Origin of the sequence: Rhizobium sp. Root491, from assembly GCF_001427205.1 — a bacterium.
GTDB lineage: Bacteria > Pseudomonadota > Alphaproteobacteria > Rhizobiales > Rhizobiaceae > Agrobacterium > Agrobacterium tumefaciens.
This window is the reverse complement of sequence record NZ_LMFF01000016.1, coordinates 1-57,671: the sequence shown is the minus strand read 5'-3', so window position 1 is coordinate 57,671 and position 57,671 is coordinate 1. Positions and strand designations below refer to the sequence as shown.

At 57.4% G+C, this 57,671-nt stretch carries 54 protein-coding genes, 1 tRNA gene and 1 pseudogene (1 of these 56 running past the window's edge); 35 read left to right on the top strand and 21 right to left on the bottom strand.

Features of this window, described 5'->3' with window-relative positions; translation table 11 throughout:
* The 3 genes from ASD46_RS18765 to ASD46_RS18755 all read right to left on the bottom strand — a co-directional run.
* Nucleotides 1-204 carry the start of a fumarylacetoacetate hydrolase family protein gene (locus ASD46_RS18765; protein WP_025593457.1) on the bottom strand. 486 nt of this gene lie to the left of the window's left edge, so the window shows 204 of its 690 coding nt (coding positions 1-204); the start codon lies at nt 202-204; its stop codon lies off the left edge, out of view.
* 347 nt (nt 205-551) lie between these two features.
* Entirely contained in the window at nt 552-1,046 is a 495-nt protein-coding gene (locus ASD46_RS18760; RefSeq protein WP_003515270.1) for a ferritin-like domain-containing protein, read from the bottom strand.
* A 366-nt stretch (nt 1,047-1,412) separates the two neighbouring features.
* Complete coding sequence (locus ASD46_RS18755; RefSeq protein ID WP_244434349.1) at nt 1,413-2,669, bottom strand: TylF/MycF/NovP-related O-methyltransferase; 1,257 nt, start codon at nt 2,667-2,669, stop codon at nt 1,413-1,415.
* Between the two features lie 581 nt (nt 2,670-3,250).
* Between ASD46_RS18755 and dusA the strand changes: the two genes are divergently transcribed.
* Nucleotides 3,251-4,246, top strand: a complete 996-nt coding sequence (dusA, locus tag ASD46_RS18750) for a tRNA dihydrouridine(20/20a) synthase DusA (RefSeq protein WP_029658764.1) — start codon at nt 3,251-3,253, stop codon at nt 4,244-4,246.
* Between the two features lie 5 nt (nt 4,247-4,251).
* Here dusA and ASD46_RS18745 read toward each other — a convergent pair whose 3' ends face one another.
* Both ASD46_RS18745 and uvrA read right to left on the bottom strand, forming a co-directional pair.
* Entirely contained in the window at nt 4,252-5,052 is an 801-nt protein-coding gene (locus ASD46_RS18745) for a DUF72 domain-containing protein (protein ID WP_013636107.1), read from the bottom strand.
* A gap of 56 nt (nt 5,053-5,108) precedes the next feature.
* Complete coding sequence (gene uvrA, locus ASD46_RS18740) at nt 5,109-8,030, bottom strand: excinuclease ABC subunit UvrA (RefSeq protein WP_025593451.1); 2,922 nt, start codon at nt 8,028-8,030, stop codon at nt 5,109-5,111.
* A gap of 265 nt (nt 8,031-8,295) precedes the next feature.
* Between uvrA and ASD46_RS18735 the strand changes: the two genes are divergently transcribed.
* Nucleotides 8,296-8,871: a single-stranded DNA-binding protein gene (locus ASD46_RS18735; protein WP_003515262.1), complete on the top strand. Its 576-nt coding sequence runs from the start codon at nt 8,296-8,298 to the stop codon at nt 8,869-8,871.
* A gap of 66 nt (nt 8,872-8,937) precedes the next feature.
* Here the strand turns inward: ASD46_RS18735 and ASD46_RS18730 are convergent, their stop codons facing one another.
* Together ASD46_RS18730 and ASD46_RS18725 are read right to left on the bottom strand one after the other, a co-directional pair.
* Nucleotides 8,938-10,086, bottom strand: coding sequence for an HPP family protein (locus tag ASD46_RS18730; RefSeq protein ID WP_035198238.1), 1,149 nt, complete (start codon nt 10,084-10,086; stop codon nt 8,938-8,940).
* A 123-nt stretch (nt 10,087-10,209) separates the two neighbouring features.
* Nucleotides 10,210-10,839: a MarC family protein gene (locus ASD46_RS18725; protein WP_003515260.1), complete on the bottom strand. Its 630-nt coding sequence runs from the start codon at nt 10,837-10,839 to the stop codon at nt 10,210-10,212.
* Between the two features lie 217 nt (nt 10,840-11,056).
* On the opposite strand from ASD46_RS18725, the gene gyrA reads away from it, so the two are divergent.
* A complete protein-coding gene (gyrA, locus tag ASD46_RS18720) occupies nt 11,057-13,849 on the top strand; it encodes a DNA gyrase subunit A (protein ID WP_025593447.1) in 2,793 nt (930 codons plus the stop codon).
* A 94-nt stretch (nt 13,850-13,943) separates the two neighbouring features.
* Here the strand turns inward: gyrA and ASD46_RS18715 are convergent, their stop codons facing one another.
* From ASD46_RS18715 to ASD46_RS18705, 3 genes are all read right to left on the bottom strand, one after another.
* Nucleotides 13,944-14,204: a hypothetical protein gene (locus ASD46_RS18715; RefSeq protein ID WP_003515258.1), complete on the bottom strand. Its 261-nt coding sequence runs from the start codon at nt 14,202-14,204 to the stop codon at nt 13,944-13,946.
* An 84-nt stretch (nt 14,205-14,288) separates the two neighbouring features.
* Complete coding sequence (locus ASD46_RS18710) at nt 14,289-15,803, bottom strand: D-alanyl-D-alanine carboxypeptidase family protein (RefSeq protein ID WP_003515257.1); 1,515 nt, start codon at nt 15,801-15,803, stop codon at nt 14,289-14,291.
* A 148-nt stretch (nt 15,804-15,951) separates the two neighbouring features.
* On the bottom strand, nt 15,952-16,662 hold the full coding sequence (locus tag ASD46_RS18705) for a hypothetical protein (protein WP_025593445.1): 711 nt from the start codon (nt 16,660-16,662) through the stop codon (nt 15,952-15,954).
* A 137-nt stretch (nt 16,663-16,799) separates the two neighbouring features.
* Between ASD46_RS18705 and ASD46_RS27820 the strand changes: the two genes are divergently transcribed.
* The 3 genes from ASD46_RS27820 to ASD46_RS18685 all read left to right on the top strand — a co-directional run bounded on the left by ASD46_RS27820 (nt 16,800) and on the right by ASD46_RS18685 (nt 17,980).
* Nucleotides 16,800-17,063 (top strand): hypothetical protein, encoded by a 264-nt coding sequence (locus ASD46_RS27820; RefSeq protein WP_003515255.1) that lies wholly within the window; start codon nt 16,800-16,802, stop codon nt 17,061-17,063.
* Between the two features lie 15 nt (nt 17,064-17,078).
* Nucleotides 17,079-17,306, top strand: coding sequence for a hypothetical protein (locus ASD46_RS18695; RefSeq protein ID WP_025593443.1), 228 nt, complete (start codon nt 17,079-17,081; stop codon nt 17,304-17,306).
* Nucleotides 17,307-17,890: 584 nt separating this feature from the next.
* Nucleotides 17,891-17,980 (top strand) — tRNA-Ser (locus ASD46_RS18685).
* A gap of 133 nt (nt 17,981-18,113) precedes the next feature.
* Here the strand turns inward: ASD46_RS18685 and ASD46_RS18680 are convergent.
* Complete coding sequence (locus ASD46_RS18680) at nt 18,114-18,452, bottom strand: hypothetical protein (protein ID WP_003515252.1); 339 nt, start codon at nt 18,450-18,452, stop codon at nt 18,114-18,116.
* Nucleotides 18,453-18,771: 319 nt separating this feature from the next.
* Here ASD46_RS18680 and ASD46_RS18675 point away from each other — a divergent pair, with 319 nt between their 5' ends.
* The 9 genes from ASD46_RS18675 to ASD46_RS18635 all read left to right on the top strand — a co-directional run bounded on the left by ASD46_RS18675 (nt 18,772) and on the right by ASD46_RS18635 (nt 28,976).
* Nucleotides 18,772-19,860 carry a septal ring lytic transglycosylase RlpA family protein gene (locus ASD46_RS18675; protein ID WP_025593441.1) on the top strand — a complete coding sequence of 363 codons (1,089 nt, stop codon included), beginning with the start codon at nt 18,772-18,774 and terminating at the stop codon, nt 19,858-19,860.
* Between the two features lie 76 nt (nt 19,861-19,936).
* The gene (locus ASD46_RS18670) at nt 19,937-21,109 is read left to right on the top strand and encodes a D-alanyl-D-alanine carboxypeptidase family protein (protein WP_025593439.1); all 1,173 of its coding nucleotides are present in this window, start codon (nt 19,937-19,939) and stop codon (nt 21,107-21,109) included.
* A 137-nt stretch (nt 21,110-21,246) separates the two neighbouring features.
* Entirely contained in the window at nt 21,247-21,921 is a 675-nt protein-coding gene (gene tmk, locus ASD46_RS18665; RefSeq protein WP_003515249.1) for a dTMP kinase, read from the top strand.
* Nucleotides 21,914-22,939, top strand: a complete 1,026-nt coding sequence (locus tag ASD46_RS18660) for a DNA polymerase III subunit delta' (protein ID WP_013636095.1) — start codon at nt 21,914-21,916, stop codon at nt 22,937-22,939. Before tmk ends, ASD46_RS18660 begins: the two co-directional genes overlap by 8 nt.
* Before the next feature lie 104 nt (nt 22,940-23,043).
* Nucleotides 23,044-24,594 (top strand): methionine--tRNA ligase, encoded by a 1,551-nt coding sequence (gene metG, locus ASD46_RS18655; protein ID WP_003515246.1) that lies wholly within the window; start codon nt 23,044-23,046, stop codon nt 24,592-24,594.
* 11 nt (nt 24,595-24,605) lie between these two features.
* Nucleotides 24,606-25,388: a TatD family hydrolase gene (locus ASD46_RS18650; RefSeq protein WP_003515245.1), complete on the top strand. Its 783-nt coding sequence runs from the start codon at nt 24,606-24,608 to the stop codon at nt 25,386-25,388.
* Nucleotides 25,389-25,390: 2 nt separating this feature from the next.
* Nucleotides 25,391-26,221 carry an MBL fold metallo-hydrolase gene (locus ASD46_RS18645; RefSeq protein WP_013636094.1) on the top strand — a complete coding sequence of 277 codons (831 nt, stop codon included), beginning with the start codon at nt 25,391-25,393 and terminating at the stop codon, nt 26,219-26,221.
* 21 nt (nt 26,222-26,242) lie between these two features.
* On the top strand, nt 26,243-28,024 hold the full coding sequence (locus tag ASD46_RS18640) for a chloride channel protein (RefSeq protein WP_013636093.1): 1,782 nt from the start codon (nt 26,243-26,245) through the stop codon (nt 28,022-28,024).
* 178 nt (nt 28,025-28,202) lie between these two features.
* The gene (locus tag ASD46_RS18635) at nt 28,203-28,976 is read left to right on the top strand and encodes a class I SAM-dependent methyltransferase (protein ID WP_025593436.1); all 774 of its coding nucleotides are present in this window, start codon (nt 28,203-28,205) and stop codon (nt 28,974-28,976) included.
* 65 nt (nt 28,977-29,041) lie between these two features.
* Here ASD46_RS18635 and ASD46_RS18630 read toward each other — a convergent pair whose 3' ends face one another.
* Nucleotides 29,042-29,422 carry an RDD family protein gene (locus ASD46_RS18630; RefSeq protein ID WP_013636091.1) on the bottom strand — a complete coding sequence of 127 codons (381 nt, stop codon included), beginning with the start codon at nt 29,420-29,422 and terminating at the stop codon, nt 29,042-29,044.
* A 118-nt stretch (nt 29,423-29,540) separates the two neighbouring features.
* On the opposite strand from ASD46_RS18630, the gene ASD46_RS18625 reads away from it, so the two are divergent.
* The 12 genes from ASD46_RS18625 to ASD46_RS18570 all read left to right on the top strand — a co-directional run bounded on the left by ASD46_RS18625 (nt 29,541) and on the right by ASD46_RS18570 (nt 41,994).
* A complete protein-coding gene (locus ASD46_RS18625; RefSeq protein ID WP_025593434.1) occupies nt 29,541-30,014 on the top strand; it encodes a ribonuclease H family protein in 474 nt (157 codons plus the stop codon).
* Nucleotides 30,015-30,314: 300 nt separating this feature from the next.
* Entirely contained in the window at nt 30,315-31,337 is a 1,023-nt protein-coding gene (locus ASD46_RS18620) for a substrate-binding domain-containing protein (RefSeq protein ID WP_003515239.1), read from the top strand.
* Nucleotides 31,338-31,456: 119 nt separating this feature from the next.
* Nucleotides 31,457-32,950 carry a sugar ABC transporter ATP-binding protein gene (locus ASD46_RS18615; protein ID WP_025593431.1) on the top strand — a complete coding sequence of 498 codons (1,494 nt, stop codon included), beginning with the start codon at nt 31,457-31,459 and terminating at the stop codon, nt 32,948-32,950.
* On the top strand, nt 32,947-33,891 hold the full coding sequence (locus ASD46_RS18610) for an ABC transporter permease (RefSeq protein ID WP_019566277.1): 945 nt from the start codon (nt 32,947-32,949) through the stop codon (nt 33,889-33,891). Before ASD46_RS18615 ends, ASD46_RS18610 begins: the two co-directional genes overlap by 4 nt.
* A gap of 1 nt (nt 33,892) precedes the next feature.
* The gene (locus ASD46_RS18605; RefSeq protein ID WP_013636086.1) at nt 33,893-34,861 is read left to right on the top strand and encodes an ABC transporter permease; all 969 of its coding nucleotides are present in this window, start codon (nt 33,893-33,895) and stop codon (nt 34,859-34,861) included.
* A 3-nt stretch (nt 34,862-34,864) separates the two neighbouring features.
* Complete coding sequence (locus tag ASD46_RS18600; RefSeq protein ID WP_025593429.1) at nt 34,865-35,887, top strand: LacI family DNA-binding transcriptional regulator; 1,023 nt, start codon at nt 34,865-34,867, stop codon at nt 35,885-35,887.
* A gap of 33 nt (nt 35,888-35,920) precedes the next feature.
* Nucleotides 35,921-36,970, top strand: a complete 1,050-nt coding sequence (locus ASD46_RS18595) for a sugar phosphate isomerase/epimerase family protein (protein WP_025593428.1) — start codon at nt 35,921-35,923, stop codon at nt 36,968-36,970.
* Nucleotides 36,971-36,981: 11 nt separating this feature from the next.
* A complete protein-coding gene (locus tag ASD46_RS18590; protein WP_025593425.1) occupies nt 36,982-38,151 on the top strand; it encodes a Gfo/Idh/MocA family protein in 1,170 nt (389 codons plus the stop codon).
* Between the two features lie 128 nt (nt 38,152-38,279).
* A complete protein-coding gene (locus ASD46_RS18585; RefSeq protein WP_025593424.1) occupies nt 38,280-39,134 on the top strand; it encodes a sugar phosphate isomerase/epimerase family protein in 855 nt (284 codons plus the stop codon).
* A gap of 153 nt (nt 39,135-39,287) precedes the next feature.
* A complete protein-coding gene (locus tag ASD46_RS18580; protein WP_003515231.1) occupies nt 39,288-40,973 on the top strand; it encodes a GMC oxidoreductase in 1,686 nt (561 codons plus the stop codon).
* Nucleotides 40,973-41,530: a gluconate 2-dehydrogenase subunit 3 family protein gene (locus ASD46_RS18575; protein WP_025593421.1), complete on the top strand. Its 558-nt coding sequence runs from the start codon at nt 40,973-40,975 to the stop codon at nt 41,528-41,530. The genes ASD46_RS18580 and ASD46_RS18575 overlap by 1 nt, the downstream gene beginning before the upstream one ends.
* 68 nt (nt 41,531-41,598) lie before the next feature.
* Nucleotides 41,599-41,994: a c-type cytochrome gene (locus ASD46_RS18570; protein WP_025593419.1), complete on the top strand. Its 396-nt coding sequence runs from the start codon at nt 41,599-41,601 to the stop codon at nt 41,992-41,994.
* Between the two features lie 160 nt (nt 41,995-42,154).
* On the opposite strand, the gene ASD46_RS18565 is transcribed toward ASD46_RS18570, so the two are convergent.
* From ASD46_RS18565 to ASD46_RS18525, 9 genes are all read right to left on the bottom strand, one after another.
* A complete protein-coding gene (locus ASD46_RS18565) occupies nt 42,155-43,315 on the bottom strand; it encodes a glucoamylase family protein (RefSeq protein WP_025593417.1) in 1,161 nt (386 codons plus the stop codon).
* 224 nt (nt 43,316-43,539) lie between these two features.
* Entirely contained in the window at nt 43,540-43,923 is a 384-nt protein-coding gene (locus ASD46_RS18560) for a response regulator (RefSeq protein ID WP_025593416.1), read from the bottom strand.
* Entirely contained in the window at nt 43,920-46,232 is a 2,313-nt protein-coding gene (locus tag ASD46_RS18555; RefSeq protein ID WP_025593414.1) for a GAF domain-containing protein, read from the bottom strand. The genes ASD46_RS18560 and ASD46_RS18555 overlap by 4 nt, the downstream gene beginning before the upstream one ends.
* 33 nt (nt 46,233-46,265) lie before the next feature.
* Nucleotides 46,266-46,691, bottom strand: a complete 426-nt coding sequence (locus ASD46_RS18550) for a response regulator (protein WP_003515224.1) — start codon at nt 46,689-46,691, stop codon at nt 46,266-46,268.
* A gap of 11 nt (nt 46,692-46,702) precedes the next feature.
* On the bottom strand, nt 46,703-47,812 hold the full coding sequence (locus tag ASD46_RS18545) for a PAS domain-containing protein (RefSeq protein ID WP_025593413.1): 1,110 nt from the start codon (nt 47,810-47,812) through the stop codon (nt 46,703-46,705).
* Between the two features lie 232 nt (nt 47,813-48,044).
* Nucleotides 48,045-48,821, bottom strand: a complete 777-nt coding sequence (locus tag ASD46_RS18540) for an ABC transporter permease (RefSeq protein WP_003515221.1) — start codon at nt 48,819-48,821, stop codon at nt 48,045-48,047.
* Nucleotides 48,808-49,629 (bottom strand): ABC transporter ATP-binding protein, encoded by an 822-nt coding sequence (locus ASD46_RS18535; RefSeq protein ID WP_013636075.1) that lies wholly within the window; start codon nt 49,627-49,629, stop codon nt 48,808-48,810. The genes ASD46_RS18540 and ASD46_RS18535 overlap by 14 nt, the downstream gene beginning before the upstream one ends.
* 9 nt (nt 49,630-49,638) lie before the next feature.
* Complete coding sequence (locus ASD46_RS18530; RefSeq protein ID WP_025593410.1) at nt 49,639-50,640, bottom strand: ABC transporter substrate-binding protein; 1,002 nt, start codon at nt 50,638-50,640, stop codon at nt 49,639-49,641.
* 48 nt (nt 50,641-50,688) lie between these two features.
* Nucleotides 50,689-51,771, bottom strand: coding sequence for a 4-oxalomesaconate tautomerase (locus ASD46_RS18525; protein WP_025593409.1), 1,083 nt, complete (start codon nt 51,769-51,771; stop codon nt 50,689-50,691).
* 105 nt (nt 51,772-51,876) lie between these two features.
* Here ASD46_RS18525 and ASD46_RS18520 point away from each other — a divergent pair, with 105 nt between their 5' ends.
* The 8 genes and pseudogenes from ASD46_RS18520 to ASD46_RS18490 all read left to right on the top strand — a co-directional run bounded on the left by ASD46_RS18520 (nt 51,877) and on the right by ASD46_RS18490 (nt 57,594).
* On the top strand, nt 51,877-52,773 hold the full coding sequence (locus ASD46_RS18520; RefSeq protein WP_003515217.1) for a LysR family transcriptional regulator: 897 nt from the start codon (nt 51,877-51,879) through the stop codon (nt 52,771-52,773).
* 709 nt (nt 52,774-53,482) lie between these two features.
* A pseudogene (locus ASD46_RS18515) lies at nt 53,483-53,692 on the top strand (helix-turn-helix domain-containing protein); the annotation flags it as partial.
* A gap of 145 nt (nt 53,693-53,837) precedes the next feature.
* Nucleotides 53,838-54,125, top strand: a complete 288-nt coding sequence (locus tag ASD46_RS26635; RefSeq protein ID WP_076844066.1) for a hypothetical protein — start codon at nt 53,838-53,840, stop codon at nt 54,123-54,125.
* Nucleotides 54,126-54,614: 489 nt separating this feature from the next.
* Entirely contained in the window at nt 54,615-55,181 is a 567-nt protein-coding gene (locus tag ASD46_RS18510; protein ID WP_025593407.1) for a YceI family protein, read from the top strand.
* Nucleotides 55,182-55,292: 111 nt separating this feature from the next.
* Nucleotides 55,293-55,682, top strand: coding sequence for a hypothetical protein (locus ASD46_RS18505; RefSeq protein WP_025593406.1), 390 nt, complete (start codon nt 55,293-55,295; stop codon nt 55,680-55,682).
* A gap of 5 nt (nt 55,683-55,687) precedes the next feature.
* Nucleotides 55,688-56,194 carry a sigma-70 family RNA polymerase sigma factor gene (locus tag ASD46_RS18500; RefSeq protein WP_025593404.1) on the top strand — a complete coding sequence of 169 codons (507 nt, stop codon included), beginning with the start codon at nt 55,688-55,690 and terminating at the stop codon, nt 56,192-56,194.
* Nucleotides 56,191-56,970 (top strand): anti-sigma factor family protein, encoded by a 780-nt coding sequence (locus tag ASD46_RS18495; RefSeq protein WP_019567423.1) that lies wholly within the window; start codon nt 56,191-56,193, stop codon nt 56,968-56,970. The genes ASD46_RS18500 and ASD46_RS18495 overlap by 4 nt, the downstream gene beginning before the upstream one ends.
* Before the next feature lie 3 nt (nt 56,971-56,973).
* Entirely contained in the window at nt 56,974-57,594 is a 621-nt protein-coding gene (locus ASD46_RS18490; protein ID WP_060642557.1) for a cytochrome b, read from the top strand.
* The last annotated feature ends 77 nt before the right edge of the window (nt 57,595-57,671 follow it).

The following is a 57,671-nucleotide window of genomic DNA, read 5'->3' as shown; positions in this document are numbered from 1 at the left end:
GAAATCCTGACCCGCAGGCAGAAGGTTGTCCGGATTTTTCTGGAAATAAAACGGCGGCTCCCTTGAAGGATCGTGGCCCATCTCGATGGCGTGATCGGCATAATTGCGGCCGACACAATAGACCCGCCGCACGGGGAACATCTCGTTTGTGCCCTCTACGGGCAGAAGAACGGGTTCTGGAACTGGAATGACGGTGGCGGCCATGGGATTTCCTGTCGTCTTTTTTAGAACTGCAAGTCTTGTCCCCCGATTCCTGGGCGATTTCCAGTTCAAAATGACCGCAGCCGTAAAGAGGTAGTTCCGGTACAGACAAGCGCTTGCAAACGGCGAAAAAATCTTAGCCTTGGCACCCGATGATCGAATTTGCTCAGTGAAAATAGCAGCTCTTACAGGTCTCTCGATTCGGCGGTTACGAGGTGTGAAATTTAGGCTCGCGTCGAGGCTGCAGTAAGGTGGGCTCAAGATGAGACTTGAAGGAGGGGTAGGGCTCGCGTTTTAAGTGTTCAAAAAAGTAAGGTCTCCCAAATTGGGGAGACCTTCGCAAACGCGAGTTACGCAGCTTTCTTGGCGGCGGACGTCTTATTGATGGCCGTCACCGCAAGGTTAGTCAGCTTGTTGTTCGTTGCTTTCTCCTGGTCGAGGATTTCGCTCAGAATTTTGTGGGCTTCATCGTGGCCGAGATCCTTCGCCCATTCGCGGAGCGAACCGTAGCGAGCGATCTCGTAGTGCTCGACTGCCTGGCAGGCCGCCAAGAGGCCAGCGTCGAGCGCAGTTCCTTCTGCCTCCTCCATGAGACCTTCGGCCTCCTTGATCAAGCCCTCAATGGCGTCGCACTTTTCCCCGGAGGCTTTCTTGCCAATGGATTTAAAGACCTGGTCAAGCTTCTTGATCTGATCCCTAGTCTCTGCAAGGTGATCCTCGGCGGCCTTCTTTAGTTCGGCACTTTTGGCTGCCTTCGCGACTTTGGGCAACGCTTTCGTTATAGCGTTCTCCGCGTAGTAGACGTCCTGCAATGTGTGCTCGAAAATGTCCGCAAGTGTTTTCATGGGATTCCTCCGGTTTGTTGATTACCATTTAGACAACGCGCAGTTGCGGGCTTAGTTCCCGTCACCACCTGGTAGCCGAAACACAAAGACAATCACATATTCGCGCCCGACCTCCTTGTTAGACGAATTCCCGGCTGGCCGACCGAACTTAATCTTCTTTTGCGGCAGGAGCAGGTGGGTACCGCCAGCGACCAGACGATCGTTCAGAGGCCGAGTTCTCCGCCCTGATATATGTGCGAGTTTGCAAGACGATGCCTCGGAAAACTCAATCGTTGATCATTGCTTGCGGGTAGCGTACCCCTTCAGAAAAGCCAGCGGCAAAAAAAGACCCGAGACCTTCTCGAAATGGGGCAATGGCCAGTTTCTCTACTCAACCTCTATCTTCAATTTGTGAATCGCAAGTCCAAGCGGACGCGTATCCTCACTTGATGGCTTCAGGGAATGTGGAGATGTAAAAAACTCGGGTCTAAATTCGAAGAAGATTGTCGGGGGAGATTCATCATTCTGGTCCCTTCGCAGCAAGTGTAAAGGAATGATCAATTCCCGATCGCCGCGTTTATTTTTGGATGTAAATTTCCACTCGGCAACATTGGTACCATCGACCAGAACGGCAACAGTCTGCTCTATCTGTCTGCCAAGTAAGAGAGCATCGACATCAAATATCAGTCTAATGGCCGTTTCCGGTACGAATGGAATTATCAAGGACATCGTATGGCGTTCGCCCAGGCCCCAGACGCCCCAGTCTTCAACTTCCGCCCATCCGTCTTTCAAATAAGTTTTTAAAAGTCGGGGGGGAACCCAGGCTCCTACCGACAAATCATGAAGTCGCTTAATTCGCCAATTGTTGAATTTATCGGAGGATGCCCGTGCCTTTCGCACTATCGCACTGCCGCCGCTGTCCGCTAATGGTATCAAACATTCAGGCTTGTCTGAAAAGAACTCGTCAGCTGCATTCTCGGCGCCGTCCCAATGCAAGCTCGAATAATCATGGACAACGATAAAACCACCTTCGACCATTCTTGGGTAGAAATAGTTCAGCGCACTCATCATCGGATTGTAAAGGTCGCAATCAAGATGAACGACGGAAAACGTTAGGTTGTCCGGAACTTGCGTAGCCGACTCTGGAAAATACCCTTTTACGTAGACGACGTTGTCCTCGCCTACAAATTCCCGCACCGTTTCAAGACTGGTATCGGAAAACTGCAAGGGGATCGATGAATCAATGCCCTGGATATCTTTGGGATCGAAGCCTTCGAACGTATCAAACAGATATGCAGTACGCCCCAGCGCCCTTGCGAAATTCGCCAATATATAAGATGTGTTTCCCTTATATACTCCAAGTTCAGCGATATCACCCGATATATTTTCTTTTTTAATTTGATCATATATGAGGCAAAACGTGAAGAAGCGGTTCATGTCACGTTTATGATGCTCTTCATTGTGAGTAAAGCCGCTCGACAATGCTTTGGGATCGAGCTGATCCTCTATCTTTTTGTACCTGTGAAGATTTACGGAATAGCGATGTGGAACAGTTGAGTAAAAATCAGTCGGCCATGATTTTTCAAGCTCCGCCTCACGAGAACTTTGAAACAAACTTTTCAAAAATTTCGAACCAAAACTCATCCGCGCCCCACAAAAATTAATATTACGTCGATCAGAGAATACTGGTCAGGCGATTATATAATTTCTCATTTCGGAACCGAACTTCGGTCCGACTCTATGAGCCCGAAAAGTAATCTGCATTAAGAATTGGACGACGCCCGCGCTGCTTGGCGTATTGGTACGTGTTTAGTGCCGTCTACGACCACTAATGCGCGACCTTGGGAATTGTTCCCAGAACGAGCTGAGGCTCGTGACGAGCGGCAGCATCGCCCACAATTTTTGACCTAGCGGTCGTTCGCATCGGATAGCGTTAAGCGATCCGAATTCAACCGTTCAAGCCCACCAGCCTCATCGATTTCGGTCTAGAGAAACCGTGTATTCTTCAGCGTTAGGGTTGTGGTCGAATTTCTTCGCCTTGTTAAAAACTACACGCTCGCCTTTTTTTCAAAGGATCTGCGCGGTATAATCAATCGAGACGTCTATTATCTTCTCGCCGTGATAGTGACCGAGAGTCATGAACATTGGTGCTGCTCGATGAAAAACTATCACAGAATTTTACCCTAGTAAGCGAGCGTAAATAGTTGAATTTCTACAAAAAAGCGATGACATCAGGGTCTCGCATCTTTGCCGTGGCCCCGATGATCGATTGGACGGACACGAGGTGCAGATTTCTGCACCGGCAATTGTCGAAGCGTGCGCTGCTTTATACGGAAATGATCGTTGCCGACGCCATCATCCATGGACAGCGCGACAGGTTGCTCAACTATCATACTCAGGAACATCCGGTCGCACTGCAACTCGGTGGGTCGGATCCGGTAAAGCTTTCGGAGGCGGTGCGGATCGCCGGCGATTATGGCTATGACGAGATCAACCTCAATGTCGGCTGTCCTTCGGACCGGGTGCAATCCGGCACTTTCGGCGCATGTCTGATGCGCGAGTCCGAGATTGTCGCGCAATGCGTGACGGCGATGAAGGCCGTTGCGAAGGTGCCGGTCACGGTCAAATGCCGCATCGGCGTGGACGATCAGGAGCCGGAAGCCGTGCTGCCGGATTTTCTTTCGCGGGTAGTGGCGGCGGGCGCAGATGCGGTCTGGATCCATGCGCGCAAGGCTTGGCTGCAAGGGCTTTCGCCGAAGGAAAACCGTGAGGTGCCGCCGCTCGATTATGATCTCGTCTATCGCATGAAGCGGGAAAATCCTGACATCTTCATCGGCATCAACGGCGGTATCTCCGATCTCGATCAGGCAAGCCTCCATCTGCAGCATATGGACGGCGTGATGCTTGGCCGTGCGGCCTATCACAATACGTCCATCCTTGCCGATGTCGACCATCGCATTTATGGCGAAGAGGCCCGGCAAGCTGACTGGATGGGGCTGCGTGATGCGATGATGGCCTACACCGCCGAGTACATCGCCGCCGGCGGGCGCCTCAACCACGTTACCCGCCACATGGTCGGCCTGTTTCAGGGCATGCCCGGCGCGCGCCGTTTCCGGCAAATCCTTTCCAGCGACGCCACACGACCGGGCGCTGGAACCGAGGTGATCGAGGCGGCGTTCGCGGCAGTCGATTTCAACCCCGCGAAAGAAATGGCTGGCTGAGCCAGTCAGACCAATTTCTGCAATACCTGTGCGCCGTTTGGTGCATTGACCTTGCCGCCGGTGATGAAGAAAGCGAAGACATCGCGAGGGGTCTTCTCTACTTTTCTATCGGGAGCGATCAGCGGCAGGTCATCCGGAACACCGCCCGCCGCATAGGTCTTGACCCGTTTTGCCCAATGGTCAATCTCGGCCTTCGGATAACAGGTCTCGATATCGTCTTCGCCCTTTTGCAGGCGGCAATAGACGAAATCGGCAGTTACGTCAGGCAGCATCGGATAATCGTGATGGTCGGCGCAGACGACCGCGACCTTGTGTTTGGCGAGAAGATCGATGAACTCCGGCACCTGAAATGTCGGGTTTCGCACTTCGACCACGTGGCGAAGGCTGATGCCGTCCTGTTTTTCGGGCAGCAATGCCAGAAACGCCCCGAAATCCTCGGCGTCGAATTTTTTAGTCGGCGCGAATTGCCAGAGAATCGGGCCGAGATGGTGGCCGAGCTCCGTCAGTCCCTGCGTCAGGAACTTCGTCATGGATTCACCCGCCTCGGCCAGGACCTTGCGGTTGGTGACGAAGCGGCTTGCCTTCAGGGAGAAAACGAAATCCTCAGGCACGTCCGCCGCCCATTTGGCGAAGGTCTCGGGTTTCTGGCTGCTATAATAGGTGCCGTTCACCTCGATCGCCGTCAATTGCCGGCTGGCATGTTCCAGTTGGCGTTTCTTCGGCAGTTTTTCCGGATAAAACGTGCCTTCCCACGGCTCGAAAGTCCAGCCGCCGATACCGGTGCGGATCGTGCCTGATGTCGACATATACTGTTCCTCCTCGGGCTATCGGCCTTACGTACCCTTGCTGCGAAAGGTGCGGATTACTCCGCAGCCTCGCGTTTTCCGGCTGGCCGGCGTTCCAGAAGTTCCTTCAGGAAATGGCCGGTATAGGAGCGCTCGTTCTTGACGATGTCTTCCGGCGTGCCGGTTGCCACCACTTCGCCGCCGCCCGTGCCGCCTTCGGGGCCAATATCTATGATCCAGTCGGCCGTCTTGATGACTTCGAGATTGTGCTCGATTACCACGACGGAATTGCCCTGATCCACCAGCGCCTGCAGCATTTCCAGAAGCTTGTTGACGTCGTGGAAATGGAGACCCGTCGTCGGCTCATCGAGAATGTAGAGCGTGCGGCCGGTGGAGCGTTTCGACAGTTCCTTGGCGAGCTTGACGCGCTGCGCCTCGCCGCCGGAGAGCGTATTGGCCTGCTGGCCGACCTTGATGTAACCGAGACCGACATCGAACAGCGCTTGCAGCTTGTCACGCACGGCCGGAACGGCGGCGAAGAATTCAACGCCTTCTTCCACCGTCATATCAAGCACGTCGGCAATGGACTTGCCCTTGAAGGTCACGTCCAGCGTCTCGCGATTATAACGCTTGCCGTGGCAGACGTCGCAGGTGACATAGACATCCGGCAGGAAGTGCATCTCGATCTTGATGACGCCGTCGCCCTGGCAGGCTTCGCAGCGGCCACCCTTGACGTTGAAGGAGAAACGGCCAGGTGCATAACCGCGCGCCTTCGCCTCCGGCAGACCGGCGAACCAGTCACGGATCGGCGTGAATGCGCCGGTGTAGGTGGCGGGGTTTGATCGTGGCGTGCGGCCGATTGGCGACTGGTCGATATCGATCACCTTGTCGATGAATTCGAAACCATCGATGCGGTCATGCTCGGCCGGAATTTCGCGCGCGCCCATCACCCGGCGTGCTGCCGACTTATAGAGCGTCTCGATCAGGAATGTCGATTTGCCACCACCCGACACGCCGGTAACGGCGGTGAAAACGCCAAGGGGAACGGCCGCAGTCACATTCTTCAGGTTGTTGCCGCGTGCGCCAAAAACCTTGATTTCGCGGCCCTTCTTCGGCTTGCGGCGTTCTGCCGGCACGGCGACGCCGAGTTCACCGGATAGATATTTGCCGGTCAGCGACTTCGGATTGGCCATCACCTCCTGCGGCGTGCCTTCGGCGATGACCTGACCGCCGTGAATCCCGGCGGCAGGGCCGATATCGACAACGTAATCCGCCGTCAGAATGGCATCCTCGTCGTGTTCGACGACGATCACCGTATTGCCGATGTCGCGCAGGTGCTTCAGCGTGTCGAGCAGGCGGGCATTGTCACGCTGATGCAGGCCGATGGACGGCTCATCCAGAACATAGAGAACGCCGGTGAGGCCGGAGCCGATCTGCGAAGCAAGCCGGATGCGCTGGCTTTCTCCGCCGGAAAGCGTGCCGGAATTGCGTGACAGGCTGAGATAATCCAGCCCGACATCGTTGAGGAATCGCAGACGTTCGCGGATTTCCTTGAGAATGCGAACCGCGATCTCGTTCTGTTTGGCGTTCAGATTTTCCGGCAGCGTCTCGAACCAGTCGCGTGCCATATGGATCGACATCTGGGTGACTTCGCCGATGTGCATCCTGTTGATCTTGACGGCGAGCGCTTCCGGCTTCAGGCGATAGCCGGCGCAGGCCGGGCAGGGTGCCGCAGACATATAACGCTCGATTTCCTCGCGCGCCCAGGCGCTGTCGGTCTCTTTCCAGCGACGCTCCAGATTGGGAACGATGCCTTCGAAATTCTTCACCGTCTTGTAGGAGCGCGCGCCGTCCTGATAGTTGAACTCGATCTTGTCGTCAGTGCCCTGGAGAATGGCGTGCTGCGCCTCTTTCGAAAGGTCCGTCCATTTGCTCGACAGCTTGAAACCGAAGGCCTTGCCCAGCGCCTCCAGCGTCTGGTTGTAATAGGGGGAAGACGACTTGGCCCAGGGGGCGATCGCGCCATCCCGCAGGGTGCGTGCAGGTTCGGGCACGATCAGGTTTTCGTCCACCTTCTGCTGCGAGCCGAGACCGTCACAGGTGGGGCAGGCGCCGAAGGGATTGTTGAAGGAGAAAAGCCGGGGCTCGATTTCCGGGATGGTGAAGCCGGAGACCGGGCAGGCGAATTTTTCCGAAAACAGCATACGCTCGTGAGTCTCATTGAGCGATTTGTTTGCGGAGCCGCCAGCCGAGGTTTCTTCCGGCGGCAGGGGCTTGTCGGCAAATTCGGCCACTGCCAACCCGTCGGCGAGCTTGAGGCAGGTCTCGAGACTGTCGGCAAGGCGTGCTGCCATATCCGGGCGCACGACGGCGCGGTCCACCACCACATCGAGATCGTGTTTGTACTTCTTGTCGAGGACGGGAACGTCAGCGATCTCGTAGAACTGGCCATCCACCTTGACGCGCTGGAAGCCCTTCTTCATCAGCTCGGCGAGTTCCTTTTTATATTCGCCTTTGCGGCCGCGCACGATCGGCGCGAGAATATAAAGGCGCGTGCCTTCCTCGAAGGCAAGAATACGGTCGACCATCTGGCTGACCGTCTGGCTCTCGATCGGCAGGCCCGTCGCCGGCGAGTAGGGCACGCCGACACGCGCAAACAGCAGGCGCATATAGTCGTAGATTTCCGTGACCGTGCCGACCGTGGAGCGCGGGTTCTTCGAGGTGGTTTTCTGCTCGATGGAAATCGCCGGGGAAAGACCCTCGATGCGGTCTACATCCGGCTTCTGCATCATTTCGAGGAACTGGCGCGCATAGGCCGAGAGGCTCTCGACATAACGGCGCTGGCCCTCGGCATAGATTGTGTCGAAGGCAAGCGACGACTTGCCCGAGCCGGAGAGCCCGGTCATGACGATCAGCTTGTTGCGCGGTAGATCCAGATCGATACCCTTGAGGTTATGCTCACGGGCACCACGGATGGAAATCGTCTTCAGTTCACTCATGATAAAGCTCGGACAAAATTAACAGGCCTGATGGCGGCGCGTCCTTATGTAGTGACGCAACCGGACGTGTCGAGGTTTATTCCCTATCGATCGATGGCTTTTCGGCTCACTTGACTCGAATTTCGTGATTTAATAGAACAAAAAAGGAACAAATTGCAAGTGCGAATATACTCTCTGAGAAAGTCGGGATTATTCGCTGTGGATTGTTCCCCGTTGCGGTGCCCTTTGCGGGCGGCGATGGTTATTGTGTGCGGGATTTTTTGAAATGCAATTGCCGGTCACGATGGCTGGCGGACAGGATGACGAGATGGCTGGTAGCGTAAACAAGGTAATTCTGATTGGGAACGTTGGCGCCGATCCCGAAATTCGCCGGACGCAGGACGGCCGTCCGATCGCCAATCTGCGTATCGCCACCTCAGAGACGTGGCGGGACCGCAACAGCGGCGAGCGCAAGGAAAAGACAGAATGGCACACGGTCGTCGTTTTCAACGAAGGTCTGTGCAAGGTTGTCGAACAATATGTGAAAAAGGGCGCCAAGCTCTACATTGAAGGCCAGCTGCAGACGCGCAAGTGGCAGGACCAGACCGGTAACGACCGTTACTCCACCGAAGTGGTACTGCAGGGCTTCAACTCCACGCTGACGATGCTCGACGGTCGCGGCGAAGGTGGCGGCGGCAGCCGCAGCGGTGGCGACATCGGCGGTGGAGATTATGGCAGCGGCGGCGGTAACTACGGTGGCGGTTACGACCAGCAGCCGGCGGCCCGCGGCGGTGCCTCGCGTGGCGGCAGCCAGCCTTCCGGCGGCTTCTCCAGTGACATGGACGACGATATCCCGTTCTGATCGGGACCGTGATTGACGGGGCGGGAGCCGGTCGAAACCGGTTGCCCGCTTCAAGGTCGCGAAGACCTATGCCGCGGCTTTGTCCGCCAGCATCGCAACCATGACATCGGACTGCGAAAGAATACCCACCATCTTGCCGTTGGCGTCGATCACTGGCAGGTAATGCAGCCCTTCCTCCGCAAAGCGGATGATTGCTTCCTCGATCGCCGTTTCCGGCTGCACGGTTCTAACAGGCGATGTCATGATATCCTTGACTGTATCGTTGGGTGCGCTTGTGCCTGAGAGAATAAGGCGCAGGCGCTGCAGGAAACCGATTGAAGGGCGGCCGTTTCTCCAGCTAGCCTTTTCAAGAAAATCCGTCTGAGTGACGATGCCAAGGATTTCGGCCCTGTCGTTGGTCACGGGCAGCGCCTTGAAATGGTGGTTGCGCATCAGTGAATGGGCGTGGCGCAGGCTATCATCCGGGGCGACGCCGACCACATCGCGTGACATGACGCTGGCGCAATCGAGGTGGAGGGCGCGGCGGCGCCAGGAGCGCAATTCCGTCTTGCGCAAAATCATCTCCAGCACATCGCGATCAATATCGAGAACCTCGTCATATTCCTTCAGCACCTCGTCCAGATCGGCTGAGGAAAAGCCGATTTTCTGTATCGGCGTCGGGTCTGCCGTGCCGTGGCTGGCCTTTCCCAACCTCAGGCCGTGCGGATAGGCGCGGCCGGTGGCATTGTTATAAACGAGCGCGAGGATGAGAAGGATGAGCGAGTTTCCGGCGACCGGCCAGAGAATAAAGCCATAGCCGAGACTATGCACGGCGGGGCCGCCGAGAACGGCCGTCAGCGCCACCGCGCCGCTTGGCGGGTGCAGGCAACGCAGCGCCATCATGGCAGCAATGGCAAGGCTTATGGCAAGCGCGCTGGCAAGGAAAATATCCGGAACGAGTAAAGCCACCGTCACGCCCACGAAAGCCGACACGATGTTACCGCAGAGGATCGACCAGGGCTGCGCAAGGGGGCTGGATGGCACGGCGAATAAAAGCACCGCCGAGGCGCCCATCGGCGCGATCATGGCGGGCAGGGTAGGGTCTAAGCGGAAAGCAAGGCTGCCCAGAAGTCCCGTCAGCGAAATGCCGACGAAGGCGCCCGCCGCAGCGCGCAGCCTTTCCCGGTTACTGACGGGAGCGGCATCCGGGATGAGGCGGCGCAGCGTGGATCGCATGGAGAGAGCTTTCTGGTGCGGAAAAAAGATGCGCGTCTTTTAACCGAGGCAGGAGCCGGATTCAAAGGGCGGATTTTTCGCAAATCCGGCCGGTTGCGGCATTTTGTTGCGAACCGATGGTCGTCAGAATGCGAAGGCCGATTTTATGCCGTCCACTACGAACTGCACGGAAAGCGCGGCAAGAAGGACGCCGAGCAGCCTTGTCAGGATCGCGCGGCCGGTATTGCCGAGAAAACGGTCCATGCGTTCCGAGACGATCAGGGTGGCGTAGACGAGGGCCATGGCGAAGGCGAGGATGAGAATAAGCACGACCATTTCGAGCGTCGTCTTCATCGTTCCCGCCAGGAGCACGGTCGCGGAAATGGCGCCAGGCCCGGCGATCAACGGCAAGGCGAGCGGAAAGACCGCCAGATTGTGCAGATGGTCCTTGGTGATGGCAATCTCCGAGGTCTTTTCCTTGCGCTCCTGGCGTTTCTCGAAAATCATCTCGAAGGAAATCCAGAACAGCAGCAGGCCACCGGCGATGCGGAAGGCACCGAGCGAAATGCCGAGAAGGTTGAGGATGGTGAGACCGAACAGGGCGAAGATGGCGAGAATGCCGAAGGCGATGATTGAACCGCGCAGGGCCACCTGGGCGCGCTGGTCGCGCGTCATTCCAACCGTGAGTGCGAGAAATACGGGCGCGAGACCGGGCGGATCGAGCGTGACCAGAAGTGTTGTAAGCGCGTTGATGAGCGTTTCGCTGCTGGCCATTCTTTCCCCGCCTGTTCTGTTTTTAGGCCGGAGCCTACGCAAGTCGTACTCGCTTTGAAAGGGAGCGGCGTCGCTTTTGCCAACCTAAATGGCGAAAAGCGGGGTATGTCTTGCAAATGACGCAAAAGACTGTTCAAAACTCGCCGGGAAATTGGCTTAACGTGGCTGTTTCCGCTATAAAAATCCATCCGATTCTTAACAGAGAATGTGATCCGTTTTGACTGACCAGAGCCCCCCCGGCGGCGGAAAACTTCCGCCAGGCATTGAACCGATTTCCATCATTGAGGAAATGCAGCGGTCCTATCTCGATTACGCCATGAGCGTTATCGTTTCCCGCGCGCTTCCCGATGTCCGTGACGGTCTGAAGCCGGTTCATCGCCGTATTCTTTACGGCATGTCCGAACTCGGCATCGACTGGAACAAGAAATACGTCAAATGCGCCCGCGTCACCGGTGACGTGATGGGTAAATTCCATCCGCACGGCAATGCGGCGATTTACGATGCGCTGGCGCGCATGGCGCAGGACTGGTCTCTGCGCCTGCCGTTGATCGACGGACAGGGCAACTTCGGCTCCATCGACGGCGATCCGCCGGCGGCCGAACGTTACACCGAGTGCCGTCTCGAAAAGGCAGCGCATTCGCTTCTCGACGATCTCGACAAGGAAACGGTGGATTTCCGCGATAACTATGACGGCACCTTGCATGAGCCGGTCGTCATTCCCGCGAAATTCCCGAACCTTCTGGTCAACGGGGCGGGCGGCATCGCCGTCGGCATGGCGACGAACATTCCGCCGCACAATCTTTCCGAAGTCATCGACGGCTGTATTGCCCTCATCGACAATCCGGCGATCGAGCTGCTTGAACTGATGCAGATCATTCCCGGCCCGGACTTCCCGACCGGCGCGCTCATCATGGGCCGTTCCGGCATTCGCTCTGCCTATGAGACGGGTCGCGGATCGGTCATCATGCGCGGCCGTGCGACCATCGAGCCGATGCGCGGCGACCGCGAGCAGATCATCATCACCGAGGTTCCCTATCAGGTGAACAAGGCGACGATGATCGAGAAGATGGCCGAACTGGTCAAGGAAAAGCGCATCGAGGGTATTTCCGACCTGCGCGACGAGTCCGACCGCCAGGGTTATCGCGTCGTCGTCGAGCTGAAGCGTGACGCCAATGCCGAAGTCATCCTGAACCAGATCTATCGCTACACGCCGCTGCAGACCTCCTTCGGCTGCAACATGGTGGCGCTGAACGGCGGCAAGCCGGAACAGATGACGCTGCTGGACATGCTGCGCGCCTTCGTGTCCTTCCGTGAGGATGTCGTCAGCCGCCGCACGAAGTATCTGCTGCGCAAGGCGCGCGACCGCGCGCATGTGTTGGTCGGTCTGGCGATCTCGGTTGCCAATATCGACGAAGTCATCCGCGTCATTCGTCATGCTCCCGATCCGGCTTCGGCCCGTGAGGAGCTGATGACGCGGCGCTGGCCGGCGCAGGATGTGGAAAGCCTGATCCGTCTCATCGACGATCCGCGCCACCGCATCAATGAAGACGGCACCTACAATCTCTCCGAAGAGCAGGCACGCGCCATTCTCGAACTGCGCCTTGCCCGCCTGACGGCGCTTGGCCGCGACGAAATCGGCGACGAGCTGAACAAGATCGGTGCGGAAATCAGCGAATATCTCGAAATCCTGTCTTCACGGCTGCGCATCATGCAGATCGTCAAGGATGAGCTTATTGCCATCCGCGACGAGTTTGGCACGCCACGTCGGTCCGAGATCGTCGAAGGCGGTCCTGACATGGATGATGAAGACCTCATCTCCCGCGAAGATATGGTCGTCACCGTTTCGCATCTCGGCTACATCAAGCGCGTGCCGCTGACCACCTACCGGGCACAGCGTCGCGGCGGCAAGGGCCGTTCCGGCATGGCGACGCGCGACGAAGATTTCGTCAACCGTCTCTTTGTCGCCAATACCCATACGCCGGTGCTGTTCTTCTCCTCGCGCGGCATCGTGTACAAGGAAAAAGTCTGGCGCCTTCCGATCGGTACGCCGCAGTCGAAGGGCAAGGCGCTCATCAACATGCTGCCGCTGGAACCAGGCGAGCGCATCACCACCATCATGCCGTTGCCCGAGGACGAAACGACCTGGGAAACGCTCGATGTGATGTTCTCGACGACGCGCGGCACGGTTCGCCGCAACAAGCTCGGCGATTTCGTGCAGGTCAACCGCAACGGCAAGATCGCCATGAAGCTGGAGGAGGAGGGCGATGAAATCCTCTCCGTCGAAACCTGTACCGACCAGGATGACGTATTGCTGACGACGGCACTCGGCCAGTGCATTCGCTTCCCGGTGGACGATGTCCGCGTCTTCGCCGGCCGCAACTCGGTTGGCGTGCGCGGTATCAACATGGCGGATGGCGACCGCATTATCTCCATGACCATTGTGGGCCATGTGGAAGCTGAACCGTGGGAGCGTGCGGCCTACCTCAAGCGTTCGGCCACCGAGCGGCGTGCCGCCGGGGTCGATGAGGAAGATATCGCACTGGTTGGCGAGGAAGTCGCGGAAGAAGGCGAACTCAGCGAAGAGCGTTATCAGGAACTGAAGGCACGCGAAGAATTCGTGCTGACCGTCTCTGAAAAAGGCTATGGCAAGCGTTCTTCGTCTTACGACTTCCGCACATCGGGTCGTGGCGGCAAGGGCATTCGCGCCACCGATACCTCGAAGACGACGGAAATCGGCGAACTCGTTGCGGCCTTCCCGGTGGACGAAGGCGACCAGATCATGCTGGTTTCCGATGGCGGCCAGCTGATCCGTGTGCCGGTAAACGGCATCCGTATCGCAAGCCGCGCCACCAAGGGCGTGACGATCTTCTCCACCGCTAAGGATGAGAAGGTGGTTTCCGTGGAACGTATCAACGAGCCTGAAGGCGACGAAGAGGCGGAAAACGGCAATGGCGAAGATGTGGCAGACACTCTGCCGGATACGCCAGAGGCACCGGAGAGCGAGGCGTAAGCCGCCTCGTTTCTTCATTGTCAATCAACAAAAACCCCGCGGTGCAAAGGCTCCGCGGGGTTTTTCTTTGTCTCGTCCGGTTATGTTCGGTTTCTCAGCGGATCCGGATATGGACCGGTGCACGCCCGGAGCGGCGGCCGACATGAAGGTGGATATTGGCTTCCGGCTGATTGGCACGCCAGGCGCGCGCGCCATGCGACAGAAGCAGGCTGACGAGATCACGCGTCTTTGCCTTGGAGCGGTTAAGACCGAGATCGGCAATGCGCATTGCCGCCTCGTGAATGGGATGCAGAACCGACAGACTGCCTTGCCCGTTGCCAGACGCAATGTCCGAATAGTTCTCGTTAACTGCCATCTTGGAAAGCCTCGCTACACATTACACAATTCGAGGAGACAGGCGATGTTTCAACAAATAAGCCACCGCCTGCGCGAACGTCGATTACTGGAGTGACGCCCAGCAGCTGACGCCTTTCTTTTTCAATGCATTGCATGCATTTACCGCGGCGGCTTGGCCGTCGAAGCCGCCGAAGCGGGCGCGGTATACCTGGGAGCCTTCTCTGCTGAAGGCCACCGTGAAGGGTTTTGCGGACCGAAGGGCGGCGCCGCCTTTTTCCTGCGCATTCTGCAACAGGCCACGTGCCGAGTTTTCATCCGGCGATGCGCCAATCTGGATCACCCAGCCGCCCTGCGGAGCTTCAGCCTTTGCCGAAACGGAAGGGGTGGAGGGCACAGATGCCGGTGTGGAAGCGGTGACGATATTGTCCACCTTGGTCGAGTTGGTAATCAACTTGCGGTCAGGCGCGACGGCCACCTGAGAAATAGGATCCTTGCCCTTCTGCCAGGTGGCGGCTTCCATGGCCTTTACGGCCGCATTGGACGAGGAGCCTGCAAAGGCAGTAACCGGCGCGTCCTCGTAACGGGTCTGCGGTACGGGGCCGGCATGGGGCAGGCCGGAATCTGTCGCAGCGACAGCTGCGGACGGAGCCGCGACTGCCACAGGTGGAGCAGCAACAGCCACAGCGACTGGCTCTTCGACAGGTGCCGATCTCGTCTGCGCAATCAGGTTGCTGTTGCCGCTGCGGGAGGCCTGCGGCAGGTAGGTCGCAACAAGCTTGCGCATGGTGGCGTCACGGGCAGCGCTCGAGCGGCCGCCAAGAACGACGGCGACGATGGAGCGACCGTCTAGCTGTGCCGATGTTGCAAGATTGCTTCCGGCGGCACGGGTATAACCTGTCTTGATGCCGTCTACGCCGCGAACGGTTCCCACGAGACGATTGTGGTTGCCGATGACCTGCTTGCCGAAATTGAAGGTGCGCGTGGAGAAGTAGCCGTAATATTGCGGGAAATGCTGTCGAAGGGCGATGCCGAGGCGGGCCTGGTCACGCGCCGTCGTCATCTGCGCCGTGTTAGGCAGGCCGTTGGCGTTACGATAGGTCGTGCGCGTCATGCCGAGCGCACGGGCCTTGGCGGTCATCATTCTGGCAAAACGGTCTTCGGAGCCGCCGATATATTCACCGAGTGCGGTGGCCATGTCGTTGGCGGAACGGGTGACGAGCGCAAGAATTGCCTGCTCGACCGTGATGCTGCCACCGGCGCGCACGCCGAGCTTGGAAGGAGGCTCCTTGGCGGCGTTGGCCGAAACCGGCACCTTGGAATCGAGCGAAATGCGCCCGGAATTAAGCGCCTCGAACGTAAGATAAAGCGTCATCATCTTCGTCAGCGAGGCAGGATAGCGCAGGCCATCCGGATCTTCGCCATAGAGAACCTTGCCGGTCTTGGCATCAATGACGATGCCCGCATATTTCGGGTCCGCCTGTGCGGTGCCAACGGATGTTGCGGTTATGAACGCCGCAGCAAGGGTCAACGCAACGAACCTTACCAAAGACGTCGCACCCGCTTTGCGCGAATCTGCCCCAAATAGACTTTTCAACACTGCTGAACTCTTCAATCGCATATTTCTGTTCCGCTCGGACGCGCCCCGCCCGAGTGCTCCGGGAAGAAACTTTATCGGGATGGCGTTACCAAGTGGTTTATGAAAGGTATCCACGCTCCATAAAATGCGACTTTTCGGGCGCAATCTGTCTCACGCCTTTTCACGTATTTCAGTCTTTTACGAGGCGCTGCTCGATGTAGCGTTTCACGCCTGCGTCGAGTTCTTTCCATTGCGGCAGCAAGGTTGCGGAGAATCGGTAGAACAGGCTGAGGTCCTGGCCGGCGTGGATGTCCCTCTGGCAGTCGCTGCCCGTCGACGCCTGCTGGGTTTGCGGCAGAAGGCAGCGCACGACATAGTCGCTTTCGCCTACGCGCTGCCCGGTCAATATTACTTCCTTGCCGTAACCTGCGTCGGCACGCAGGCGGTGCAGTGTGAGGCCGTGTTTCAGCGGCACAGGCTCTCCTTCCGTCAACCGGGCATAGATCGGCCCGAAACGGCCGGACATGTCCTCAGACATCGTGCTTTGCGATAGCTGGACGAAAATAAGCCCTGCTGCCTGCGCCGGATCATCGAAAACAGCGCGATTGGAGTCTTCATATCCCTTGAGATCCGGCCAGGTGAGATAAAGATCGGCCCGCTCTCGCTCTCCATCATGGCGGTCGGAAGGTACACGCAGCGTGTTTTTCGCAAGTTTCAGCCGGTCATTGCCGATTGTGATCTCCACCGCATCGGTTGCTGTTGTATGGCCCGCCTGAAGGATCCGCTCGCCGTACCATTTAACGCCGATATTAAGGGCAGCAACAAAGCATATAATAATGACGGCAATGATGACGGCGCGCCGTATCAGGGAGGATGAAAGCAGGGGGGCTTCGTTGTGCATGAGCTTCCGACTTGTTCTTACCACTGGACGCGTTTTCCACACTGAAAACAGACGGGCAAAGCTTTAACCTGCGGCGATCGCCATTGAAATGCTGTTTTGCCGCTGCTACCTGATAGGATGCAAGCAAAGGACGGCATATGGCAGCGCGCGACAGATATTCCCGGAAACTCGAATGTTCCAAATGCGGTCATCAGGGTTTTGCCGAGGTGTCGGAATCGGATGAGAAAGACCGCCGTAACCTTGATTTTCGCGTTGATGAAATGCCGCGTGGATTCCGCACCGAGCGTGCCTCGGTCGATCCAACGGAATTCATGATCCGCTGCGGTCAGTGCGGTAACATATTCCGTTTCCTGCAAAAAACCGCCTATGCGCCGGGAGGCGAACCGCGCGTCAAGGCCTGAACGGAAGGTACCGGGATGACTGTACCGCAACAACCCAATGGGGCGCCGCCTAGGCGCAAGCCAATCTGGCCGTGGATCGTGCTGCTGGTGCTGACGCTTTGCGCCATCTATTCCTACAATCGCGCCAACGAGATCATTATGGAGTTTTCCGACACGTTACCGCCGGCGCTGCTGAACCTTTTCGAGGATATTTTCCGGGGCGGTTTTCGGCACGGCGATGGCGGACCGAGCATCGGTGTCTAAACCATAAAGCAGGTAACGCACACCCAGCCTTTATCCGCCGGTCGCAGTTTTTCGGTAGTACAAAAGAAAAAAGCCCCGCAAACGGGCGGGGCAGGTTGATCGCTCGGGGAAAGTTGGGCAATGCCCGGGAGCGATGCGGCTATATAAATGACAATATTACTGACGCGATAGGCCACTTCCGTCCCAAACAGTACGCCGACGCATAAAATTTGCTCAAGCAGGAAGAATTTAGGAATATCAACTGACCAAATCTGTCAGGCAACTTGACAGAAGGTCGTTTTATTCTTCGATTGCCTCGAATTGCACATATTCGCGCCTAACATAACGGGACATGAGCAGACGCATGGATAAATCCGGAATCTTCTTCGTGGCGCTTTTACTGGTGCTTGTGGCAATCGTGCTGAGTCTGGCGCTATTCCACTCGCCTCAGCAAAGTCCGGCACTTCCTTCGGGCGAGGGGTCTCTGCTGCCGCCGGCAACAACACAAGGACAATGAGTTGCTGACGGATGCGAAGAGGCTGTGCGCGCGTGCGCCATCGGGATTGACGGCCTTTTTCAAAACGCTATAAAGCCTCACCACCGATGGATGGGTGTCCGAGTGGTTTAAGGAACCGGTCTTGAAAACCGGCGTGCGTGAGAGCGTACCGTGGGTTCGAATCCCACCCCATCTGCCATAAAATTCCAAACAGACAGTTTGAAATCAAGAGAACCGGCAGCGTTAGCGACGCGGTGTACTTTAGCTTGGAAATTTCTTGTATCACCGAAATGAAGAAACCCGCCTGTCGGCGGGTTCCGTTGATTAATGTATTAGAGTTCTGGACAGCCGCGTTCGTTCGCGAATGTGATGCGCTCCGGTCCTCGGCGGGTGAAGCCCTGGACGACGACGCGACCGGGGGTGACGCGCACGATTTCGGGGTCGCGCAGGCCTGCCTCGCGGGCGGCGGCGCGGGCTTCGCGTTCGCCGCAGCCACGCATGCGCGGAGGTCCTCGTCGGTCCATGTCGCGGTCGCGATCACGTATAACCGGGCGAACGCCGTCTGGGCCGATCCGCAGCTCCATGTCCTGCGCACTTGCGTGAATAGGGGCGGCAATGGACACCAACGCGATGCCGAGTGCCAGGCCGGCGGTTTTTATTGACTTGATCATGTTCCCTCACTCAGCCGAAAACCGGCGGAAGCTCGTGTGTTTGCGAGGAGAAAACGCGGTCGGGCTTCGTTTGTTCCTTGAGCAGGAGACATCTCAAGACGGCGCGGTTACAGGCCCATCAGGCTTCTAATGCTGCGGAAAAGACATAAATCGTTAACCACGTTCATTACAATTTTATCGAATTTGCAGAAGTCGTTCGCATTTTTGCCACGTTATGCACAAGATTAAGCGACTGTTAGGTGCTTCGATGGCAGGGGCATGCATCGAGGCAAATGAGGGTGCGGTTCTTCGAGCCTGCAAGCAGCGTGGGGCAGACGATTTGAAATCTACGGTCAAGAAACTCGGCATCAACGCCAGATCGGGCGTGAAGTGGCTTGCAATTTCCGTGCTTTGCGCCGCGACAGCCTCGTGTTCCACCACCTCTGAGACCAAACCGAAGCAGAAGCGCAGCAAGGAATATTTCTCCGAATCGGAATATGGCGTCAAAGCCAGCCCGCGCGTGGCCGACGGCCAGAACATTCCCAAGGGCGGCGGGCGCGAGCTTCTCGGCAATGCCTATACCGTCAAGGGCCGACGCTATTTTCCGAAGGAAGAGCCGGGTTACAACAAGACCGGTCTTGCCTCCTGGTATGGTTCCGCCTTCCACGGCCGTCTGACGGCAAATGGCGAGGTCTATGACAAGGAACATCTTTCCGCTGCGCATCCGACATTTCCCCTGCCGAGCTATGCGCGCATCACCAATATGGAAAACGGTGCATCGGTTCTGGTGCGCGTCAACGATCGCGGACCCTTCCATGAAGGTCGCCTGATCGACGTTTCAAGCAAGACCGCAGATCTTCTCGACATGAAGGGCACTGGAACGGCGAATGTGCGGGTGCAATATGCAGGCCGCGCGCCGCTTGATGGGCACGATATGCCTTATCTGATGGCGTCCTATGTTCCGAAGGGCTCTCGTTCTCCGGGTGTTGCGCCGGAAGGGCAGATCGCGACTGGTGTCATGGTGGCTTCGGCTTCGCCGAATTTCGTGCCGGCCCCGACATCCAACCCGAATTACGGTGCTTCGACGCAGACGGCGCTGGTTGGCACCAAAAAGAATGCAGCGCTCCAGGCCATGCCGCTGGTCAACGGCCCCGCACCGGCCTTCGAACAATTTGCAATCCTGCCGGAAATCGGTCCGTTCCTGGCGGAACGCCCGGAAGGCAATTTCACGCGTGAGCCGGCAGCACCTGGCGGCAACTATCTGCGCGTGCCAACGCCGTCGTCCAAATATGCAGCGGCTTATTCCGAGGAATCCTCTGCTGTTTCGAGAACCTCACGTGCGTTCGACAGCGTGCTCGTCGATCGCGGAGCGCTCAATGAGGATTCCATACTTGCCCATGTGAAGCGTCAGCAGGCGAAGACGCGCTGACGGGTTGAAGAGTTTATGGCTGACTTGCGTTTTCGTCGCGAGCGGCGGGTTGCGGCAGGGAAAGCTGGGCGGTTTCATGCACAAGGCCATTCATCGTTCTTTTCTCCCGGTCGCGGCAGCGCTCGCATTTGCGTTTTTCGGTAACGGTCCGGCGAAAGCGCAAACGCAAACAGCACCTTTCATCGCCAAGGCCGAACAGGCCTATATGATTGATGCCGAAACCGGCACGGTGCTGCTTTCCCAGAATGAAAATCAATCCTTTCCGCCCGCTTCGCTTGCCAAGCTGATGACTGTGGAGGTGATTCTGGATGCGCTGGCCAAAGGGCAGGTAACGCCCGAGACAGCTTATCCCGTTTCTGAATATGCCTGGCGCACGGGTGGTGCGCCGTCGCGGACCTCGACCATGTTTGCAGCGCTGAAATCCTCCGTCAGCGTCAACGATCTTCTGACGGGAATTATTGTGCAGAACGCCAATGATGGCTGCATCATTGTCGCCGAAGGCATGGCAGGGTCCGACTCCGCTTTCGCCAAGCGCATGACGGTGAGAGCCGGCGAACTCGGCATGAACCGCAGTGTCTTTGCCAATTCGACGGGTCTTCCCGATCCGGGCAACCAGACGACCGCGAAGGATATGGTGCTTCTCGCCCAGCATCTGCGCGATACCTATCCCGATCGCTATGGGCTTTTCACCAAGCCGGATTTCGAATGGAACCGGATTTTCCAGCGCAACAAGAACTCTCTGCTGGGTAACGGCATAGACGGTCTCGGGCTTGGTTTTGCGGAAGGCAGCGGTTTCGCAGCTGTCGTTTCGGCCGAGCGGGAAGGCCGCCGGGTCTATCTGGCGCTTGGCAGCATCGCCGACGACAAGACGCGCCAGGACGAAGCACGCCGGGTGGTTGACTGGGGGCTGACGGCCTTCGAAAAACGCCATCTTTTTGCAAAGGACGAAGCTGTAGGTTCGGTCAGCGTCTACGGTGGCGATGTCTCGCATGTAGACCTGTCGCCCCGGGAAGATGTCAGCGTGCTGGTACCGGTGAATAATCCCGAGCGTATTTCCGGGCGGATCGTCTATCGCTGGCCGCTCAATGCACCGCTCGACACTGGTGCGAATGTCGGCACACTCAAGGTTTTTTCGGGCGAAAGACTGTTGCGGGAAGTGCCGCTTTACACGAGAACGGCAGTCGGCAAGGGCACGTTGACCCAGAATGCAGCCGGGGCGCTCAAGGAATTGCTGCTGTTCTGGCTCTGATGCCTATCCCGCAAGCCGCAACTTTCCCTATGCTTTTGTTCAGACACCGGATTTTCTGAAAAGCGCTTCACACTTTTCGGTTCGATGCTGTAAACAGGCATTTCGATATTTCTGAGAATTCCTCACAGGACGTGACATTGGCCGAAAAGACCGGATTGTTCATCAGCTTCGAGGGCGGCGAAGGCGCTGGCAAGTCGACGCAGATTCGCACGCTTGCCGAGGCGCTTCGCGACCGTGGTTTCGATGTGATCGTGACCCGTGAGCCGGGCGGTTCGCCGGGGGCGGAGGCCGTTCGCCATGTTCTGCTGTCGGGTGCTGCCGAATCCTTCGGCGTGCGCATGGAGGCAATCCTGTTTGCGGCAGCGCGCAACGACCATGTCGAGGAGGTCATTCGCCCGGCACTGGAACGTGGCGCAATCGTGCTTTGTGACCGGTTTCTTGATTCCTCACGTGTCTATCAGGGTACGACCGGCAATCTGGAGCCGGATTTCATCGAGACGCTGCAACGCGTTGCTATTGATGGCGTCGTACCGGAACTGACGTTGATCTTCGATATCGCCGCCGAAAAGGGCCTTGCCCGGGCCAGAAAGCGTGCGGATGAGGGTGCCGCACCGGACCGTTTCGAAAAAGAGGAAATCGAGACCCACGAGAAGCGGCGTGAAGCCTATCTGGATATTGCGCTTGCCGAGCCGCGTCGTTGTCGGATCGTCAATGCCGATCAGCCGGAAGAAAAAGTGACGGAAGACGTCATGTCATTTGTCGAGCCTTTGCTCGAGCGGCTGGAGACTGCGGCGGGCACGGCGCATGAGTGAGGTTCAGGGCGTTCTCGACGGCGCAATTGCGCCGCAGCAGAACACGAAGCTTTTCGGCCATGGCGAAGCGGAGGCGTTTCTTGCGCAGTCCTATCGCTCCGGCAAGGGCCACCATGCGATCCTGATCGAAGGCCCTGAAGGCATTGGTAAGGCAACACTCGCTTTCCGTTTCGCCAACCACGTACTTACCCATCCCGATCCAGCCACAGCACCGGATTTCCTGGCCGATCCCGATACGGAATCGCTTGTCAGCCGGCAGATAACGTCGGGTGCGTCGCATAATCTGCTGCATCTGACCCGCCCGGCGGATGAAAAGACCGGCCGCGTGAAATCCGCCATCACGGTGGATGAGGTGCGGCGGGCAGGGCACTTCTTCTCGCAGACCTCGGGCACCGGCAATTGGCGTATCGTCATCATCGATCCGGCTGACGATCTAAACCGCAATGCCGCAAACGCCATTCTGAAAATACTGGAAGAGCCGCCAAAGCGGGCGATGTTCCTCGTTTTGTCGCATGCGCCGGGCAAATTGCTGCCGACAATCCGCTCGCGCTGCATGCCGCTCCGTCTGCTGCCGCTTTCGGATGCGGATATGGTGCAGTCGCTCGATCATCTCGGTATCAGCCCGGCTGGCGAAAAGCGGGATGCGTTGCTTTCCGCCTCCAAGGGCAGCGTCGCGCAGGCGTTAAAACTGATGAATTATGGCGGCTCCGACATTGTGGAGGCGCTCGCCTCCGTCATGACGGCCGAAGGGCCCGGTGCACGCAAGCAGATGCACAAGCTTGCCGAAGTTCTGGCACAGAAGGATGGCGATATCGTTCTCGGCTTCTTCATGGAGCACGTGACGGAGGAGTTGATGGCGCGTGCAAGAGCGGCGGCGATGGCCGGTGATATCTCGGCGGCAGAGAAACATGCGCGCCTTTCGTCGACGCTTTCGGAACGAATTACCGTGGCGCAGGCCTATAATCTCGACAAGAAGCAGATGGTGCTTTCCATTCTGGAAGATGTTCGCGGCGTGTGAGACCCAAGAGATCGTACGGAACGTACGCTTTTGCTTTCGCTGTTGCGAACAATCGTTTAAGAGCGGTCTATCCAAAAAACAGCCTGTAAAGTCGATAGACCGTCATGACAGACAAGACACCCTTCTACATCACCACCGCAATCTCCTATCCTAACGGCAAGCCGCATATCGGCCATGCCTACGAACTGATTGCGACGGATGCCATGGCACGCTTTCAGCGCCTGGATGGAATGGATGTTTTCTTCCTGACCGGCACCGACGAACACGGCCAGAAGATGCAGCAGACAGCGCGGGCGGAAGGCATTTCGCCGGAAGAGCTGGCGCAGCGCAATTCCGATCAGTTCCGCGAGATGGGCAAGCTCCTTAACGCCTCTAACGACGATTTCATCCGCACCACGGAAGAACGTCACCATGAGACCTCGCGCAATATCTGGAACCTGATGGCCGACAGCGGCGACATCTACAAGGACAGCTATGCCGGCTGGTATTCCGTGCGCGACGAGGCCTATTACGGCGAGGACGAGACGGAAGTGCGCGCCGACGGCGTTCGCTATGGGCCGCAGGGCACGCCCGTCGAATGGGTCGAGGAGGAGAGCTATTTCTTCAAGCTCTCCGAATATCAGGACAAGCTGCTGAAGCTCTACGAGGAGAACCCGGATTTCATCGGTCCCGCTGAGCGTCGCAACGAGATCATCTCCTTCGTCAAATCCGGCCTCAAGGATCTGTCGATTTCCCGCACGACATTCGACTGGGGCATCAAGGTTCCTGATGATCCGAAGCACGTCATGTATGTCTGGGTCGATGCGCTGACCAACTACATTACCGCTACGGGTTACATCGAAGACAAGAACGGTCCGCGCGCAAAATATTGGCCGGCCGACGTGCATATCATCGGCAAGGACATCATTCGCTTCCACGCGGTCTATTGGCCGGCCTTCCTAATGAGCGCCAAGCTGCCGCTGCCCAAGCGGGTTTATGCGCACGGCTTCCTGCTCAACAAGGGCGAGAAGATGTCTAAGTCGCTCGGCAACGTCGTCGATCCGGTCAATCTGGTCAACCATTTCGGTCTCGATCAGGTCCGCTATTTCTTCATGCGCGAAGTCTCCTTCGGCCAGGACGGCAGCTATAGCGAAGAGGGCATCGCCACCCGCATCAACGCAGATCTTGCCAATGGCATCGGCAATCTGGCCAGCCGTTCGCTGTCGATGATCGTCAAGAATTGTGACGGACAGATCCCGACGCCCGGGCCGTTGACCGATGAAGACAAGGCGATGCTCGCCTCCGCCGACGGGCTTCTGGCACTCTGCCGTGAGGAGATGGGCAAGCAGCTCATCCATCGCGCGCTTGCGGCCATCATCGCCGTCGTTTCGGAAACCGACCGCTATTTCGCGTCGCAGGAGCCGTGGGCTCTGAAGAAGACCGACCCAGAACGCATGGGCACCGTGCTTTACGTGACGGCGGAAGTCGTCCGCCAGATCGGCATTCTGTTGCAGCCCTTCATGCCGGGATCCTGCGAGAAGCTGCTCGATCTCGTCGCTGCCCCTGCCGACAAACGGGATTTTGCCGCACTCGGCGAAGCCGGACGTCTGGTTCCGGGAACGCCGCTTGAGGCACCGAAGCCGGTCTTCCCGCGTTACGTCGCACCGGAAGCGTGAAGGCGACGACCATGCTGATCGATACGCATTGCCATCTGGATTTTCCCGATTTCGAGGCTGAGCGCGACGATATCATCGCCCGCGCCCATGCTTCCGGCGTTGCCCAGATGGTGACGATCTCGACCCGGGTGCGCCGTCTGCCCGAGCTTCTGAAGATTGCGGAAAAATATCCGTCGGTTTTCTGCTCGGTCGGCACGCATCCGAACAATGCCGACGAAGAACTCGACATTTCGGCCGACGAGCTTGTGCGGCTTGCCGAGAGCCACGACAAGATCGTGGCGATCGGCGAGGCGGGGCTGGATTATTTCTACGACACGCAAAAGCCGGAAGACCAGAAGACCGGCCTCGTTCGCCACATCGAGGCGGCGCGGAGAACCAAGCTTCCGCTCGTCATCCACAGCCGCAGCGCTGATGAGGACATGGCTGCGATTCTGCGTGAAGAAAGCGACAAGGGTGCTTTTCCCTTTATTCTGCACTGCTTTTCCGCAGGTCCCGATCTCGCCAAAACCGGCGTCGAACTTGGCGGTTACGTATCCTTTTCCGGCATTCTGACGTTCCCGAAATCGCAGGATATCCGCGATATTGCAGCCACCGTGCCGCTCAACCGTCTCTTGGTGGAAACGGATGCGCCTTATCTCGCGCCTAAGCGTTGGCGCGGCAAGCGCAATGAGCCTTCTTATGTAGTAAACACGGCAGAAGTGCTGGCCGAGGTACATGGCATCTCGTTCGAGCGCATGGCCGAAATCACCACCGAGAATGCTTTCCGCTGCTTTTCGAAGATGACAAGGGTGTAGGCGTGGCAATCTACCGTCGCCGCTTTACGGTTCTCGGATGTTCGTCGTCTCCCGGCGTACCGCGCATCAACGGCGACTGGGGCGCCTGCGATCCTGAAAACCCCAGGAATCGGCGTACTCGTGCGGCCTTCATGGTGGAGCAGATCGGGCCTGATGGCGGTAAGACCACCGTCGTCATCGACACTGGGCCTGATTTTCGCGAGCAGATGATTGCCGCCAAAGTGGAGGCAGTCGATGCGGTTCTATACACTCATGCCCATGCCGACCATTTGCACGGTATTGACGATCTGCGCATCTATTTCGCCATTCAGCAGAGCCGCATTCCGATCTATGCCGATCCAGTCACCATGGCGCGCATCTGGGATGGTTTTGCCTATTGCCTGGAAACGCCTCCGGGCAGCAGTTATCCGCCGATCGTCGAGCCGCGGATCATCGCCGATATCGACGCGACCCTGATCATCGACGGGGCAGGCGGGTCGATACCTTTCAACGTGCACATGCAGCAGCATGGTGACGTGCACTCGCTCGGCTTCCGGATTGGCAATGTCGCCTATTGCACCGATGTCAGCGATTTTCCGGTCGAAAGCGTGCCCAAGCTTGCCGGTCTCGACGTCCTCGTCATCGATGCGCTGCAGCACCGCTATCACCCCAGCCATCTCTCGCTCGAACAGGCGCTCGGCTGGATCGATAGATTTGCACCCAAAAGGGCGATATTGACCCATATGCACATTCCGCTCGATTATGACACGGTGATGCGCGAAACGCCTGATCATGTTGAACCGGCTTACGACCAGATGCGTTTCGAAGTCGAACTTGAGATTGAAGCGCCCTAATACCGCCTGAAAAGGAACAGCATGTCGACCCGGCCTTTCCGTGCACCCAGTATGGCGAGCTTCTTCGACAATCTGCGCTCCAGTCGCCTGCGGGCGATGTTCCGGCGCGGCGAGCTGGGGCTGGTGGCTCTCGCCGTCCTCATCGGCATAGCGGCCGGCCTTCTGGTGGCGCTGATTGGCGGATTGAGTACGGCCCTTCATGTGCTGGTCTTCGGTGTCGAGCGGCTGAGCAGCAGTGAACTCTCCGGCTGGATCGTGCTTGCCGGGCCGGTCATTGGCGGCATCGTACTCGGCCTGATCCTCTTCATTCTTTCGAAAACCCGCAAAAAGCCGATGGTCGACCCTATCGAGGCAAATGCGCTGCATGGCGGACGCCTTTCGCTGACGGACAGCATCATCGTCTGCGTGCAGAACATCGTCTCAAACGGTTTCGGCGCATCTGTCGGGCTTGAGGCAGGCTATACGCAGATCGCCAGCGGTGTGGCCTCCAAGATCGGTATCAAGCTGAAGCTGAGACGAGGAGACATGCGCATCCTCGTCGGCTGTGGTGCTGCTGGTGCCATTGCCGCTGCCTTCAACGCGCCTCTGACCGGGGCATTCTATGCCATAGAACTCATCATCGGCACCTATACCGTCGTGACACTCGCGCCGCTCATTGTCTCGGCGCTGGTGGCCAGCATCGTGGCAGGGCTTATCGGCGGACATGGCCTGTCCATCGATATCTATGATGCCAGCCGTGTGACGCCGCCGGATTATGTACCGGCCATCTTTCTCGGCGTGGTATGTGCGTTTATCGGCATCGTGCTGATGCAGACGGTCTCCCTTATCGAGGAAACGGCCCGCAAAAGCGCCATTCCCGGCTGGCTGCGTCCAACAATCGGTGGCGTGGCGGTGGGCGCACTTGCGCTGATTTCACCGCAGGTCCTGTCGAGCGGCCACGGTGCGCTCCATCTCAACATCGATGCCGATCTGACGATATACGGGCTGGCCGGGCTTTTCCTGCTGAAGGCTGCGGCGAGCGCGATTTCCATCGGCTCGAATTTCCGCGGCGGTCTGTTTTTTGCCTCGCTGTTCATGGGGTCGCTGGTCGGCAAGATTTTCGCACTCTGCGCACCCTATATCGGCTATGGCTCGACAGCACCCGTGGTCTACGCCGTGGTCGGCATGAGTGCTTTTGCCGCCGCCATTATCGGCGGTCCTCTGACGATGACGTTTCTGGCGCTGGAACTGACCGGAGACTTCCAGATCACGGCTTTGGTGCTCGCGGCCGTCATCACGACATCGCTCGTGGTACGCACCACCTTCGGTTACTCCTTCGCCACCTGGCGTTTTCACCTGCGGGGCGAAAGCATCCGCAGCGCCCACGATATCGGCTGGATCCGCGACCTGACGGTGGGCAAGATGATGCGCGCCGATATTCGCAAGGCCAATGTCAGCATGGGACTTCCGGCCTTCAAGGAGAAGTTTCCGCTAGGCTCTACGCAGCGGGTTATCATGACACACGATGACGGGCGTTATGCCGGCATGGTCCTCGTGCCGGAAATCTACGCCGATCCGATGGATCGCGATCCCTCCAAGATCAGCCTCGAGACCTACCTCAATTACAAGAACGACGTGCTGCTGCCGGCGATGAACGCACGTCAGGCGGCGGCAGCCTTCGATGCTACCGAAAGCGAAGCTCTGGTTGTCGTCAACGACAAGATCGAAAACCGACCCGTGGGCCTGCTGACGGAAAGCCATACGCTGAGGCGGTATAGCGAAGAGCTCGAGCAAAGGCGCCGGGAGGCGTCAGGAGAGTTATAAATCACATCAGGAAACTGCACTTATATCTTGAAATATATAGGTTTATTATGATCTATATCTCTGGGCCACAGACTTCTGATTTTCCAGCGATGTCGCATGGGCTAACTTGGCATCACATTGTGAAGCAAGCTGTCATTCGCCGCAGCGGATGCGATTTGAGTACTCAAAGGAATAGACCATGGATGGCGGCAACTTCGATCTCAAGGAGGAAATCCGCGATTATTGGTCGAAAAGATCAGAGACTTTCGATCTGGCCTTTGGACACAAGATAGCAGCTGGCGCCGAGGCCAATGCATGGCAGAAGCCGATCCGCGACCTGATGGGACCTGAGCCGAAACATATCCTTGAACTGGCCTGTGGCACCGGCGAGGTGACGCGGCTTATTCATGATCTCGGCCACGAGGTCACGGCACTCGACTTTTCAGAAGCGATGTTATCCGTAGCGCGCGCCAAACATGCGGGAAAACCAAGGCTACGTTTCGTGATGGCGGATGCCGAAAACACCATGGAGCCGGATGCGTCCTATGATGCGATCATTTGCAGGCATCTGGTCTGGACACTGACGCAGCCTGAGGAGACCTTCCGCGAGTGGTTCAGGCTGCTTCGTCCGGGCGGTCGGCTCTTGTTTTTCGATGGTGACTGGGCAACGCCAAAACCGGCAGGGCGTCTCGCCAGCCTTTTGATCCGGCTCATCGATCTTTCGGTGGGGGCCGACAAGAATTACGATGGTGCCCAAAGCAGCCATCATGCCGCAATCATGAAGGCGCTTCCGTTCGGGCAGGGGTTGCGCCCGCAGATGCTGAAGCCGCTCCTGATCGCCGCCGGCTTTACCGGCATCGAACTGCACTCACATGCCCCGATTGCGAGAGCGCAGCGGAAAAACACCAACCTGCGCAACAGGCTGCGAACTTTCGTCTACCGTCGTTTCATCCTGACCTGCCGCCGTCCTTGAAACGGGACTGGTAATGGGAAACGGGAAAGGTGAGGGGTTGAGTGTGAAATCACACAACCACAAACTCAGCGGTCCTTTACAATCGCACCACCCGAGAAATGGTCGCGGTACCAGGGTAGAAACCATATTGCGAGCGGGCCGAAGACCATGCGATAGAGCGCTTGCGTAAAAGTCAGTCTTTCGCCGGTGCGCCGGACGACCTTTAATCGCATTAGCAGTTTTCCGGGAGTTGCCATGAAGGCGCTGCTTTCGAAGGCCGGGAAATAGCAAAACAACACGGATGCCAGCCATAAAAGCGTTACACCCATCAGGGGTGTCGGCGGTTGCCCCGCTGGAGCGTCCATATACTGCGGTAGCCACTCTGCGGCGATGAATGTCGGTGCAAACGCCACACTGATGAGCAAGATGAGATCGACTATTCCTGCGACGATGCGTTTGAAGATCATGTTTCATCCCTGGACGTGAATCTGACTCGAATAAGATGATTGTACAAGCTATCTACAGAAAACACCCGAAAGCGCTGTCATTCTTTCCAAGCGCCTCTGACGCAAGGAAGCGAGCTCCATGACTGCTCCACTCGTCATCTACGCGGATGGTTCATACGACCCTGTTGCATTATCGGGAAGCTGGGCGTTCATCGTGTTTGAAACCGAGCGGCAGATCCATGCTGCGCGAGGAACGGAAATCGGACTTACGAACAATTCGTTTGAAGTCATGGCGGTCATGAATGCACTTTTATGGCTCGATGCACAGGCTCCAGGCCGGCCAGCCAAGCTCTGGACAGACTCCGCTCACGTGATGGAAGGTTGCCATCGCTGGCGCGAAATCTGGCGGAGCAACGGGTGGAAACGCATCAATCCAGATTCGCGAAAACGCAAACGACAGATACCAGATGGCGGTCTGTGGCAGAATGTGGATCGTTTGCTCCTTTGTAATCCGAACGTCGAGATAGCGTGGTGCAAGGGACATTCCGGTATAACCGGGAACGATCTCGCGGATGCTTTGGCCCGTACCAAGATGGTGGATGGGGGCAATTAGTCTCACGCCAACCGGTCTATAGACACACGCCAGCAGCTTGTTCTTGTTGAAGTAGCGGAGCCTCAAGCTGTCCGCACATGAACAAAATTGGGGCGTTATCAGCCCTGCAATCCACGCCAGTATGGTGCCGCTGTTCCTCCTTAAATTGCCACCCAATCTCTCCGCCAAGGGTCTGCAATTCGTTGTGGCAACGGGTGCATAAAAAATCCCAGCTGGGTTGACTCATTTATGAAACCGGTTACATTCACTGATGTAAACGGTTTCATCGGTTAAAAACCGTGCTTGGAGGAGCGAATTTTCATGTTTAAACATTTGATGGCTGCTGCCGCTATGGTGCTGGCGGCGGGCACGTCCGTGCATGCTCAGGAACAGAGCTTCAAGATCGGTCTTTCCAATTCTTTCGTCGGCAGCGAGTGGCGCACGCAGATGATCGAGGAAGCCCAGGCTGCCGCAAAGGCGTGGGGCGAAAAGGGCGTGAAGGTCGAAGTCGTCGTTCAGAGCGGTAATGTCGATGTGCAGGGGCAGATCGGCCATATCCGCAATTTCATGAACCAGGGCGTTGATGCGATCCTCATCAATCCCGGCAGCCCGACTGCTTTTGATCCGATCTTCGCTCAGGCGAAAGCACGCAACATTCTCGTCATCGCAACCGACGCGGAAGTTTCTTCTAAGGACGCGATCTATGTCGGCATCGACCAGAAGGCCTGGGCGGCACAGTCCGCACAGTGGCTTGCGGATTCGCTGAAGGGCAAGGGAAGCGTCGTCGCGATCAACGGTATCGCCGGCAATCCCGCCAACGAAGCCCGCGTCGCCGGCTACCGCGAAGTGTTCAAGAAATATCCTGATATCAAGGTGCTGAATGAGGCCAATGCGAGCTGGGATCAGGCGCAGGGCCAGCAGGCGATGCAAAACCTTCTCGCCACCTATCCCGATATCAGCGGTGTGTGGGTGCAGGACGGCATGGCCGACGGCGCATGGCGCGCAATCGAAGCCGCCGGCAAGACCAAGGACATCGCCGCGACAGGTGAAATCCGCAAGGACTTCATGACGCGCTGGGAGAAGGAAAAGTTCAACTCCGGCGCCTCCGTCAATCCTCCGGGTGTCATGGCCAGCGCGCTCAACGTTGCGGTTCTGAAGCTGCAGGGCAAGGAATTCAAGGACGGCATTTTCGGCGGTACCTACGGAAACGCCATCTATATTCCGATCCCCTTCGTGAGCAACGACAACCTCGCGGACAACATCAAGTCCGCCGAAGGTAAGCCGGGCTATTGGTCCGTCACGGCAACCGTGACGCCGGAACAGGCTGGCGAGTTCTTCAAGTAAGATCAGTCTCGGGCTGGCCGCAAACGCCAGCCCGAAACCTGAAATTCGAATGTGGACCGCGTATTGCGCGCGTCCGCCAGTGACGAAGCACAATGACAAGTAAAATTCGGGGACATGCGATGGCGAACGCTCTGGAAGCGGCCGGCATACAGAAGAATTTTGGCGCCGTGCGTGCGCTTTCCGACGGCAGGCTGACCGTTGGTCGCGGTGAAATTCACGCGCTGCTGGGCGCAAATGGTTGCGGCAAGAGCACGCTCTGCAAGATCGTTGCAGGTGCGGTCGCGCCGACCAGCGGCACCATCCGGTTCAACGGCGAAAACGTGCGCTTCAAAAGCCCGCGTGACGCCGAAAATGCCGGCATTGCGCTGTTTTATCAGGAGCTAAGCCTCATTCCGCAGCTTTCCGTCGCTGACAATATTTTTCTCGGTCGCGAACCGAAGCGCGGCGTTTTTGTCGACAGCAAGGCCCTGAAAGCCGAGGCGCGCAGGCTGATCGCGCTGTTTGACGGGGTTGCCGGCACCGGTCTGGAGCCGGATGCGATCGTCGGCAATCTGCCGCCCGATCAGCGCCAGCTCGTCGAAATCCTGAAAGTTTTCGCCCAGAACGCCAGCCTCATGATCATGGATGAGGCAACGGCGGCACTTGATGGCCGCCAGTCCGAGCGTTTTTTTGAGATACTCAGAGCCAAGAAGGCGGACGGTATCTCCACCATCATGATTTCCCACCGGCTCGATGAGGTTTTTGCTGTCTGCGACCGCATCACCGTCATGCGTAACGGTGCGACCATTTCGGAACTCGACACCGCCGCTACCACCCGCGAGGCCGTGGTGCACGACATGGTCGGCGATGTCCGCGCCGCACCTGCCCGCCAGCAGGGACGCGCAGGTGCAGCGCCCAGCCTGAAGGTGACGGACGTTGCGGGCGAGGGTGTTCGCGGTATCAGTCTGGAAGCCTATCCGGGTGAAATCGTCGGTTTGGCGGGATTGCAGGGGCAGGGCCAGTCGGCCTTGCTGAAGGGCCTGTTCGGCGCAAGCCCCTTTGCCGCCGGGCAAATCCAGTTCGAGGGCCGTGATGTCGCCATCGGCAAGCCTTCGCAGGCGGTTCATAACGGTTTTGCCTATGTGTCGGGCGACCGCGGACGTGATGCCTCGCTTCAGGGCCGGTCGATCTTCGAAAATCTTGTTGCAGCTCTGATGGTGCGCGAAAAGATGAGACTGGTCCGGCCCGCGACGCTGAAGCCGCGTGTGCAGAAGGTCGCGGACGACATGAAGACGAAGTTTGCTGGCATGGATATGCCGATAGGCACGCTCTCAGGCGGCAACCAGCAGAAAATCTTCATTTCCCGCTGGCTTGCCACCGCGCCAAAACTGCTGCTGCTCGATGATCCGACCAAGGGTATCGATCTTGGCGCCAAGGCCGATCTCTTCGCGCTTATGCGCCAGCAGGCTGACGCGGGCGCGACCATTCTTCTCTATTCCTCGGAAGATGCGGAAATCCTCGAATATGCCGACCGCATTCTCGTGTTCAACGGCGGACGCATTTCTGCGGAGCTGACCGGAGCCGACATGACATCCGTCAACATGACTCGCGCCGCCTATGGAGACGCCGCATGAATTCCCTCGGTTTTGTGCGCAAGCAACCCTGGATCATAACTCTTGTGGTTCTGGCCGTTCTCATCGGCGTCAACACGTTTCTGCAGCCGTCTTTCGTGCAGCCGGCCGTATTGCAGTCGAACCTGACGACATTTCTTCCCCTGATCCTGGTCGCCATCGGTCAGACCTATGTCATTCTGGCGGGGGATATCGACCTGTCGGTCGGAAGCATCGTAGCGCTCGCCAATGTCGTTACCGTCAGCGTCATCGCTGCACTTGGCGGAACGGCAGGTGCCGTCGTTGCAGGCATGGGAGCGGGAGTTGCGGTCGGACTGATCTGTGGGCTGGTCAACGGCCTGTTCATATCCGGCCTGCGTTTCCAGCCCATCGTCACCACATTCGCGACGGGCATCATCTTTGCCGGTCTGGCGATCTGGGTTCTGCCGCAGGCCGGTCTTCCCGTGCCGGAAGCCTATTGGCAGACCTATTCCGGTAGTTTCATCGGTTTACCTTTCGTGCTGTGGATGCTGTTGGCTGGTATTGCCTTTACGCTCGTTGTGTCGCGCATTCCGTTTCACGTGCATTTGTTGGCCGTGGGCGGCAATCGCACGGGCGCTTTCCAGACGGGCCTGCGCCTCTCCGGCATTCGCATTGGCGCCTACATGATTTCCGGTCTGTTTTCGGCGCTCGCAGCGCTGTGCCTGACGGGCGAGACCGCCTCCGGCGACCCCTTGCTCGGTGCAAGCCTGGCGCTCTCCTCCATTTCGGCGGTCGTTCTTGGCGGCACAGCACTTTCCGGCGGGTTCGGCAGCTCGACAGGATCGATCGCCGGCGCGCTGGTGCTGGGCATGATCGGCAATGTGATTTTCTTTGCGGGCTTGCCCTTCGAGTACCAGACATTGGTGCAGGGGTTGATCGTGCTGACGGCACTTGCCGGCGGCGTTCTGGTGACGAGGCGTTGAGATGACAAATCCCGGTTTGAAAATCAAATCCATCATCACCGATCCCCTGACCATTGCGATTGGCGCGTCAGTGTTCCTGCTGCTGGTCGGCGAACTGTTGTCGCCCGGCTTCGCACAGGGGTCGCAGATCGTGCGGCTGCTGACGATCGCCGCTATTCTCGGTATCGTCGCGGCGGGCCAAAATCTTGTGATCCTCGGCGGACGCGAAGGCATCGATCTTTCCGTCGGCGCGATGATCTCGCTCGGCGCGGTCCTTGCCGGCAACATGATGAACGGACAGAATGTCGGAATACCGCTCGCCATACTGGTCGCAGGTGGCATTCCCTTCCTGATCGGCCTCATCAATGGCCTCGGCATCACCTTCGTGCGCATTCCGCCGCTGGTCATGACACTCGGCATGACAGCAGTGATCCAGGGCGGGCTTGTGGTCTATTCGCAGGGCGTTCCATCAGGTGCGGCGGCGCCCCTCCTGGCGGGTTTCATCAACCGGCCTCTCGTTTTCGGTATTCCCGGCGTCCTCTTCGTCTGGCTTGGCATTGCCGCGATCATGCTGTTCGTGCTGCGCCGCACGGCCTTCGGCTTCTCCATTTACGCCATCGGCTCCAACGAGCGGGCGGCGACGTTGGTCGGATTGCCCGTGTCTTTGATCCGCACGCTGCTTTACGGCCTGTCCGGCCTGTTTGCCGGTCTGACCGGGGTCTGCGTGATCGGTTATACCGGCACCTCCTTCATTTCTGTCGGCGACCAATATGTCCTTCCATCGATCATCGCTGTTGTCATCGGCGGCACTTCGCTTGCCGGTGGTGCGGGCGGATATATCGGAACCATGGCTGGGGCAGTTGCGCTCACCATTCTGCAAAGCGTACTGATAACGCTCAACCTCGATGTATGGGCCCGGCAGATCATATTCGGTGTCACGTTACTTGCGCTGATGCTGCTTTATGGCCGCCAAAAGCAGTTGCGTGTGTGACAGATGAGCAAAGACCAAGGTTCGAATATCAGGGAAGTTGCAGCTCTCGCGGGCGTTTCGATCGCGACCGTGTCACGGGCGCTGCAACAACCCGACAAAGTCCGCCCGGAAACGAGGAAGAAGGTTTTCGATGCCGTCAGGCAGGCGAACTTTGTTCCCAACGCCCAGGCCGCAAGCTTCAGGCGTCAATCCAACAACACTGTCATTCTTCTCGTTCGCGATATCGGCAACCCGTTTTATCTCGAGATCTACAAGGGCGTGGAGGAAGCGGCTGGGGAGGCGGGCTTCAAGGTGCTCATGGGCGACGCCCGTAACGACGAAAACCGCGTGGCGACACATATCGACATGGTCAGGCAGAAACATGCTGACGGCCTCATCCTGATGACCGGCCAGTTTCCTTCAGAGCTTCTCGGTCAGGGTGACGCGCTGCCGCCGATCGTCATCGCTTCGGAAACCGTGCCAGGCATCGCGCTGCCCACCGTCAAGGTCGATAACCGCGCCGCGTCCAAAAACGCCGTGCATCATCTGATCGAAGCAGGGCACACGAAGATCGCGCATCTCGCCGGACCTTTTCCGGAAAGTCTGGCACAGGAGCGTTTCGAGGGCTACCGCGACGCGCTTGCGGAAGCGGGTATCGGTTACGCGGATGAACTCGTCGTGACAGGCGATTACAGCATCGAAGCCGGTAGACAGGCGATTGCCGGACTTCTCGAAAACGGCATTTCCTTCACCGCCATCTTCGCCTCGAGCGACCAGATGGCGATTGGCGCAATCAGCGAGCTGCGCGGGCGCGGGCTGTCCGTGCCGACCGATGTCTCGGTCATTGGCTTCGACGATATAATTTTCGCCAATGCCTTCGAACCACCGCTAACGACAGTGCGCCAGCCCCGGCAGGAAATGGGCCGCAAAGCCATGGCGCTGATGGTCGACCGGCTTAATGGCAAACGCACGGCCGAAACCATCGTGCTGGATACGGAACTGGTGGTGCGCGGCTCGGTCGCGCCCTGCCGTTCGCCGCACCGGTAGCGGCCAGACAGTGAATGCAAGGAGTGTAAGGACATGAAGACGATCAAAGGCCCGGCGATTTTCCTCGCGCAATTTGTCGGGGACAAGGCACCCTTCGATACGCTCGACAATCTCGGCCAATGGGCGGCTTCCCTTGGTTACAAGGGCATTCAGGTGCCGACCGATCCCAAGCTCCTCGATCTTGAGAAAGCTGCCGCTTCCAAGGCTTATTGCGATGATATCAAGGGACGTCTGGCCGAGACAGGCATCGAGATCACCGAGCTTTCAACCCATATTCAGGGCCAGCTCGTCGCTGTTCATCCTGCCTATGACGAGATGTTCGACGGTTTTGCGCCCGCCGAACTGCGCGGCAGACCGCAGGCGCGTCAGGAATGGGCGGTCAACCAGCTGAAGTGCGCGGCGAAAGCCTCGCAGCATCTGGGCCTCAAGAGCCATGCGAGTTTTTCCGGCGCGCTGGCGTGGCCTTTCGTTTATCCGTGGCCGCAGCGCCCCGCAGGTCTTGTCGAAATGGCCTTTGCTGAACTCGGCAAGCGCTGGACGCCGATTCTCGATACATTCGAGGAGAATGGCGTCGATCTCTGCTACGAGCTGCATCCCGGCGAAGACCTGCATGACGGCATTACCTTCGAGCGTTTTCTGGAGGCGACCGGCAATCATTCCCGCGCCAACATCCTTTATGATCCCTCGCACTTCGTGCTTCAGGCGATGGATTATCTTGATTTCATCGATATCTATCACGAGCGCATCCGGGCCTTTCACGTCAAGGATGCCGAGTTCAATCCGACTGGCCGGTCCGGCGTTTATGGCGGTTATCAAGGCTGGGTCGACCGACCGGGGCGCTTTCGCTCACTCGGCGACGGGCATGTCGATTTCGGCGCGGTGTTTTCCAAGCTCACCCAATACGACTTCGAAGGATGGGCCGTGCTGGAATGGGAATGCGCGCTGAAACACCCGGAGGACGGGGCGCGTGAAGGTGCCGGCTTCATTGAAAATCACATCATCCGCGTGACTGAGCGGGCTTTCGACGATTTCGCTAAAAGCGGCGTCGATGATGCCGCCAACCGTCGCCTTCTCGGGCTTTGAAAGGGATAGACATGTCCTCCACAACAGCAAGATTTAATAGCCGCCGCATTCGTCTCGGCATGGTGGGTGGCGGTCAGGGTGCCTTTATCGGCGCGGTGCATCGTATCGCCGCGCGGCTCGACGACCGTTACGAATTGGTCGCCGGTGCGCTTTCCTCCGACCCGGCACGCGCCAGCGCTTCGGCAACCCTGCTAGGCATAGCGCCCGAGCGGTCCTACGCTTCTTTTGAGGAGATGGCGTCGGCCGAGGCCGGTCGTGAAGACGGTATCGAGGCGGTCGCCATCGTCACTCCCAATCACCTGCATTTCGCCCCGTCCAAGGTCTTTCTCGAATCTGGCATCCACGTCATCTGCGACAAACCCGTCACAGCGACGCTGGAGGAGGCCAAGGAGCTGGCGAAGATCGTGAGGGCATCCGAAAGGCTGTTCATCCTCACGCATAATTACACCGGCTATGCCATGTTGCGGCAGATGCGGGAGATGGTGGCCAACGGTGCCATAGGCAAGCTGCGCCATGTCCAGGCAGAATATGCCCAGGACTGGCTGACCGAAGCGGTTGAAAAGACCGGCGCAAAGGGAGCGGAATGGCGCACCGATCCAAGCCGCTCGGGCGCGGGCGGGGCAATCGGCGACATAGGCACCCACGCTTTCAACGCCGCCGCCTTCGTGACCGGTGAAATTCCCGCGAGCCTCTACGCAGATCTCACTTCCTTCGTTCCGGGCAGGCAGCTGGATGACAGCGCCAATATTCTGCTGCGTTACGAAAGCGGCGCGAAGGGCATGCTCTGGGCAAGCCAGATCGCTGTCGGCAATGAAAACGCCCTGTCGCTCAGGGTCTATGGCGATAAGGGCGGCCTTGAATGGCACCACCGCGTGCCGGACGAGCTGTGGTTCACACCTTACGGCGAGCCCAAGCGGCTGATTACGCGCAATGGCGCGGGCGCAGGCGCTGCCGCCAACCGCGTCAGCCGTGTGCCATCAGGGCACCCGGAGGGATATCTCGAGGGTTTTGCGACGATCTACCGTGAAGCCGCAGACGCAATCATCGCAAAAAGGGAGGGAAAAGCAGCCGCCGGGGATGTGATTTATCCCGGCATAGAGGACGGCCTTGCGGGTCTCGCATTCATCGATGCGGCCGTGCGGTCCAGCCTGACCTCGTCCTGGGTAGAGATCGACATTTAGATCACTGGATATCGGGGACTGACGACGCAGGGCATCGGAGGTTGTGCCCAGCATTACCCGACTAATTGTTCGGAAGAGCACGGGCAGGCGTGTCGTCATATTGATCAAACGGAAAGGGAGTCACGCGTTTGAAAACGTTCAAGTCAAAATTCGCAAAGATGGCATTCGTCGTCGGACTGGCGGCCGGTTTCGCAAATCCGGTTTTTGCCGATGACAGCAAGACGCTGCCGATTGCCGCGCAGATGTACACACTGCGCAACGCCGGAACGCTTGAGGAGCAGCTTGCCATCCTCAACCGCGCGGGCGTTTCCGCCGTGGAAACGGTGGATATGCAGAAGGTCAGCGCCAGCGAGCTGAACGCGCTTCTGGAAAAGCACAAGATCAAGGTCATTTCCTCGCATGTGCCGATCGACAAGCTTCGCGGCAATCTCGACGAGGTCATCACCGAGCAGAAGGCTGTCGGCAATCCGGTCGTGACCGTGCCGTTCCTCAAGCCCGAAGACCGCCCTAAGGACGCCGCAGGCTGGACAGCCTTCGGCAAGGAACTTGGCGGATATGCCGACAAGCTTTCCGCGGCTGGCCTCTCCATGGCCTATCACAACCATGATTTTGAAATGGTCAAGTTCGACGGCAAGACGGCGCTTGAACTGCTGCTCGACGCCGCAGGCCCGAAACTGCAGAGCGAACTCGACGTCGCCTGGGTGGCGCGCAGCGGCAATGATCCGGCTGAGTTCCTCGGCACTCTGAACGGTCGGGTTTTCGCAATCCACGCCAAGGACAATGCACCGGCCGGCACGGCCGAAAACGAGCGCGGCTTTGCAACGATTGGCACCGGCGTTCTCGACTGGAAGACGATCCTGCCGGCGGCCAAACATGCCGGCGCACAGTGGTTCATCCTTGAACACGACCTTCCGCTCGATGCCGAAGCGGTCGTGACCAAGGGCAACGCGTTCCTGAGCGAGCGCCTGCCGACCATTCAGTAAACACTGCCAGTAAAACCAGAACCGCACCTCGGCGGCCGGTTTCGCCGGGGCGCATAAGGTTCGACAGACGCATGATGAAGTTTCCGCCGCGTTGCGACGGGGAGCGCATTGTCTCGTCGACTTTTTACCCAAGTACCAATCGGAGGAGTTATCATGGCGGACAATCATTATGATGCGATTGTTGTCGGTTCAGGCATAAGTGGAGGCTGGGCTGCAAAGGAACTCACGGAAAAAGGCCTGAAGGTTCTGCTGCTGGAGCGCGGCAGAAACATCGAGCACATTACCGATTATCAGAATGCCGACAAGGAAGCCTGGGACTATCCCCATCGCAACCGCGCCACGCAGGAGATGAAGGCGAAGTATCCGGTGCTCAGCCGCGACTATCTGCTGGAAGAGGCCACGCTCGGCATGTGGGCCGACGAGCAGGAAACGCCCTATGTCGAAGAAAAGCGTTTCGACTGGTTCCGTGGTTATCACGTCGGCGGCCGTTCGCTGCTGTGGGGACGCCAGACCTACCGCTGGTCGCAGACCGATTTCGAGGCCAATGCCAAAGAAGGGATCGCCGTTGACTGGCCGATCCGTTATCAGGACATTGCTCCCTGGTATGATTATGTCGAGCGTTTCGCCGGCATTTCCGGCAGCCGCGAGGGGCTGGACATTCTTCCTGATGGTGAATTCCTGCCGCCTATTCCGCTGAATTGCGTTGAAGAGGATGTGGCACGCCGGTTGAAAACTGCCTTTAAAGGCACGCGACACCTCATCAATTCGCGCTGCGCCAACATCACCCAGGAACTTCCCGATCAGGAGCGCACGCGCTGCCAGTTCCGCAACAAGTGCCGGTTGGGCTGTCCTTTCGGCGGCTATTTCAGCACGCAGTCATCGACCCTGCCGGCGGCAGTCGCCACCGGAAATCTTACGCTCCGGCCTTTCTCCATCGTCAAGGAAATCCTTTACGACAAGGACAAGAAGAAGGCGCGCGGTGTCGAAATCATCGATGCCGAAACGAACCTGACCTATGAATACACCGCCGATGTGATCTTCCTCAACGCTTCGACGCTCAACTCGACCTGGGTTCTGATGAACTCGGCCACAGACGTGTGGGAGGGAGGGCTCGGCAGCAGCTCGGGCGAACTCGGCCACAATGTGATGGACCACCATTTCCGCATGGGCGCCACCGGCGAGGTGGAAGGTTTCGAAGAGTTTTATTTCAAGGGCCGCCGCCCGGCGGGATTCTATATTCCCCGTTTCCGCAACACCGGCGACGACAAGCGGAACTATCTGCGCGGTTTCGGTTATCAGGGATCCGCCAGCCGTTCGCGCTGGGAGCGGGAAATCGCCGAACTCAACATCGGAGCCGACTACAAGGAAGCGCTGACCCAGCCGGGCGCCTGGACTATCGGCATGACTGCCTTCGGTGAAATGCTGCCTTATCACGAGAACCGCGTGAAGCTGGACCACGACAAGAAGGACAAATGGGGCCTGCCAGTCCTGTCGATGAATGTCGAGATGAAGCAGAACGAACTCGATATGCGCGAAGACATGGTCAATGACGCAGTCGAGATGTTCGAAGCGGTCGGCATCAAGAACGTCAAACCGTCGAGGGGCAGCTATGCGCCGGGCATGGGCATCCATGAAATGGGTACGGCCCGCATGGGACGCGACCCCAAAACTTCCGTGCTTAATGGCAACAACCAGGTCTGGGATGCGCCGAACGTCTTTGTCACTGACGGTGCCTGCATGACTTCGGCCTCCTGCGTCAACCCGTCGCTCACCTACATGGCGCTGACGGCGCGTGCCGCCGAATTTGCCGTTTCCGAACGCAAGAAGGGGAATCTGTGATGAACAGACGTGAACTGCTGAAACTGATAGCCATTGCCTCCGGTCTTCCGCTGATCGGTTCTGACGTGGTCACTGCGGAAAACGCCGCCAAGCCCGCCGGCGACGTCCACGTGTTCAGCCCGGAGGAAATCCGGCTTCTGGACGAGGTGGCTGAAACGATTATCCCTCGCACATCCACCCCGGGTGCGAAGGACGCTGCCGTTGGCGCATTCATGGCAGTCTATGCGGCCGATTGTTACACGGGCGAACAGCGGAAACTCTTCCTCTCCGCGATGGCTGACATCGAAAACCGCAGCCGGACGGAATACAAAAAGGCGTTTCTGGAGCTGGCGTCGCAGGAGCGGCAGACGCTGATTTCTGCGCTGGACAAACAGGCCCGGGCGGAACAGACACCGACCGCACCGCATCCCTTCACACTCGTCAAGCAGCTGACGCTGCTCGGTTTCTTCACCTCGAAGATCGGCGCCACCGAGGTTCTCGTTTACGACGAAATCCCCGGCGGCTTTGAGACCTGCGTTCCCTACAAGAAGGGTACGCCCGCCTGGGGCACGACCTGAATTGAGAACAAGCCGCCCGCCTGCATTCGCAGGCGGGCGCGTTCATACGGCAGAACAAGGATGACACGATGCGCAAGAGAATGATCTTCACGGCGGCAATGCTGGCAGCAAGCGCCATTCCCGCTTTTTCAGAGGGCGATGTTGCCAAGGGGGAGGCGGCCTTCAAGCGCTGTTCCGCCTGTCACGCCATCGGCGAGGGCGCGAAAAACAAGGTCGGCCCGCAGCTTAACGGGATCATCGGCCGCACTGCGGGCGGCGATCCGGACTATAATTACTCGAATGCGATGAAAAAAGCAGGCGGGGAAGGGCTGGTGTGGACACCGGAGGAACTGCGAGACTTTCTCAGCGCTCCCAAGAAGAAAATCCCCGGAAACAAGATGGCCTTGGCGGGCATCAGCAAACCGGAAGAACTGGATAATCTTATCGCCTATATCGAAAGCGCGTCTTCGAAACCAGCCGAATGACAGCACGCCGTTTATCGAACATCAAAACTCCTGCAGTTTTGAGACGATGACCACGACTTTACCCCAGCATATCCTGCGCGCCGAAGGCCTTGCCAACGAATTGCCAAGGCCTTCCGGCGTTGTCTTCGAGGATGGATTTGCGCTACTCAAACACCGGTTCTCAGGGGTCGGTCCGTCCTTCCTGCAGGCCCGACTTTTCGAAAGACCTGTCCTGATGGAAGCCCAGTTTGGCCAAGCCGTTTTTCACCTCCGGCGCGTTCATGAATAAATCCCAGATCAGGCCGCTGCGATAGTTTTCCATCATCGCAACAACAGGCCCTTGATTGATCGCCAGATGCGTTCCGGACACCCAGCCGGTTGAGGGCTGGAATGAATCCATGAGGCCAAAGCGGCCGATGAGTGCACCATTGTTCCATTGCAGAAAACGCAACGCCGCCTCGCGTGAGCGATGAGAAAAGAAGGGCATGCTGGAGAGGGCTGCCGTTGTCGCAATGATGCCGTCATCGTCGGTCGGAGAATTTACGACATAGCCCTTTGGCCCATCACACGCAGACAGACCCCACCCGGCCTCACTTGGGTAGCGCGTGCGGCAGTAGCGGTAATTGATCATGCAATGCGCGTGAACCTGCTCCAGATAGTCGTGACAATAAACATCGCCGAGACCGCGCGGATCGAGTGTGCAGAAGGAATAGTGCGACAGGAAAAGCGGTCCTCCATACGGCTGGCCAAGCGGCAGCCGAACACCGAGATACATCGATCCGTTCCGGATTTCGCCATCGCTTGCCCATCCGGAATGATAAGACTCCGCGCTGATTGCATGCGTCGTTGAACCCGCCGCGAGCACATAACAGACAAGGGCTTCGTTCCAGCCCACAATCGGCAAGTTTTTCGCCCATGCATACCGACGGCTCCAATGCCAGAACAGCGGCCCGGGCTTTCCCCTGGTAAACCAGCCCCATTCCACCGTCTCGACGATTTCATTTATGGACCGGCGTAAATCGATTTCGGAGGATGTCTGCGCGCCAAAAAACTGTCTGACGCAGATCAGCGCCTGAACCAGAAGAGCGGTTTCAACGAGATCTCCGCCGTCGTCGAATTTCGCGAAGGGTATCGTTCTTCCGCTGGACGCATCGATGAAGTGAGGGAAGGCGCCATGAAAACGCTTCACACTTGCCAGCGATCTCAACATCCGGCTCGCCCGGGCGATGGCTTCCTGTTCGGTTATCCAAGAACGGCGGACACCAACGATGAGCGAAAGGAAACCAAACCCGATCCCGGAGACCGACGCGATCTCATGGATCGCAACACCATCGGATCGCATACGATCCCGCGGTAGGCCACTCTCCGGGTGGCTCCCGGACCAGAAATATTCAAAGGTATTGCGATGCAAACCATCAAGTTCAGCAGGTAATTTGTCCGTCAATTCCAACCTCAGCGACCAGCGGCAATCAGTCGGCAGATCGACTGCCAAGCCTTATCCGACTCTGTCACCATCTCCAAATTTCAAGCGGAGCGGTGAATCCCGGTAGCCGCAAAAATTCTCGGCTACCGCAGCATCTGCCTTATCGTCTCCACGATCTGCTCTTCGCAGTAGGGTTTCGTAAAGAAAGCCGTATCTGCCGCGATCATATGACCGGGATCTTCGAGATGGCCGGAAACCAGGATAACTTTGATAGGCGGCCACCTGTCACGAACAATGGCTGCCAGTTGCAGGCCGTCGACGCCGCGTGGCATATCGATATCAGTGAAGACAATTCGTATGTCTGCGCGTGCCTCAAGGATATTGACCGCCTCCGTAGCATCTGCCGCAGCAAGCGCTGTGTATCCTGCGGTTTCAACCAGATCCACGGCGGCAAGGCGTAGCAGCGGCTCATCCTCGACGACGAGTATGGTTGCCACATCGGCAGCATTCGAGGTCACGGTCATCATGACTGTCTCAAATGGGAAACCAGTCCCTGCATCGTTACCCGCAGGCCGTCAGGATCAAAATTTACCTCGACACCGCCTGTACCCATCAGACCAAGCTGGATGAGCTTCGATCCGAAACCTTTACCCGATGGAGCGGTCACCGGCGGGCCGTCCTGCTCCTTCCATTCCAGAACAAGCGCGTTCTCGCCGCCTGCATCTTCTATCGTCCATGAAATAACGACGGTTCCGGCATCAGAAGACCAGGCTCCATATTTCAAGGCGTTTGTGCCAAGCTCGTGCATCAGGAGAGCCAGCGATAGTGCAGTCCTGGGCCCGATTTCCATGTCGGTGCCCGATATGCGGTATCGCTCGGGAAGAGAAAGTTGGCGAAGCACGGAATCGATCACTGCCACCATGCGCGCCGACGACCAGTCCTGGTTCAGGAGAACCTCATGCGCATTGGAAAGCGCGCGCAATCTGCTCGTGAAGGCTTCGACAGGGGCTCTGTCGGTGACGGGGCGAAGCGTCTGTGTTGCAATCGCCTGAACCATGGCCATCGTGTTTTTGAGCCGGTGGCTGATCTCGTGATTGAGAACCTGCTGTTCCTGCTCGGCCCGAATCCTGGAGATCGCCTCACGCGTGCGGTCCGCTATCGCACGCACAAAATCACGCTCCTCGGACGAGAATTCATGCGGCTTGTCGTAGTGTACGAACATGACCCCCGCGAATGCACCTCTTTCGATGATTGGCACATTCACGAGGACGGAGATGCCTAATGAGTGTAGAAGCTCGGCTGAAGCGGAGGTTCTCGGATCTGTCGCCACATCGGGTATGATGACCGTCTCGCCGCGCTTCAAATCCTGGATGTAGGATCCGTAATTCCTGAAATGATGGAGCCCCGCGACGGTGAACATTCCCTCCGCACACCAGTCGGGAAGCATCTGCACCGTCTCGGCGATAGGGTCAACGATGCCGTAGCCCGCCCGCGTCGCGCCTCTCAGACTCCGTGCCAAAATCTCGGCGGCGGCAAATGCCACTTCCGCAACAGTATCCAGCTCGCGGATCTTTTCGCCGAGTTCCAGGAATGCAAGCTGCCTGTCCTCCGACAGTTTTTGAGCGGTGGCGTTGCGTGCGACCTTGATATATCCTGGGACCTTGGGCGACGAATGGTTGGACATCGGCCGGATCGTGCCGTCCAGAAAGATGCTGGAGCCATCGGCAGCGAGGTGCCATCGGCGGTCGGGTGCAACCCCTTCGGACGTGGCTCTGCTCACTTCAGCCGCAGGAACGCCGGCTGCCCGGTCCTCCTCAGTAAAAATCGACTCAAACGGCCGTCCGAGCATCTCGGCTTCCGACCAGCCAAATGTCTCCTGCGCTCCACCGAACCAGCTTGTAATGCGCTGGTCTTCATCGATCGTCATGATAATATAGTCTTTGGCGCCTTCGACGATCAGGCGAAGCTTCGTTTCGCTGTCGCGCAAAGCCTCCTGGGCTTGCATACGGTCAGTGACTTCAACAAACATGATGACGAACGTGTCTTCACCAGTGGCTTGAACATAGCCGTCAAACCACCGGTCCATCGAACCGATCTTGCGGGTGAAACGCTTGCTTTGTTGAGTCTCGACGGCCTCCACCACATCGGAAACCCACTCATTCTCGAATTCTGGAAAGAGTTCGCGCATGGTTCGACCAGGCACATTATCGCCTGGTAATCCAAGAAGAGTGCTCCATGCGGGATTGACCGTCTCGTATCGCCAATCGACAATCGTTCCGTCGACGTCACGGATCACCGAGCCTACGACGATGCCTTCCTCCAATTGCTGGAAAAGCGCACCCCAGCGTCGCTCGGAAAGGAAGGTCGCAATCTGGTTCGAGGCGACCCTTCCGATCTGGTTCAGTAACTGCAGCTCGCTTTCCGTCCATGTGCGTGGTTCTCCATCGATTGCTGCGAGCGCGCCGATCACCATGCCGTCAGGGAGGGTTACAGGCACTCCCATGTAGGAGATCACGCCCAGATCGGTTATGGCCAGATTATTTCTGACGAGATCATGAACCGTCGCATCCCCGATTATCAAAGGCTGTCTGTCGCGAACCACATGCTGACAGAATGAATGCGTGAGTGGCGTTTCCGCTGCTTCAGCCCATTTGGGTGGCAACCCGACATGAGCGATGAAAACCTGCCGGTGCTCGTCCAGAATGGAGATCAAAGCCACTGGGCATTTCAGGCCGGTTTTGACGACCTCGATAATATCCTGGAATTCGGGTGGGCTCTGGACATCAAGCAGCCCAGAGTTTCGAACTGCGTCAATGCGTTCCGACGGTGAATTCAAGGTCAATCCTTATCCGCACAGGGGCGGCGTTGGTCAAGCCGACAAGGCGGCAAGCAGTTTGGGCGAAACAACAAGGCTGGGAGGAGGGGTAGCGGAGCGCTCTGCGCCGATAACGATGCCTTCAATGAACTGCAAGGCATTTTGCAAACCGTTCATCGTGTAAGGTTTCTCGATCGCTCCAAGTGCGCCTGCAAAGTCCTCAGGTATTCTCTTCAGGTTACCCGAAACAAAAACATAGGGGATGGAGCTCGAGGAAAGATATCGGCCGACTTCTATGCCCGTTGGACCATCCAGCAATTGAATGTCTACAAATGCGAATTGCGGCAGTGCCTTATTGGCAAGCTCGATAGCTTCCTTGCTGTCGGCAGCGATCCCCACAATCTCGTGTCCGGCATCTTCCACTTCGCTTTCAAGTTCCATCGCCAGCAGAGCTTCGTCCTCTACGATCAAGATTTTCACAGGAGATCCTTTCAGTCTTTTACAGAAAGCGTGACACGAACATCCGAGAGGCAACCTTCAACCGTCCGAACTATCGTAGCACGCAATTGTTTTACGCATGCTTCCAGCATCTTTTTGCTAAAGGCTGCTTCTTCCTTGTCCACTTCGCCCGGCGTGACGGTATCGGCAACCCTGACAAGGAAGTGGCCGTTTAGGCGCTTGACCTCCAGGTGCAATTGCCCGCCACGGTCCTTCAATCCTCTGCGAATGGCGTCGCCGATGAGTTCGTTGATGATCAAGGCAAGGGGGGAAGCCTTGGTCGCCGGAACCACAACCTCGTGAAGATCGGTGGTGAGGATGATGTCGGTTCGCTTCAAGGCGCCGATCTTGTCGAGCATCAATGTATTGGCAAAATCCGCGACATCGAAATGCCCTACATCTTCATCGTTCAGAAGCTTGCGCTGAACGGTGCTGAGTGCTTCGACCCTGTTCAGCACAGACATCAATGTCCGCTCCACAACATCGTTATCAGTCATCCGCGCCTGAAGCTTCACGATCGAGGCTATTGTCAGGAGGTTGTTTTTTACGCGATGATCAACTTCGTGGACGAGGGTTGTTTTTGCCCGTAATGCCTCAGTCAAATCCGCCGTTCGCAGCGCCACCTCTCCCTCCGCGATGTGGCGGGCGCGAGCGAGTTCGGCTTCCTTGCTCTTGATATCGGTGAAGTCGAGTTGCGAGGCGAAAAAATAGATGACGGTTCCGGAAGCATCGCGAACAGGACTTACGAAGAGAGCATTCCAAAACTCTGATCCGTCCTTGCGATAATTAAGGATGTCGATCGCCAAATCCTGCTCGGCTGCGATTGCCTCACGCAGCTTCGTAACTGAGCCAGGATCCGTGTCTGGACCTTGGAGCAGACGACAATTTTGACCAACCAGCTCTTCGGCGGAATAGCCCGTCAATCTGCTGAAAGCAGCATTGCAGAAGATGATTGGATTGTCTTTCTGGAGCGGATTTGTGATGATCATGGGCATGCGGGTGGCCTTGAAGGCTGCCGCAAACGGATCTTCAGAAGCGTGGCTAGATACTAGACGCTCTCCAGCGTCTTGAGCATCCTGCCGGAGGAGATCATTATCTTTCATGCAAGGTCCTGAAGGTAACGGTCCCCTAAAATGTTTGAATGGGAATTTGGTTCCAACGACAAACTGAATTATTCCTGTTTTACGGGGTAGGGGATTCACCATCTTTTTGCATATTGTCCGTGAGCAGGTCTGCCGGCGTCCGATAGCCGAGAAATCGGCCTGATGACGTCAGTAGAACAAAAACGGGGCGGCCAACTGGCCGCCCCGCTTGATATTAGACTGGGTCGAAACCTCAAGCAGGCCGTTCTTCGCCCGCGTTCGGCCTCCAGGTGATCAGCTTTCTCTCGGCGACATCGAGAATGAGATCGATGACGAGAACAAAAATGGCGAGAATGATGATACCGGCGAAAACGCCGACCGCGTCGAAGTTACCTTCCGAACGGGCGATCAGGTAGCCGAGGCCTGCGGAAGACCCGAGATATTCGCCGATGATCGCGCCAACCACCGCAAATCCGACGGATGTGCGCAGCGACGACAGAATCCAGCTGGCTGCCGCCGGAAAATAAACATGACGCAAGAGATCAGAGCGCTTTGCACCGAGAATGCGCGTGTTGGAAAGCACGACGGGGTTTACTTCGCGCACACCTTGCATGGCGTTGAAGAACGTCACGAAGAAGACGAGGGTGACCGCAAGAGCGACCTTTGACCAGAGGCCAAGCCCCAGCCAAAGGACGAAAATTGGCGCGAGGACCACACGCGGGATGGCATTCACGGCCTTGATGAACGGGTCCAACACACGCGCCACAAAGGGACTGAGTCCCAGCCAGACACCGGCGCCGACGCCGAGACCTGTACCGATGAGGTAACCGAGAACCGTTTCACTCAAGGTGATACCGACATGTTTGTAAAAGCCGGCATCGGCAACCCAGGTGATGACCTGCTTGACGATGTCGATGGGTGCCGGGAAGAAGAAGCGGTCGATCGCCCCGGAGCTTACCCCGAGTTGCCACCCACCCAGGAGCACGACAAGAAGCACGATCTGGATGATGCGAACATTAACGGCTTGCATAGCTTTTCTCCACTTCGCCGCGCAAAGACGCCCATATATCGCGATATAGGGTCATGAATTTCGGATCGAGCTTGATTTCGGCCACGTTGCGGGGCCGTTCCAAATCAACCGGGAAGCTCTCGATAACCCGGCTCTTGGGGCCGGCGGCAAGGACGACAACCCGGTCTCCGAGTGCAATCGCCTCTTCGAGATCGTGCGTGATCATGACCACTGCACGGCGATCCTCTTGCCACAATCTCAGGAGTTCATTCTGCATGAGGTGGCGCGTGTGAATGTCGAGTGCGGAGAAGGGCTCGTCCATCAGGATGACCTTCGGCTCGGTGATAAGCGCCTGCGCCATCTGGACACGTTTGCGCTGTCCGCCTGAAAGTTGATGCGGAAAGCGCTCTTCAAACCCCTTCAGGCCAACTTTTTCCAGCCAGGCCAGAACTTTGGTACGGCGCTCATGTTCGGATACGCCGCGGAACAGCAGGCCAAGCTCGACATTCTGATAGGCCGTTTTCCAGGGAAGCAGCGCATCCTGCTGGAAGAGATATCCGATGTTGTTCTGCACGCCCTGCACGGCCGAGCCATCGATGGAGACCTTTCCCTGCGCCGGTTTCAGCAAACCCGCGATGGCATTGAGAATGGTGGACTTGCCGCATCCGGTTGGGCCGACAATCGAGAGAAACTCACCATCTCCAACTTTCAGGTTCACATCCTGGACCGCAACGAACGCGCCAAAGGCCATTGTTACGTTCTCGATTGCCACCATTGGCTGAAGATTGAGTTCCGCCACGGGTTCTAACTTTCTAATTGGCAAAGACATTGAAGACCCTCAGTTTACGCCCTTCGAAGCCGCAGCCTCGACGAACTTGTTGGTGTAGGTCGTGTTGAGATCGATCGTGGCCTTCGCGACCGCGTCGTTGAAGCTTTTCAAAACCGCCAACGGGGTTTCCAGATCGGCCTGGTTGAAGGTTCCATCTTCGGAGAAGATCGCCTTGGCGGCTTCGACGGCCTTGATGTAGGTCTGTTTGTCGCCGGACACGAAATCATCAGGAAGCTTTGCAACAATTTCCTCGGCCGAATGCTCCTTCATCCAATGCAGCGCCTTTACCGTGGCATTGGTAACCTTCTGGATCACCTCGGGATGTGCATCGATGTATTCCTGCGTCGCATACAAGACGGAGGTGGGGTAGATCCCGCCGTAGACGTCCTTGGCGCCCTGATCGCTACGGGCATCGATCAAGATCTTGCCAAGACCACGCTCAACCACGATCGTCGCAGCCGGATCGTAATTGACCAACAGGTCAATCTTGCCCTGCTGCAGAGCGGCAACAGCAGCAGCGCCGGAGCCAACGCCGATGATGGCGATGTCGTTGTCGCTCAGATTGTGCTGCTTCATGTAATAACGAATGAAGAAATCGGACGAAGACCCGGGCGAGGTGATCCCGACCTTTTTGCCCTTGATGGTTTCAGGTTTTGTCGGATCGAAGTCTGTATCGTTCTTTCCTGCGAGAACCAGCCCGGAATTGCGGGCAAGCTGAACGAAGCCAACCACGTGCTTGTTCTGGGACTGCATCTGGATCGTGTGATCGTAGAAACCGACGGCTACATCCGTGGACCCTGCGACGAGCGCCTGCAGGACTTTCGAACCGCCTTGGGCAAAGTTCTCGGTCGTCACCTCAAGGCCCTCGTCCTTGTAGAAGCCGAGGCTGGCCGCCACCGGAAAAGGCAGGTTGTTGAGGTTGTACGAACCAACACTCATTCTGACGGATTCTGCATTTGCCGACGCTGCCAGCGCACAGAGCGCCGCTGTTGCAAGCAAGTATTTACGCATGAGGGTCTCCTCCCAGTTTTGCTATGTTTTGAGCCAGTATGGCTTTGTCTAGGCTGCGTCTTCAATCGCAGCGTTTGGCTTGGCGAAGGCAAAGCCTTCGAAAAGTCTGCGGGCCGTTCTCACAAGCCCGGCTGTTATTGCTCCGTTTCGCATCTCAAGTTGCACGTCCAGCCGACCGGCGGGATGCTCGATGCAGATCTGGGTCGGAACAGATCGATTTCCCGCTTGTTCAAATGCCACGGAGCCTTCCGTGATCGCTGCGGTTGCTATGCCAACGGCGCCGGTCGTTGCCAGGGCAGGGTGGCACTCATTGGGCATGAAGTACCGGACAGACAGAGTGCCTCCCTTGCGGGCCGGCGCTACGATCACGGGTTTTGGTATGACCATATCCGTTACATCCCCCATCCCCATCAATTTGCCTGCCTGAATGCGTATGCGGGTCAATCGTTCGATGAGATCGCTATTGGAAGTCAGGGTCTGCGGATCTTCATATCCCGTGACGCCGAGGTCTCCCGCACGCATGAGGACCATCGGAATTGCGCAGTCTATCGCCGTCACATCTATTCCCTCAACCGTGTCGACAGGGTTTCCGGTCGGCAACAGTTTTCCGGTTTTCGCACCCGCCGCATCCACGAAAGTCAGGGCGATCGGTGCAGCCAGACCCGGAACGCCGTCGATGGATGCGTCTCCGAGATAAATTACTTCGCGACCACGCGTCGGCACCTTTGCCTCGATCAATTTTCCGGTGTTCACGTTGTGGATGCGAACCACGGTATCGCTTCCCCGAGCCTCTACAAGTCCAGCTTCGATCGCAAAGGGACCGACCGCGGCCAGCATATTTCCGCAATTGGGCGAATAGTCGACATACTGCCTGTCGGTACGAACCTGTGCGAACAGATAGTCGATGTCTGCACCTTCGACGGTGGAAGGACCTATGATCGCCACTTTCGAGGTGACCGGATTGCCGCCTCCAATCCCGTCTATCTGCAGCGGATGACCGGAACCCATGATGGACAAAAGTGCCGCATCCCGTTCCGCTCGATTACGCGGAAGGTCAGACGCCAGGAAGAACGGTCCACGAGATGTTCCGCCGCGCATCAGCACACAGGGTATCTTAAGCAGGTCGTTCATTTATCGCCTCAATCTTGCATTTGGTGGATCAATCCGCCTTGTTGTTGCAATATGAGCAAAAGAATCTAATCTGTTAAATGCAATGTTCGGAGGTATTATTGCAATATGAGCATCAATTGCGAAATTCTGGATCTAAGAGCATTTCAAGCAGTAGTTGAGCTTGAAAGTTTTCATAGGGCTGCCGACGCGTTGCATATTTCGCAACCGGCGCTTACCCGGCGCATCCAGAAACTGGAACAGGCCATTGGCGCGCCACTCCTGGAAAGGACCACACGCCACGTTGCCCCGACAGCGATGGGTCAGGAGGTAATGCCGCTTGTCCGGCGCATGCTGGAAGAGTTCGACGGATCGCTTTTTGCGATGAAAGATGGTGCACATCGGCGCGGCCTCATCACGATGGCCTGCGTTCCAACCGCAGCGTTTTATTTTCTACCCACCGTGATCAAAACATTTAGCAAGCAATATCCACATATTAGGCTGCGTATCAGAGACCTTACGGCAAACGAGGGGCTGCAGGCGGTTGCGCGGGGAGAGGTGGAGTTCGGGATAAACCTAATGGGTAATTCTGATCCAGACCTGGCATTCGAACCTCTCATCGATGACCCATTTGTGCTGGCGATGCGGAAAGACCACCCTCTGGCGGCTTTCGAAACTATCCAATGGAATCAACTGGAGCCTTACCCGCTGGTTGTCGTCGATCGCTCCAGCGGCAATAGAACGCTTCTGGATGGCGCACTCGCGCGGCACAATCTAAAGCTGAACTGGTTCTACGAGGTGACCCATCTCAATACGTCGCTTGGCTTGGTGGAGGCTGGGTTGGGGATTTCCGTGTTGCCGCGACTGGCTACCCCACAGGATGACCATCCTTTCCTCGTTACGCGGCCGATCGTTAATCCCGTGGTCTCCCGAACCATCGGTATCGTGCAAAGAAGAAGCAGTGCCTTATCTCCCGCAGCGGAGAAATTCGTGGAAATGCTGTTGAAGACCTGGAAAACGCCTTAGGGTTCACAATCGTGTAGCTCGCCGCGAAGGGCCCAGGTCTGACGTCACCTGGTGGAAGGTTGAGAAACGGGCGAGGGTGACGCCGTCTTCTCAGAGATGGTTGCGTCGTCACGCCGCCTTACCGGCTCTTCTAATGGCGGACCGCCTTGGCGTTCTGGGTCATAGATATGGGTTTTGCTGTTGCCATTTTGGCTGTTGAAGGAAACGGCGACGTGCGCCGCGCCGATTGACGTCAGCAAGCTCAATACTGATCAACCGTACAATGTAGATGTGGTTGAAGATCATAGCCTGCTTATCGACTGACAAGGCATACTCGCAGCAAGAGCGACGCAGCACCTTTAAATTATGAGACTTTTCAGTCCATGTATGATGAAACGCATTTGGTTTCGAGACGCGACACCAATCCATGAGAACATGCTCCATCAGTATCGCTTGAGGCAATAATGTGAGGCGGAAATTGAGTGGTGTTTTGTTTAGAGCGAAAGGATGCGTTACGCTTCGACTCAGCGCGATAACGCGACAACCAGATAAGGTTCAAAACGAGTTCTGAAGGTTGCCTAAAGGGTCATTTGGACTGAAAACGCAAGACATTTCAATCAGTACAAGTTCCATAATCTATCTTATGCGATTATCGTATGTAGCGGGGTACATTCTATTTTCAAGTGCGACATGCCAATGATTTCAATGGCTTCACTTTGGAGATTTTGGCATGTCCCGATGCTATACGCAGATCACCCTTGCCGATCGCCGCCGTCTTCATCATCTGGTGGCGGCAAAGGTTCCCGTCAACGAGATGGCGCGTCAGCTTGGCCGTCATCGCTCGACCATTTACCGTGAGATCAAGCGCAACACGTTTCATGACCGTGAACTGCCAGATTATGACGGCTACTACAGCACGGAAGCGCGGCCGCAAGCCCGGCCGGCGGACGGACTTCATAAACGACCAGGAGGTGATTGCCAAAAGGCAGAAGGCGCTGGCGCGGATGGAAGCGGCGGAATGAACTGGCGACGTTGAATGCCAGCGGTCTATTGCAGACGTCAGCGGCGCATGCGAGTTTCGCGTTATGAAAGACAAACAACAAACTTCTTCCGATCATACACAAATCCACCTTGCTCCAGACGAAGCTCTGGTTCTTTTTGAGCTTCTTTCTCGTTGGTGCAAAGAGAGCAGCGCTCCCACGCCAAGCGCGTCCTGTTTCGAGAGCCCTGCCGAATGCGCTGTGCTGCACGGACTGCTTGCCGGTCTCGAAAAGCAGCTGGTTGCACCCTTCAGGGCAGACTACCTTGACCTTGTAAAAGAGGCCCGTCGCCGTTTGCAGTCATCGTGGGATTATCCTGCACTTAGGGTTTGATCTCATACCCGGAATGCCTGTTGATTGCCAAGGCAGATTATGCACCCTGCTGAGGAAGCTAAAGCCGAATAGGCATTCGCTCACCCGCCCCCGCTCCTCCCTTGCAACCCGGCCCAGCCGGTCGGATTGGGGGCTGACCGTCGGTGCCTGTATCGCGTTTCTAAACAGCTGGCGAAGTCGCGCCTCTAACCAGCTTTGACATCGTATGTAGCAGCCAGATGAAGCTTTCTATGGTCTTGAGCGCCTCACCTTCATCAGCGCCGCCTAGACACTCTGTACCTCGCTTGAGCACAATAGAGAGCAAAGGATTTAGAGAAAGCACCTAGCCTTGAGTGGGCTTTGAACCCATGAAAGACATTGCTGACGAAATGCCCATGCTTTGGCTGATGCGGCAAAGATTTTGATGATCTGTCGGAACTGATGGGGATTAAATAGTGGCCAGCGGTGTTCTCACGGGTACGACCACGTACTCATGAAGGAGCCTGCGCCGTGAAGCACCTCTATTCCATCACGCTCGTTATTGCCACATTGGCCTGCACGCCTGTATCTGCAAGCCCGTTTTCGTCGGCCGCCGGACGTTACCGTATCGATCCCGCCTCGCACATCGGGTTTTCGATTGCACAGGTTGCCGGTCCGGGCATCAACGGCACTATTCCCGATATATCCGGCCGCTTCGATATCGATCCGGACCAACCGTCCAAGTCCTATGTGGAAATCAGCTTGAACCCTTCCAGCGTGAAGACTGGCCAGGAACGGGTGGAAAATTTCCTGCGGTCCAGCGCGGTTTTCAACATCGCCGCCTATCCGCAGATCGTGTTTCGCTCCAACCGCGTTACGCAGGACGGGCCGCGCAGCGCGATCGTTGAAGGCGTGCTCACGGCCCGAGGCGTCTCCAGAGCCGAGACGTTTCACGCAACATTCGTTGAGCAGCAAAAGGGTTCTGTCACCTTCCATGTCACCGGAAATATCCCTCGCCTGCCCTATGGCATGGGCGTTGGCGTGCCGCTCTATTCGAACACGGTTGCCTTCGACATAGATTTGAAGGGCGTCAGATAAAAACGACGGAACGTCAAAAAAATCGGCGGGACGGGATTAATGGCCGCTGGCCGGTGTTCTGTCTTGTATCGGACATGGTGTCCGCACCGTTACCTCTCAAAGGACGATCTCATGCGTGAACATCATTTCATTCTGGCAGGCGCTCTCGCGCTCGCCTCCACTGCCGCGCTTGCCGAACCATATGCCGGTGGCGCGGTGGTTGAAACGGCGACGGCAAAGGGCACGATCCTGACTGACGCCAAGGGCATGACCCTTTATACGTTCGACAATGATGGCGATGGCTCGTCAGCCTGCTATGACGGCTGCGCGAAGAAATGGCCGCCGCTTGCGGCTGCCAAAACCGACAAGGCGGATGGCGACTACAGACCACTCGCTCGCAGGGATGGCACGATGCAGTGGTCGCATGATGGAAAGCCGCTGTATCATTGGCAGATGGACAAGAAGCCCGGCGACGTCACAGGTGATGGTGTTGGTGGCGTCTGGCACGTTGCCAAGGAATAGCACCCATGCCTGATTTTCTTGACGAGATCACAAGTTGCATACCGGCGCTTCGACGTTACGCGAATGCGCTCACGCACGACCGTGACACGGCTGACGATCTCGTTCAGGACTGCCTGGAAAGAGCCATCCGCAAAAAGGCGCTGTGGCGGCCGCAGGGGCCGTTACGTCCATGGTTGTACCGTGTGCTTGTCAACATTTACCGCAACAATCTGCGCGGCAGAAACCGCCGGCCCTCGCAAATCCCGATTGATGATGTTGCCGAACAGATGTTTGTGCCGGCGCCGCAGACGGGCCGGATCGCGCTTGCCGAAATGGCCCGTGCCATCGAAAAACTGTCAGGCGAGCACCGTGAGGCCCTCCTCCTCGTCGTCGTCGAAGGTCTGAGTTATGCGGAAGCGGCAAAGGTTCTGGAAATTCCGTTGGGCACTTTGATGTCCCGTCTGGGGCGCGCCCGAACAGCCTTGGCCCGCATGACCCAGGAAGACCAGCCAAATCTCAAGGTGATAAAATGACTGGCAACGAGCCGCAGATAACCGAAGCCGATCTGATATCCTATGTCGACGGGCAGCTCGAAGACCAGCGACGTGATGCCGTTCGCTCACACCTCGCCTCCAATCCGGCCGATGCGCGCAAGGTCGAGATATGGCAGCGGCAGAATGCGACACTTACGGCTCTCTATCGCCCTGCTGATGTCGATGTTTTACCCGAGCGCCTCGATGTTTATCGGATGGAGCGGCGCTTGCGATCGGAGCGTGCAAATTGGCGCAATCTGGCAGCGGCATCCGTTCTCGTTCTGGCAGTTGGACTGACAGGTGGCTGGTTCGGGCGCGGACTTGTGTCGGAGGTCGAGGCACCTGCCCATTCCATCGTGGCGGATGCGACACAGGCGCATAAGTTGTTTGCAAGCGAGGTTCTGCACCCTGTCGAAGTTCGGGCTGATGCCGAGAACGGTTCCAGCCTGCCGAAATGGCTGTCAAAACGGCTCGACCGTAAACTGAACGTGCCGGACCTCACCCACCATGGCTTGTCCCTTGTCGGCGGCCGGGTGCTGCCCAGTTCCGAAGGCGCCGCAGCTCAACTGATGTATGAAGACAAAAGTGGGCAGCGTGTCACTCTTTACATCGTGGCTGCGGCTGAAACGAGCGATACCGCCATGCGGCGCTCCAATGTCGACGCGCTGGAAACAGTGTCCTGGGATGACGAAACAATCCGCTGCGCCCTGGTCGGCAGCCTGCCGTCCGACCGCATGGACGCTATTGCCAAAGACACCTATCAACAGCTGAGTTAGCCGATGCAATATCTCAAGGGTCATTCCGATAGAGCGACGAGAGGCGTAAGGAGATGGCGAAACACGTCCGCCTCCTTTGGTTTGGTGGCGATCGTTTTCCATTGGACGATCGCGCTCCTATTCCTCGCGCAGCTTGCGCTGGGATATTTTTTGAGCCGCGACATCGATCCGGTGCTTCAGTTCAATCTTTTTCAGTATCACAAGTCGATTGGGTTTCTGGTTCTGGCCCTCGCCGCCCCCCGCTTCATCTGGTCGGTTTTCAGCAGGAAACCGCGGGCTCTGGATGGTGGAGGGATGGCTTCGAGGTTGGCCGCACGGTCGGCTCACGCCGCACTGCTGTTCCTTACTCTCGCCGTTCCCCTTGCCGGTTGGGCCGTCGCGTCGACGTCTCCTCTGCAGATCCCCAGTTATGTCTTTGATCTTGTCGTCGTGCCAGGACTACCCATGGCGATCTCCGACCAAGCCGAGGCCTTCTGGACTGAGGTTCACGCCACTCTGGCCTATCTTGCCGCAGTTATCGTCGTTCTTCATGTGGCAGCAGCGCTGTGGCACCATTTCGTCCGCAAAGATCCAACGCTTCGGCGCATGATCACTTTCAGGGCTGTAGCGCGGCAATCAGGATGAGACGCTGGCGACAATCTGGATGAGATTCTTAGGTCGCGGTCGAGATCAAGTTATCACGCTGATTGTCGCTGACAAGT

Bases quoted from the DNA above. Each gene is read 5' to 3' on its own strand.
- ASD46_RS18635 (WP_025593436.1), top strand. From the start codon at position 28,203: ATGGATGGCGGCAACTTCGATCTCAAGGAGGAAATCCGCGATTATTGG.
- ASD46_RS18505 (WP_025593406.1), top strand. From the start codon at position 55,293: ATGCGTGAACATCATTTCATTCTGGCAGGCGCTCTCGCGCTCGCCTCC.
- ASD46_RS18575 (WP_025593421.1), top strand. From the start codon at position 40,973: ATGAACAGACGTGAACTGCTGAAACTGATAGCCATTGCCTCCGGTCTT.
- ASD46_RS18650 (WP_003515245.1), top strand. From the start codon at position 24,606: ATGCTGATCGATACGCATTGCCATCTGGATTTTCCCGATTTCGAGGCT.
- ASD46_RS18670 (WP_025593439.1), top strand. From the start codon at position 19,937: ATGCACAAGGCCATTCATCGTTCTTTTCTCCCGGTCGCGGCAGCGCTC.
- ASD46_RS18605 (WP_013636086.1), top strand. From the start codon at position 33,893: ATGACAAATCCCGGTTTGAAAATCAAATCCATCATCACCGATCCCCTG.
- metG (WP_003515246.1), top strand. From the start codon at position 23,044: ATGACAGACAAGACACCCTTCTACATCACCACCGCAATCTCCTATCCT.
- ASD46_RS18565 (WP_025593417.1), bottom strand. From the start codon at position 43,315: ATGCGATCCGATGGTGTTGCGATCCATGAGATCGCGTCGGTCTCCGGG.
- ASD46_RS18590 (WP_025593425.1), top strand. From the start codon at position 36,982: ATGTCCTCCACAACAGCAAGATTTAATAGCCGCCGCATTCGTCTCGGC.
- ASD46_RS18545 (WP_025593413.1), bottom strand. From the start codon at position 47,812: ATGAAAGATAATGATCTCCTCCGGCAGGATGCTCAAGACGCTGGAGAG.
- ASD46_RS18710 (WP_003515257.1), bottom strand. From the start codon at position 15,803: ATGCGATTGAAGAGTTCAGCAGTGTTGAAAAGTCTATTTGGGGCAGAT.
- ASD46_RS18760 (WP_003515270.1), bottom strand. From the start codon at position 1,046: ATGAAAACACTTGCGGACATTTTCGAGCACACATTGCAGGACGTCTAC.
- ASD46_RS18600 (WP_025593429.1), top strand. From the start codon at position 34,865: ATGAGCAAAGACCAAGGTTCGAATATCAGGGAAGTTGCAGCTCTCGCG.
- ASD46_RS18705 (WP_025593445.1), bottom strand. From the start codon at position 16,662: ATGCACAACGAAGCCCCCCTGCTTTCATCCTCCCTGATACGGCGCGCC.
- ASD46_RS18520 (WP_003515217.1), top strand. From the start codon at position 51,877: ATGAGCATCAATTGCGAAATTCTGGATCTAAGAGCATTTCAAGCAGTA.
- ASD46_RS18525 (WP_025593409.1), bottom strand. From the start codon at position 51,771: ATGAACGACCTGCTTAAGATACCCTGTGTGCTGATGCGCGGCGGAACA.
- ASD46_RS18660 (WP_013636095.1), top strand. From the start codon at position 21,914: ATGAGTGAGGTTCAGGGCGTTCTCGACGGCGCAATTGCGCCGCAGCAG.
- ASD46_RS18620 (WP_003515239.1), top strand. From the start codon at position 30,315: ATGTTTAAACATTTGATGGCTGCTGCCGCTATGGTGCTGGCGGCGGGC.
- ASD46_RS18495 (WP_019567423.1), top strand. From the start codon at position 56,191: ATGACTGGCAACGAGCCGCAGATAACCGAAGCCGATCTGATATCCTAT.
- ASD46_RS18535 (WP_013636075.1), bottom strand. From the start codon at position 49,629: ATGTCTTTGCCAATTAGAAAGTTAGAACCCGTGGCGGAACTCAATCTT.
- ASD46_RS27820 (WP_003515255.1), top strand. From the start codon at position 16,800: ATGGCAGCGCGCGACAGATATTCCCGGAAACTCGAATGTTCCAAATGC.
- ASD46_RS18630 (WP_013636091.1), bottom strand. From the start codon at position 29,422: ATGATCTTCAAACGCATCGTCGCAGGAATAGTCGATCTCATCTTGCTC.
- ASD46_RS18755 (WP_244434349.1), bottom strand. From the start codon at position 2,669: ATGAGTTTTGGTTCGAAATTTTTGAAAAGTTTGTTTCAAAGTTCTCGT.
- ASD46_RS18580 (WP_003515231.1), top strand. From the start codon at position 39,288: ATGGCGGACAATCATTATGATGCGATTGTTGTCGGTTCAGGCATAAGT.
- ASD46_RS18560 (WP_025593416.1), bottom strand. From the start codon at position 43,923: ATGATGACCGTGACCTCGAATGCTGCCGATGTGGCAACCATACTCGTC.
- ASD46_RS18500 (WP_025593404.1), top strand. From the start codon at position 55,688: ATGCCTGATTTTCTTGACGAGATCACAAGTTGCATACCGGCGCTTCGA.
- ASD46_RS18570 (WP_025593419.1), top strand. From the start codon at position 41,599: ATGCGCAAGAGAATGATCTTCACGGCGGCAATGCTGGCAGCAAGCGCC.
- ASD46_RS18725 (WP_003515260.1), bottom strand. From the start codon at position 10,839: ATGGCCAGCAGCGAAACGCTCATCAACGCGCTTACAACACTTCTGGTC.
- ASD46_RS18680 (WP_003515252.1), bottom strand. From the start codon at position 18,452: ATGATCAAGTCAATAAAAACCGCCGGCCTGGCACTCGGCATCGCGTTG.
- ASD46_RS18730 (WP_035198238.1), bottom strand. From the start codon at position 10,086: ATGCGATCCACGCTGCGCCGCCTCATCCCGGATGCCGCTCCCGTCAGT.
- ASD46_RS18640 (WP_013636093.1), top strand. From the start codon at position 26,243: ATGTCGACCCGGCCTTTCCGTGCACCCAGTATGGCGAGCTTCTTCGAC.
- ASD46_RS18615 (WP_025593431.1), top strand. From the start codon at position 31,457: ATGGCGAACGCTCTGGAAGCGGCCGGCATACAGAAGAATTTTGGCGCC.
- ASD46_RS18715 (WP_003515258.1), bottom strand. From the start codon at position 14,204: ATGGCAGTTAACGAGAACTATTCGGACATTGCGTCTGGCAACGGGCAA.
- ASD46_RS18695 (WP_025593443.1), top strand. From the start codon at position 17,079: ATGACTGTACCGCAACAACCCAATGGGGCGCCGCCTAGGCGCAAGCCA.
- dusA (WP_029658764.1), top strand. From the start codon at position 3,251: ATGACATCAGGGTCTCGCATCTTTGCCGTGGCCCCGATGATCGATTGG.
- uvrA (WP_025593451.1), bottom strand. From the start codon at position 8,030: ATGAGTGAACTGAAGACGATTTCCATCCGTGGTGCCCGTGAGCATAAC.
- ASD46_RS18490 (WP_060642557.1), top strand. From the start codon at position 56,974: ATGCAATATCTCAAGGGTCATTCCGATAGAGCGACGAGAGGCGTAAGG.
- ASD46_RS18610 (WP_019566277.1), top strand. From the start codon at position 32,947: ATGAATTCCCTCGGTTTTGTGCGCAAGCAACCCTGGATCATAACTCTT.
- ASD46_RS18595 (WP_025593428.1), top strand. From the start codon at position 35,921: ATGAAGACGATCAAAGGCCCGGCGATTTTCCTCGCGCAATTTGTCGGG.
- ASD46_RS26635 (WP_076844066.1), top strand. From the start codon at position 53,838: ATGAAAGACAAACAACAAACTTCTTCCGATCATACACAAATCCACCTT.
- ASD46_RS18625 (WP_025593434.1), top strand. From the start codon at position 29,541: ATGACTGCTCCACTCGTCATCTACGCGGATGGTTCATACGACCCTGTT.
- ASD46_RS18745 (WP_013636107.1), bottom strand. From the start codon at position 5,052: ATGTCGACATCAGGCACGATCCGCACCGGTATCGGCGGCTGGACTTTC.
- ASD46_RS18530 (WP_025593410.1), bottom strand. From the start codon at position 50,640: ATGCGTAAATACTTGCTTGCAACAGCGGCGCTCTGTGCGCTGGCAGCG.
- ASD46_RS18540 (WP_003515221.1), bottom strand. From the start codon at position 48,821: ATGCAAGCCGTTAATGTTCGCATCATCCAGATCGTGCTTCTTGTCGTG.
- ASD46_RS18735 (WP_003515262.1), top strand. From the start codon at position 8,296: ATGCAATTGCCGGTCACGATGGCTGGCGGACAGGATGACGAGATGGCT.